A 56,804-nucleotide genomic window follows, 5' to 3' on the forward strand; every position below is an offset into this window, starting at 1 on the left:
GTTGCGGGGGTGTCCGCGGCATGGATGCCGCGGCCAAGCCCCCAAGGACGGGTTTACGGCGTCCCCCGCAACCGGACCCACCCCGCCATCCCACGGATAGCCGGCTTTTGCTGTTGCTTCGGCTTCGGCTTCGGCATCGGCAGGTGCAGGGCGCAGCCCTGCCGAACACCCCTCTCATGCTGCGCCGCAGAATGCATTCGGCTGAACCTGCATGCTCTACTTGAATCGATCTAAATCCACGGTCTGGCGGGTCGGGCGTCGTTCCAGGGGGGCTTTCTGCCAGTCATGGTGGAGCTCAGCGGAACGACGCCCGGCGATCCGCGCCGTCTGCCTCCGCGTCATCGACTACAGGAACCCGACATGCGTCCAGTGCCGTCCGCTCCCGCCGTCCCATTGTCTTCGCGTCCGCTGGCGCGCCTGGCCTGCCTGCTCGCACTGTCGGCATCGCCGATGCTGCTGCAGGCCGCACCGGCAGCGTTGGAGCGCGAGGTCAATACCTTCATCGGCAGCAAGGACGATGGCAATACGTTCCCGGGCGCGTCGGCGCCGTTCGGCCTGATCCAGGTCAGCCCGATCGGCAGCCACTACTCGGGCTGGCGCTATGACGATGAGAAGATCCGCGGTTTCGGCCACTCCTTCATCTCCGGCGCAGGCTGCTGGGAGCAGGGCGGCCAGGTGTCTGTGCTGCCGGTGACCGGCTCGATCGGTCCGGGCGGTGATTTCGATACCGGCAACGCCAAGCAGTTCGACCACAAGGCGTATGCCTCGTCGTACACCCACGACGGCGAGATCGGCCAAGCGGGCTATTACAAGGTGCGGCTGACCAGCTACGGCGGCATCGATGCTGAGACCACCGCGCGTACGCGCGCCGCAGCCGAGCGCTACACCTTCAGCCAGCGCCAGGGCGATGGCCACGTGCTGGTGAATGTCGGCCAAGCCAACGAACGCCACTCGGTGATCGGCAGCGTGGTCGATGTGGTCGGCGACCGCGTGGTGGAAGGCAAGCTGGTCACCAAGAGCTTCTGTGGCGGGCACCAGTACACCACCTGGTTCCGCATCGAGTTCGACCGTCCGTTCAAGGCGCATGGCACCTGGGGCGAGGGCGGTGGCCTGCCGGGTGCGCGGCACAGCATGGAAGGCGAGCAGAAGCCGAACGGTGCCTGGCTCAGCTTCGACCTGGCCAAGGGCCAGTCGGTGACGGCGGTCAGCGCAATCTCGCACGTGGATGCCGAAGGCGCGCGCATCAACCTGCGCGCAGATGGCATGCAGGGAGGGGCGCTGCTCGGTTTCGACCGCATGCGTGCGTTGTCGCAGCAGTCGTGGCGTGAGCAGCTGGGCCGGGTGCGTGTGCAGGGCGGCAACGCCGACGACCGCGCCGTGTTCTACAGCGCGGTCTACCACGCGCTGCTACAGCCGATGACCGGCAACGACGCCGACGGCCGCTACCGTGGCTATGACGATGGCATCCACCGTGCCGACGGCTGGACCTACTACGAGTACTTCTCGCTGTGGGATACCTACCGCGCGCAGAACCAGTGGCTGGCACTGACCCGCCCGGATGTGGCGCGTGACATCGGCCGTACCCTGTTGGCGATCGACGAGCAGGGCGGCTGGCTGCCGCGCTGGGGCTATGCCAATTTCGAGACCAACATCATGACCGGCGATCCGGTTACGCCGTTCATGGTCGACCTGTGGCGCTTCGGTGCGCTCAAGGGCCGTGAATCGCAGGCCTGGGATGCGCTGCGCCGCAACGCGTTCGGCACGCCGCCGCTGAACTCGCGCATGGCTGGCCGCTCCGGCAACCCGACCTATCTGGACAAGGGCTACGTGGTCTACGACCGCGCGTTCCCGTCCAAGGGCATGGACGTCGATCCGCATCACGGCGGTTCGGCGACGCTGGAATACGCGCTGGCGGATTGCGCGCTCTCGCAGATGGCCGATGGCCTCGGCCACGCGCAGGACGCGGCGACGCTGCGTGAGCGCGGCCGCAACTGGCGCAAGGTGTGGGACCCGCAGGTGCGCGACGCCGAGACCGGCTTCACCGGTTTCCCGCGCCCGCGCACCGAAGATGGCCAGTGGTACACGCCGGCCGATGGCCACTACAGCCCGCGCTCGCATCACGGTTTCCATGAAGGCACGGCGTGGCAGTACCAGTGGCTGGCGCAGCAGGACGTGCCGGGCCTGGTCGAAGCGATGGACGGCCGCGAACAGGCCGGCCGCCGCCTCGATGCCTTCTTCGCGATGGACGCGCTGCAGGCCGACCCGCTCAACGCCGCCCGCAAGGAGTGGGTGGTCGGACCGTACAGCTACTACAACCAGTTCCGCTACAACCCGAACAACGAGCCGGACCTGCACTCGCCGTGGCTGTACACGCTGATCGGCCAGCCGTGGAAGACCGCGGCCGTGGTGCGCGCCGCGCAGCAGTTGTTCACCAATGCGCCCAACGGCGTGACCGGCAACGATGACCTCGGCACGATGTCGGCCTGGTACCTGTTCAGCGCCATCGGCGTGTACCCGGCGGTGCCGGGCAGCGGCCAGTTCCTGCTGCACACCCCGCGCTTCAGCAAGGTGGAAGTGGACATGGGCAATGGCCGCACGCTGCGCATCGATGCGCCGGGTGCCGATGGCCGCCGCCTGCAGTACGTGCAGGGCGTGCAGGTCGATGGCCAGGCGCATGCACCGGTGTGGCTGGACTGGAACCGGCTGCAGCAGGGCCCGCGGCTGCAGTTCGCGCTCGACGCGAAGGCGCCGGAGCAGGGCTGGGGTACGGCGGTGAAGGACCTGCCGGTGTCCTGGTGCGCGGCACCGGGCAGCCAGCTGCGCTGAGACGGACTGTGCCGTTCGCGGTGACCCAGCGAACGGCACGGCACGACAGGGCCCTGATCCATTAGGCTTGAGCATCCAGCGGAGTCCGGGAAGACGATGAACGACAACGGCAGCAGTCCCAGCAAGCGCGCCGGCAAGGCGGTGACGGTGACCGACATCGCGCGTGCCATCGGCGTGTCACGGGCAACCGTGTCGCTGGTGCTGCGCGGCAGCCCACTGGTCAACGTCGATACCCGCGCCAAGGTCGAGGCCGAACTGCGCCGCCAGCGTTATGTCTACAACCGCGCGGCGGCCAACCTGCGCCGGCGCACGTCATCAAGCATCGCGCTGGTGATCAACGATCTGTCCAACCCGTTCTTCGCCGAGTTCGCCTCCGGTGTGGACGAGGCGCTGGGTGGACGCGGTTACGTGACGCTGCTGGGCAGTACCGGTGAATCGCCGGAGCGCCAGCAGGCGGTGTTGTCCACGCTGATGGAGCACACCCCGGCCGGCCTGATCCTGTCACCGGCCGAGGGCAGTGATACCACGCTGCTGCGGCAGGCGTTGGGCGCCAATGCCAACGTGCTGCTGTTCAACCGCGAGCTTGAAGGGGCTGACTGGGATTTCCTCACCCTCGACAACCAGCACGGCGCCTATCTCGCCACGCGCCACCTGATCGAGCGCGGCCATCGCCAGATCGCTTTCTTCGGCGGCCACGCCGCATCGAGTTCGTGCCACCAGCGCCGTGCCGGTTTCCAGCAGGCGCTGGCCGAGGCCGGTCTGTCGCTGCCGCCGGGCTGGATGATCGAATCTGCACCGAACCGTCTGGAAGCCGCCGCGCGCACCGATGAGTTGTTTGCCGACGGCCATCGCCCGAGTGCGGCGGTCTGCTACAACGACACTGTCGCGCTGGGCCTGATGCTGGGCCTGAATTCGCGTGGCATCCGTCCGGGCGGCGATTTTGCCGTTACCGGTTTCGACGATATTTCCGAGGCTGCGGTGGCGGTGCCGCCGTTGACCACGCTCACCGCCGATCCGCGCGAGCGTGGCCGGCAAGCTGCGGCGCTGCTGCTGCAACGACTGGACGAACCGGACGCGCCGCCACGGCGCACGGTCGCGCCGGTGCAGTTGCGCATCCGCGAAAGCAGTGCCGCACGGCCGAACTGATTCCTTCCATACACCCCTTCCACGCAACAACGACCTTCCGCGCATCGAGGCGCGTACCGCATGCCGATCTCCGCAACGCCCCGTCCATCGGGTTCCTCCAGCAGCCAGGCACCGGTCATGAATGCCCGTGCTGCTCTGGCGGTCGCCACCACCATCTTCTTCATGTGGGGCTTCCTGACAAGCCTCAACGACGTGCTGATCCCGCATCTGAAGGCGGTGTTCGAGCTGAACTACACCCGCGCGATGCTGGTGCAGTTCACCTTCTTCGGCGCGTACTTCCTGATGTCGGTGCCGGCCAGTCGGCTGGTGGCCCGTCTGGGCTACAAGAAGGGCATCATCGCGGGCCTGCTGATCGCAGGCGTGGGCGCGCTGGGCTTCTGGCCGTCGGCCGCGCTGCGCACCTACGAAGCCTTCCTTGCATCGCTGTTCGTGCTGGCCAGCGGCATCACCGTGCTGCAGGTCGCTGCCAATCCTTACGTCGCGCTGCTTGGCCCGGAACAGACCGCATCGAGCCGTCTGACCCTGGCGCAGGCGCTCAATTCGCTGGGCACCACGCTGGCACCGCTGTTTGGTGGCTTCCTGATCCTCAGCACCGCAGTGAAGAGCGGCGATGAGATCGACGCGATGCCGGTGGCCGAGCAGATGGCCTACCGTGCCGCCGAGGCGCAGTCGGTGCAGGGCCCGTACGTGGGCCTGGCCATCGCGCTGGTGCTGCTGGCGGTGTTCGTCTACCTGTTCCGCCTGCCCAGCCTGACTGAGTCGACCGAGCAGGCCGACAGCGGCCACCATACGCTGCTGGATGCGCTCAAGCACCCGCACGTGCTGTTCGGCGTGCTGGCCATCTTCTTCTATGTCGGCGCCGAAGTGTCCATCGGCAGCCTGATGGTGAACTACCTGGCGCTGCCGGAGATCGGCGGCATGACCGAACAGCAGGCCACGAACTACGTGTCGGCCTACTGGGGCTGCGCGATGGTCGGCCGTTTCGCCGGCGCGTGGTTGCTGGCCAAATTCTCGCCGCGCCGCCTGCTGGCCGGTTTCGCCGCTGCCAACGTGGTGCTTCTGGCCGTCACGCTGGCGTCGGGCGGCAAAGTCGCGCTGTACGGCATCGTGGCGACCGGTCTGTTCAACTCCATCATGTTCCCGACCATCTTCTCGCTGGCCATCGAACGCCTGGGACCGCTGACCAACAAGGCCTCCAGCCTCCTGATCATGGCCATCGTCGGCGGCGCGATCATCCCGCTGCTGCAGGGCATGCTGGCCGACCGCATCGGCCTGCACCTGAGCTTCGTGCTGCCGGTGATCTGTTACGTCTACATCATTTTCTACGGTCTTGTGGGCTCGCGCCCGCCGGCTGTCCGCACGCAGGGAGGCTGAGTCCGGAATGGGTTCCATCGTTTGCTTCGGCGAAATTTTGATCGATCTACTAGCGCAGCCGCCGGCCTCGGCCGATACGCCGCGCGCGTTCCTGCAGTACGCCGGCGGGGCGCCGGCCAACGTTGCCGTGGCGGCAGCGCGGCTGGGCGCCAAGACCCAGTTCGTCGGCATGCTCGGCCGTGACATGTTCGGTGACTTCCTGGCCGACAGCCTGGTCGAGCACGGCGTGGGCACGGATTACATCGTGCGTACCGATGAGGCGAAGACCGCGCTGGCCTTCGTCGCCCTTGACGCCAGTGGCGAGCGCAGCTTCAGCTTCTACCGCCCGCCAGCGGCAGACCTGCTGTTCCGTGACAGCGATTTCCAGGCTGCCTGCCTCGACAGCGCGCAGTGCTTCCACGTCTGCTCCAACAGCCTGACCGAGCCGGCCATCGCCGAGGCGACCTTCGCCGGCATGGATCGTGCCCGTGCGGCCGGTGCGGTTGTCAGCCTGGACCTCAACCTGCGTCCCGCCCTGTGGCCGGCCAACGAGGACCCGACGCCGCGCCTGTGGCAGGCGCTGGAGCGCGCGGACCTGGTCAAACTGTCGCGCGAGGAGCTGGACTACCTGGCCGCGCCGCTGGGCGCTGATGGCGAGGCGACGGTGCTGCGGCGCCTGCTGGCCGCGCAGGCGCGCTGGGTCATCGTTACCGACGGTGCGGCTACGCTGCATTGGTACACCCGCGACAACCACGGCACGGTCACCAGTTTCCGCGTGGCCACGGTCGACACCACGGCTGCTGGCGATGCCTTCGTCGGTGGCGTGCTGGTCGGCCTGCTGGAGCGCGGTGGGGCGGGCGCTGGTTTCGCCGCGTTCTGCCAGGACCCGGAGGCGATCACCGCCACGCTGCGCTTCGGCGCCGCCGTGGGAGCGCTGGCTGTTACCCGCAAGGGCGCGTTCGCCGCGATGCCCTCGCTCGATGAAGTGCAGCAGCTGCTGCAGGCCCAGGACATTACCGCATGAGCACCTCGCCCGATTTCCGTTCGCCCGCGTTCCTGCGCGCGCATATCGCCGACACGATGGCGTTCTACCACCCGCGCTGCATCGATCCGAACGGTGGCTTCTTCCACTACTTCCGTGATGACGGCAGCATCTACGATGCCAGCCACCGCCACCTGGTGAGCAGCACCCGTTTCGTCTTCAACTACGCGATGGCCTACCGTGAGTTCGGCAATGCCGAATACCGCGAGGCCGTCGAGCACGGCGTGCGCTACCTGCGCGAGGTGCACCGCAACCCGGCCACCGGCGGCTATGCCTGGACCCTGCGCGATGGCAAGGTCGAGGACGACATGAACCACTGCTACGGCGTGGCGTTCGTGCTGCTGGCCTACAGTTGCGCGCTGAAGGCCGGTATCGAACAGGCGCGTGTGTGGATGGACGAGACCTGGCAGCTGCTGGAAGCGCGCTTCTGGGAGCCACAGTACGGCCTGTACAAGGACGAGGCCGATGGCCAGTGGAACTTCACCGGCTACCGCGGTCAGAACGCCAACATGCACATGTGCGAGGCGATGCTGGCGGCGTTCGAGGCCAGTGGCGAGCAGCGCTATGTCGAGCGCGCGTTGCAGCTGGCTGACAACATGACCCGCCGCCAGGCCGCCAAGGCCGGTGGCCTGGTCTGGGAGCATTATGATTCCAACTGGGAAATCGACTGGGACTACAACCTGGACGACCCCAAGCACCTGTTCCGCCCGTGGGGCTTCCAGCCGGGCCATCAGACCGAATGGGCCAAGCTGCTGCTGATCCTCGATCGCCACGTGCAGGCGGACTGGCTGGTGCCGACCGCGCAGCACCTGTTCGATGTGGCCGTGGCGCGCAGCTGGGACGACGCCCGGGGCGGCCTGTACTACGGTTTCGCGCCGGAATCGAGCCGGCAGCCGGGCATGGATGGCGCCCCGATCGGCGGCGACAGCTTCGTCTGCGACGACGACAAGTACTTCTGGGTGCAGGCGGAGACGCTGGCGACCGCCGCACTGATGGCCAAGCGCACCGGCGATGACCGCTACTGGCAGTGGTACGAACGCATCTGGGCGTATTCGTGGGAACACTTCGTCGATCACCAGTACGGCGCCTGGTTCCGCATCCTCGATGCCGACAACCGCAAATACAGCGACGAGAAGAGCCCGGCCGGCAAGGTGGATTACCACACCATGGGCGCGTGCTACGAAGTGTTGAACGTGGTGCGCTGAAGATCGTTCGAATGCAGTAGTGCCAGGCCATGCCTGGCAATCCGAAATCGGTAGCGCCGGGCGACACCCGGCGGAAAAACAGGAGCTCCGCGTGCATCGTCTTTCCCTCGTTGTCCGTCTGCTCCTGCTGCTGATTGCAGCCTCATCCTTCCCGGTGGCTTCAGCGCCTCTGCAGGCACAGTGGGAATTCCGCATGCTGCCCGGCGACGCGCAGGGTGCAGCCCATCCGGGCCTGCAGCAGTGGCGTGCGGCGAAGGTGCCGGGCAGCGTGCACACCGACCTGCTGGCCCACGGGCTGATCCGCGATCCGTACGTCGGTGCGCCCGAGGCCGAGCTGCAGTGGATCGGCCTGGCAGCCTGGGAATACCGCGCCCGCTTCGACGTGGATGCGGCGACGCTGGCCAAGCCCAATGCCGAGCTGCGCTTTGACGGGCTGGATACCTATGCCGAGGTCAGCCTCAACGGCAAGCCGCTGCTGCGTGCAGACAACGCGCACCGCACGTGGCGTGCGCGCGTGGACCGGCGCCTGCGGGCGAATGGCAATGAACTGCAGATCGTGTTCCGATCGCCCATCCGCACCCTGCTGCCGGGCGTGCAGGTGATGCCGCGCAGGATCGCCGGCAACTATCCTTCGCCCTATGGGGATGAGCCCAAAGACGCGATGGTCGGCAACTTCGCGCGCAAACCGGCCTACCACTTCGGTTGGGACTGGGGCCCGCGCTATGTCACCGCCGGCGTCTGGCGCGGGGTCGACCTGCAGGCCTGGGATGCGCACCGCCTGACCGATCTTGCCGTGCGCACCGATGCATTGAGCGCGGAACAGGCGAAGCTGGCGGTGTTGCTGCAGGTGGAGCAGGGCAACGCTGCCGGCTCGGCCGTGGTGAACGTGGACGTGCGCGATCCGCAAGGCCGCAGCGTGGCCCAGGTGCAGCGCACGGTGCTGTTGAAGCCCGGCCAGAACGCTGTCGAAGTACCAGTCGAACTGGTCAAGCCGCAGCGCTGGTGGCCGGTCGGCCACGGTGCACAGGACCGCTACACCGTGCAGGCCCGCCTGGATGATGGCGCCGATGCAACGCGGGTGCGCGAGCAGCGCATCGGCCTGCGCACGGTTGAGCTGCGCCGTGAGGAAGACGGCAAGGGTGGACAGGGCTTCGCCTTCGTCATCAACGGTGTGGAGATCTTCGCCAAGGGCGCCAACGTCATTCCGTTCGATGCCTTCCCCGCGCGCGCCGATGCCGCACGCCTGCGCCAGGTACTGACGGCCGCGCGCGACGCCAACATGAACATGCTGCGCAACTGGGGCGGCGGCTACTACGAGGATGATGCGTTCTTCGACATCGCCGACGAGCTGGGCCTGCTGGTCTGGCAGGACTTCATGTTCGGCGGCGGCATGCAGCCGGGTTACGATCCGGCCTTCCGTGCCAGCGTGGTGGCCGAGGCGCGCGACAACGTGCGCCGGCTGCGCCATCACCCCAGCATCGTGCTGTGGTGTGGTAACAACGAGGAAGAAACCGCCTGGAAGGACTGGGGCCACGGTCGCGACCTGAAGGCGGCCGACCCGGCGTTTGCAGCGAAGGTGTGGCAGGGCTATGTCGACCTGTTCGGCAACGACCTGCGCCAGGTGGTGGATGAGGAGGGGCTGGGCGTGCCGTACTGGTCCAGCTCGCCCAGCAATGATCTGGATGAGAAGGCCAACGATTCCACCCGCGGCGACAAGCATTACTGGCAGGTCTGGGGCAATCCGGCGCTGCCGGTGCAGGCCTACCTGCGCGAGACCCCGCGCTTCATGTCAGAGTACGGGCTGCAGGCGTGGCCATCCGTGGCGACGGTGGACCAGATCGCCACCCGTGCCGAGCAGCGTATCGACAGCCCGGTGATCCGTGCGCACCAGAAGTTCATGGCCGGCGAGGGCAACAGCCGCCTGCTGCACTACATCGAGCTGGGTTACGGCACGCCGAAGGACTTCGAGGACTTCGTCTACCTCAGCCAGGTGATGCAGGCCGATGGCATCGCGTTGGCCGCGCTGCATCATCGGGCCTCGCGGCCGTACACGATGGGCTCGCTGTACTGGCAGCTCAACGACGTCTGGCCGGGTGCTTCATGGTCCAGCGTGGACTACTTTGGTCGCTGGAAGGCGTTGCACTTCGCGGCCCGGCGCTTCTTTGCGCCGGTAACGGTGGCCGTGCTGCGTGACGAGGGCAGCACACGGGTGCGGTTGCTCAACGACGGTGCCGCGCTGGATGCACGCTGGCGGTTGCAGGTGCTGGACGTGGACGGCAAGGTGCTGCGCCGTCGCGAGCAAGCGGTGACGTTGAAAGGGGAGGGCGTCACCTCCATCGGTGATTTCGGCGATGCCGAGCTGCTGGCCGGTGCCGATCCGAAGCGCACCGTGGCGGTATTCGAGTTGCTGCAGGATGGCAAGGTCAGTGCGCGCCAGGTGGTCGGTTTCGTCGAGGCCAAGGACCAGGTGCTGCCGCGGCAGAAGCTCAAGGCCACCTTGTCCATCGAAGGCGACCACTATCGACTGCGGCTGGAAAGCGCGGCCTACGTGCGCGCGACGTGGATCGATTTCGGAGCGCTGGATGTGCAGGTCGAAGACAACCTGCTGGACCTGTTGCCAGGCGAAATCCGCGATATCGCGGTGCGTGGCCCGGTGGACCTGACGACCCTGCGCGAAGCAATGAAGCTGAAGACCCTCAACGATCGTTGAGGGCGGCGCATCCTGCTTTGGTAGGTGCCAACCTTGGTTGGCATCCACCAGAAGCGGAGCCGGGTAGGCGCGGACCGTTGGTCCGCACACCTTCTTACAACTGGATCTGCTGGAAATTCTCGACCCGCTCATGGCCGTTGGCGGCCTGGCCGATGCGCGGCATCGGGTAATCATCCAGGCGATCGATCAGGCGGGTCTGCAGGCCGGCTTCGCGGGCGGCGTCCAATTCCTCCACCACATCGGACAGGAACAGGATCTCGCCGGCCGGCACACCGATTGCCTGCACGATGCGGCGGTAGCTGTCGGCCTCTCGCTTGCCGCCGATCTCGGTATCGAACCAGCCCGACACCAGTGGGCTGAGGTCACCGGCATCGCTGAAACCGAAGAACAGCTTCTGCGCCGGCACCGAGCCGGAGGAGTACACGTACAGCGGCAGGCCGGCAGCGTGCCAGCCCTTCAGCACCGGCGCCACTTCCGGGTAGAAGTGCGCGGTGTAATCGCCGCGACGGTAGCCTTCGTCCCAGATCAGGCCCTGCAGTGCCTTCAGTGCGGTGTGCTTGCGGTCCTGGTCGATCCAGCCCTGCAGCGTCTCGGCGACCAGGCTGTCCTGGCAGGCGCCGCCGATCTCGGCAGCCACCGCATCCAGCCAGCGGCGGACCTCCGGCTGCTGGCCATGTTCGGAGACGAACGCCGGCAAGGCCTTGCGGGCATAGGGGAACAGCACGTTCTTGACGAATGAGATGCTGCTGGTGGTGCCTTCGATGTCGGTCAGGATGACGCGGGGCTGCATGGATCAGGACGCCTGGGTAGGTACGTAACGGGGGAATTTCTGCGCGATGTCGGTACCGGTGAAGTGACCGACCCAGCCATCCGGCTCGGTGAAGAAACGGATCGCCACGAAGCTGGGCTCATCGCCCATGTCGAACCAGTGGGTAGTGCCATCGGGCACCGCGATCAGATCATCCTTCACGCACTCGATCTCATAGACCTTGTCGCCCACGTGCAGGGTGAACAGGCCGGAGCCTGCGACGAAGAAGCGCACCTCGTCTTCCTTGTGGAAGTGCTCGTCGAGGAACTTCTTGCGCAGTTCGGCGCGGTTGGGGTTGTCCGGCGCGATCGAGGCGACGTCCACGCTCTTGAAGCCGCGCTCGGCGACCAGACGGTCGATGTCCGCACGGTAGGCAGCGAACACTTCATCCTGGCTGGCACCCGGCGCAACCGGTGCGGTGGCCTGCCAGCGCTCGAAGGTGACGCCGATATTCTGCAGTTCGGCAGCGATGACCGCGCCGTCCTGGGTGTCCAGCAGCGGCGATTCGGGGCGGGTGTCGTCGTAGATGCGCAGTCGGCTCATGGCGGCAGCTTGAACGTCTCGGGGGGAAGACAGGGTAGCAGGGTGGGGGCGAGGCACAGATTCCGGATCGGCATCTGCGCATGCGCGCGGGTTCAGCCGCGCAGCTTGCGCAGTTCCAGCTCGCAGTGGAACAGGAACTCGAACGCTTCCAGGTGGCGGCGTGCATCGGCCATGTCACGGCCCCAGGCGTACAGGCCGTGGCCGTCGATCAGGTAGCCCCAGAGCGGCTGGCGATCGAGCAGGTCATCGACCTGCGCCGAGAGCACGTTCATGTCCTGGGTGTTGGCGAACACCGGCACGTCGATGGCCATCTCATGGGTGCTGTTGCCGGCAAAGGCCTTCAGCAGTTCATAGCCTTCCAGGCGGATGTGGCCCTGCGGCGCATACAGGCGCGAGGCGATGGTCTGCACCGGCGAATGGGTGTGCAGCACGCAACCCACTTCGGGGAAGCGGCGGTACAGCTGGGTGTGCAGCAGGGTTTCGGCGGACGGGCGCAGCGGGCGGCCGACGGCCTGGCCGTCGAAGTCCACCACCATGATGTCGTCCTCGATCAGGCGGCCCTTGTCCTTGCCCGAGACGGTGATCGCCGCGTGGCGGTCGTCCAGGCGGTGGGAGAAGTTGCTGCTTGTGGCCGGGGTCCAGCCGGCGTGGGCCAGTTCGCGGACGTTGTCGATCAGCAGCTGGGCCAGTTCGCCCAGGCGGGCGGTGTCGTAGGGGAAGGTGGTGGTGTCCATGGACGGCATTTTACGTGATCCGGCCCGATGCTGGGCCCGCGCGGCGACCGCCTGCCTGCTGCGTGGGCAACGCGAAGCGGTGTGCTGGCAGGCGGCGCGCAAGGGTTGGATCGAGGCAAGCACAGCGCTGGCTGAATGGGAAGGGCAGCGCTCCCGCTGGAAGCGATTCCGGTCGTGGACAGCCCTCTTGCCGCGAAACATCATCGGATTGCCGCAGAAGTTCCGGCGAGCGCCAAGGAAAGGAGTACTTCGATGATCGCGCGCGCGATGGGGATGATGGGGGCGATTGGCATCATGCTTGCCAGCAGTGGCTGCACGATGGAATGGGTGAAGATGGATGCGGGTGCGCGGTCATTCGGCCCCGCCCATTCGAGTTGCAGGGCGCAGGCCGACGATCACTGGCCGGTCAGGAATGAAGTGGCCACGCGCACCGTCTACGAAGACCGCAAGGTGCCCTGCAGGCTTGATGAAGTCTGCGCCATTGACGGCAAGTACAACATGGTACCCATGCCGAAAGAGGAGAGTTACATCGTGGACGTCAACGCGTCCGACCGCAGCAGCGAGTTCAATGCCTGCATGGCCGGTGCCGGCTGGCAGCAGCAGCTCATCTGGTTCAATCGCCGCTAGGCGGAGCCGGCGCGGCGGACGACAGCGACTCGACCGGTTGCTGCTCAACGGACTCGAGGCAACAGTGGCCAGCGGAGAATGACCTGGCTCTGCGAGCCGTTCAGGCGTTGAGGCTGGAGACGAGCAGGGGGCAGGACAAGAACACGTACGACGTGGACGGAAAGTACGAGCGCGTGCAGCGACCGGAAATCGAGAAGGATGATGGAGATGGCTACGTGTATGCGACTGGCCGTGGCTGCGGGGCTTGCGCTGTTGAGCGGCGGTTGTGCGACCGAATGGGCCCGCTTCAGTGATCATGCTGATCCGCTGGAAGAGTCGCGGTGGCGCTGCAGGGCAGAGGCCAACGAGAAGTGGCCGGAGAAGATTGAGGTTGTCGAGCGCACCGAGGAGATCGAGGTGCTGACCGTCTGCAAGGAAGGCGAGACATGCGACTTGGATGGCAAATACAAGAAGATGCTGATGCCAAAGATCGAGCGCCACACCGTGGACGTCAACGCCAAGGAGAATCACGAGCACTTCATGGGCTGCATGGGCGGCGCCGGCTGGATACAGAAGACCATCTGGTTTGGCCGCAGATGATCATCGTCGGGCGCCCTGGTCGCTGGAAATGACCATCATCCACGCATGGCGTGGATCCACCGGATGCGCCGGGAGAGTGTCGGAGGTGGGGAGGGGTGAGGTTGCGGGGGCGTGAGCCGCATGGATGCGGCGACCGAGCTTACAGGGATGTACTTGCAGCGCCCCCCGCAATCTCGCCCCTTCCCGCCAAACCCTCAGACCCGCTGTTGCCGTTGCCGTTGCTCCGGCTTCAAAGGCGGGTGCAGGGCCGCAGGCCCTGCAATCCCTTTATTTCGCGCGCAGGCGGCTGTGCCGGAACCCGTAGCAGAAATAGATCACGAAGCCGACGAACGTCCATACACCCATCAGCATCCAGTTGTGCATCGTCATCGCCGACAACAGCGCCAGGCAGCTCAGCACGCCCAGGCTGCAGATCAGCCACGCCATCGGCATCCGGAACGGCCGCGGCAGGTCGGGCTGGGTGCGGCGCAGGATCAGCACGCCGGCGCACACCGCCGCGAATGCGATCAGCGTGCCCATCGAGGTCAGCTCGCCGAGGATGTCCAGCGGGAACAGCGCCGCCAGCAAGGCGATGCCGATGCCGGTGATCACGGTGTTGATGTGCGGGGTGCGGTGCTTCGGATGAATCTTGGTGAACACCGGCGGCAGCAGGCCGTCGCGACCCATGATCATGAAGATGCGCGGCTGGCCGATGATCATCACCAGCACCACCGAGGACAGGCCGACCAGCGCGCCGACCTCGACCACCCAGCGCAGCCAGCCCAGCTGCGGATGCGCGGCCACGGCAGTCACCACCGGCTCGTCGGTGCCCAGCAGCTGGAACGGTACCAGGCCGGTCATCACCGCTGCCATCGCGATGTACAGCACGGTGCAGATCACCAGCGACAGCATCATGCCGAACGGCATGTCGCGCTGCGGGTTCTTCGACTCCTGTGCCGCCACCGACACCGCCTCGAAACCGATGTAGGCGAAGAACACCATCGCCGCGCCGCGCAGTACGCCTTCCATGCCGTACTTGCCGGGACCTTCGTTGGCCGGGATGAAGGGCGTCCAGTTGCTGGTGTCCACGTACTTCCAGCCGACCACGATGACCAGCACGATCAGGCCGGTCTTGAGCACGACCATCGCCATGTTCATCGCCGAGGACTTGCTGATGCCGACGTAGCACAGCCAGGTCAGCAGCAGCACCAGGGCGGCGGCCGGCAGGTTGGCGATCGCGCCGGTCGGGCGCAGCTGTGCGTCGAGCGGGGCACTGACCAGCGCGGCCGGTAGATGGATGTCGAACTGGCTGAGCAGGCTGAGGAAGTAGCCGGTCCAGCTGACCGCCACCGCCGAGGCGGAGACGCCATATTCGAGCACCAGCATCCAGCCGATGAACCAGGCCGAGAGCTCGCCGAAGGTGGCGTAGGTGTAGGTGTAGGCGCTGCCGGAGACCGGCACCATCGAGGCAAATTCGGCGTAGGCCAGCGCGCAGAAGGCGCAGCAGATGGCGGCCAGCACGAAGGACAGCATGATCGCCGGGCCGGCGTGGTTGGCGGCGGCCTGGCCGGTGATGACGAAGATGCCGCCGCCGATCACCGCGCCGATACCCAGGGCGGTCAGGCCCCAGGGGCCGAGGTGGCGGCGCAGGCTGAGGCCGTTGGCGTCTTCATGGGCGGCATGCGGGTGCTTGGTGGCCCACAGTTGCTTGAACATGTGTGGTGGTCTTGTCGAAGCGCGCCACGGGCGGCGCGCGGGGAAAACGGACGGGCCGGCGCGAGGCCGGCCCGTAGGCGGATCAGGGCGACTTGGCCAGCTTGCTGTTGCGGATGCCGTAGCCCAGGTAGATCAACAGGCCGAGCAGCGTCCAGCCCACGAACAGGTGCCAGTGGACCACGAACGCCTGCCAGAACAGGAACAGGCAGGTGGCCGCGCCCAGCGGGCAGATGATCCACACTGCTGGTACGCGGAACGGGCGATGGATCTCCGGCTTGGAGTAGCGCAGCACCAGCACGCCGATGCAGACCGTGGCGAACGCCAGCAGGGTGCCCATCGAGACCAGTTCGCCCAGCACGTTCAGCGGCACCAGGCCGGCCAGCGCGGCGGCAATCACGCCGACCACGATGGTGGCGACGTACGGGGTGCGGAATCGGGCGTGGACCTTGCCGAAGAACTTCGGCAGCAGGCCGTCGCGGGAGATGGTGTAGGCGATGCGGGTCTGGCCCATCATCATCACCAGCACCACCGAGGACAGGCCGGCGATGGCGCCGATCTCGACCAGGGTCTTCAGCCAGGACAGGGTCGGGTAGGGCTCCAGCGCGGTGGCCACCGGCTTGTCGGTGCCCAGCAGGTGGTACGGCATCATGCCGGTCAACACCGCACAGACGATGATGTAGACGATGGTGCACACCGCCAGCGAACCGAGCAGGCCAATCGGCATGTTGCGCTGCGGATCCTTGGTTTCGCCGGCGGCGGTGGAGACCGCATCGAAGCCGATGTAGGCGAAGAACACGATGGTGGCCGCGCGGAACACGCCGCTCCAGCCGAATTCACCCGGCACGCCGGTGTTTTCCGGGATGAACGGCTGCCAGTTGGCCGGGTCGATGTGCGCCGCGCCGATGCCGATGAACAGGCAGATCACGGTGACCTTGATCGCCACGATGATCGCGTTGACGAAGGCCGACTGGGTCACGCCCACGTACAGCAGGCCGGACACCGCCGCCACGATCAGCACCGCCGGCAGGTTGAACAGCTTGCCGGAGGCGATGAACTCGCTGCCGGTCCAGGCAATGGGAGCTGCGCTGAGTGCATCCGGGAACGGCATGTGCAGCGTGGTGGTGATGAAGCTGATCAGGTAGGCAGACCAGCCCACCGCGACCGAGGCCGAGGCGAACAGGTATTCCAGCACCAGGCACCAGCCGATGAACCAGGCCATGCCTTCGCCGAGAGTGGCGTAGGAGTAGGAGTAGGCACTGCCGGAGACCGGCATCATCGCTGCGAACTCGGCGTAGCACAGGCCCGCCAGGGCGCAGGCGAAACCAGCGATGACGAACGACAGCATCACTGCCGGGCCCGCGTGGTTGGCTGCGGCCTGGCCGGTCAGCACGAAGATACCAGCGCCGATCACCGCACCCACGCCAAGCAGGATGAGGTGTTTAGCCGTGAGGGTCCGTTTCAACGTGGCTTCGCCGTCCAGGCTGCCTTCGATGGGTTCGCCGGCATCGACGTGCCCGGCCGGCTGGACCGGCTTGACCCTCAACAGAGCTTTCAGCATGCAGTACTTCCTAGTGATCGGATTGGGTGGGCCGCCGATACGTTGCCGGCAACCCTGGAATGGTGAAGGCCGCGCGAACGGCCCGCTGTACCTTAGCCAAAGCTGAAGCCAACGCACAAGCGCAATCGCAACAATGAACGGCGATAATGAGCAGTATTTTTCCAAACGCCGCCCATTCATGAGCCACGCCGCCGAAACCCTTGCCGTGCTTGACGATCGCCTGCGCGGCCTGCTGCGGGACTACGCCCGCCGCGAGCCCGCCCACGACGCACTGGCTGCCGAATTCGGCACATTGCTTGACGATCCGGAGGATCCGTTCCGTCGTGAACGGCTGGCTGGCCACTTCACCGCCAGCTGCTGGCTGGTCAGTGCCGACGGCCAGCGCCTGCTGCTGACCCACCACCGCAAGCTGCAGCGCTGGCTGCAGCTGGGCGGCCACGCCGACGGCGACCGCGACCTGGCCCGGGTGGCGCTGAAGGAAGCCGAGGAAGAGTCTGGCCTGACCGGCCTGGTGCTGGAAGACCCGGCCATCTTCGATCTGGACAAGCATTGGATTCCGGAGCGCAAGGACGTGCCGGGGCACTGGCACTACGACGTGCGTTTCGTGATCCGGGCGCTGGGGGGCGAGGCCTTCGTGCTCAGCGAGGAGTCACTTGACCTGGCCTGGCGGCCGGTGACCGAGGTCGCCGCCGATCCGGAATCGGACGAATCGATGCAGCGCATGGCGCGCCGGTGGTTGGCGCGCTAGCAACCTGTAGAGCCGAGCCGATGCTCGGCTCTACAAGTGCATGGCGGGATCGGCGGGATCCGCGTCAATACAGAATGCGCGTGCGCAGCGTGCCCGCAATCGCGGCCAGCTCGTCGCGCACGGCGGCGGCCTGTTCCTCGCTGGCGGTGATGTCGATCACCACGTAGCCCACCTTCGGGTCGGTGCGCAGGAACTGGCCGTCGATGTTGACGTTGTGGCGCGAGAAGATCTCGTTGACCTTGGACAGCACGCCCGGCACGTTCTGGTGGATGTGCAGCAGGCGCAGGCTGTCTGCGTGTTCGGGCAGGGTCACTTCCGGGAAGTTGACTGCCGACAGGGTGCTGCCGTTGTCGCTGTAGCGCACCAGCTTGGCCGCCACTTCGATGCCGATGTTGTCCTGCGCTTCCAGGGTGCTGCCGCCCACGTGCGGGGTCAGGATCACGTTGTCGTGGCGCGTCAGTGGCGACTCGAAGATATCGCCGTTGCCCTTCGGCTCGACCGGGAACACGTCCAGCGCGGCGCCACCGACGTGGCCGCTGGCCAGGGCCGCGTCCAGTGCATCGATGTCGACCACGGTGCCGCGCGCGGCGTTGATCAGGTGCGCGCCCTTGCGCATCTTCGCCAGCTCGGTGCTGCCGATCATCCACTGCGTGGACGGGGTCTCCGGCACGTGCAGGGTGACGATGTCGGCCCGCGCCAGCAGGTCGTCCAGGCTGGCCGCTGCACGGGCATTGCCCAGCGCCAGCTTGGTTTCCACGTCGTGGAAGATCACCTGCATGCCCAGCGATTCGGCCAGCACGCCGACCTGGGTGCCGATGTGGCCGTAACCGATGATGCCCAGGGTCTTGCCGCGCACTTCATGGCTGCCGCTGGCCGACTTCGACCAGCCGCCGCGATGGCATTCGGCATTTTTCTGCGGAATGCCACGGGTCAGCATGATCGCTTCGGCGATGACCAGCTCGGCCACGCTGCGGGTGTTGGAATAGGGCGCGTTGAACACCGGGATGCCGGCCAGCTCGGCCGCGTCCAGATCGACCTGGTTGGTGCCGATGCAGAAGCAGCCCACCGCGATCAGGCGCTTGGCCTCGGCCAGCACCTCGGCGCTGAGCTGGGTGCGCGAACGGATGCCGACGATGTGCGCCTCGGCGATGCGCGCCTTCAGTTCGTCCTCGGGCAGTGCCTTGGTGTGCGCTTCGATCTGGCTGTAGCCGGCGGCGCTGAACACCTCCACGGCGGTCTGGCTGACCCCCTCCAGCAACAGCACGCGGATATCCTGCTTCGGGAACGAGGTCTTCTTCGGCGACATGGGGCGACACGGCCAGTGGGGACAGGGGCTGACCACTATGCCAGATCGCAGCGGCCATGGTGCAGTGCGCAATTGGTTGCATCCGTAGCTATCTGTACGGCTGCGGGGGCTGGACGCTGACGCGTGCCGCTGGCACGCTTGCCCGTTCTTCACGCACCGCGCTGGACCGTCATGACCGATTCCCGCATTGCCTCGCTGCAGCAGGCCTGTCCCGGCCTGAAGCTGAAGACCGACCCGGCCGACCTGGAGCATTACGGGCGCGACTGGACCCGGCGCTGGACGCCGGCGCCGCTGGCGATCGCACTGCCGGCCACGGTCGAGGAGGTGCAGGCGGTGATGCGCTGGAGTGCCGGCGAGGGCGTGGCCGTAGTGCCATCCGGCGGCCGTACCGGCCTTTCCGGTGGCGCGGTGGCTGCCAACGGCGAGCTGGTGCTCAGCCTGGAACGGATGAACAAGGCACTGGCCTACGATGCGGTCGATCGCACGTTGGTGGTGCAGGCCGGCATGCCGCTGGAAGCCGTGCACAACGCTGCGCTGGACCACGGCCTGATCTACCCGGTGGATTTCGCCGCGCGCGGGTCGTGCACGATCGGCGGCAACATCGCCACCAATGCCGGTGGCATCCGTGTGATCCGCTACGGCAATACCCGCGAATGGATCGCCGGGCTGAAGGTGGTCACCGCCAGCGGCGAGCTGCTGGAGCTCAACAAGGGCCTGATCAAGAATTCCAGCGGCTATGACTTCCGCCAGCTGCTGATCGGCTCGGAGGGCACGCTGGGCGTGATCGTCGAAGCCACGGTGAAGCTGACCGATCCGCCGCCGGCCAGCAACGTGATGCTGCTGGCACTGCCCAGTTTCGAAGTGCTGATGCAGGTGTTTGCTGCGTTCCGCGCGCGCCTGCAGCTGCAGGCCTTCGAGTTCTTCACCGACCGCGCGCTGGAACATGTGCTGGCGCACGGTGCGCAGGCGCCGTTCGACGAGGTGCATCCGTATTATGTGGTCACCGAGTTCGCCGCCAACGACGAAGCGCAGGAAGCGGCGGCGATGGCCGCCTTTGAAGACTGCATGGGCAACGGCTGGGTCAGCGATGGCGTGATCAGTGCCAGCGATGCCCAGGCGGCCCAGTTGTGGCGCCTGCGCGAAGGCATCACCGAATCGCTGGCGCGCTACAAGCCCTACAAGAATGACGTCTCGGTGCGGATCTCGGCGATGCCGGCGTTCCTGGCCGAGACCCAGGCACTGATCGGGCAGGCCTATCCGCACTTCGACGTGGTCTGGTTCGGCCATATCGGCGACGGCAACCTGCACATCAACGTGCTAAAGCCCGATGACACCAGCGACGCCGATTTCGTGTCGCAGTGCGAGCAGGTGACCAAGCTGCTGGCGCAGGTGCTGGCGCGCTTCGACGGCAGCATCTCGGCCGAGCACGGCATCGGCCTGGTCAAGAAGGGCTACCTGGACAGCACCCGTGGCCCGGCCGAGATTGCCCTGATGAAGGCGGTCAAACGCGCGTTCGATCCCCAAGCGCGGCTGAATCCCGGCAAGCTCTTCGACGTTTGAGCCGGGCAAAACCTTCACGCACCCGTTACGCTCCACGGATCCTCACAACCGGCTTCGAACCGATGACCCGTCCGCTTCTGCTGCTCGCCCTGCTGTCCCTGCCGCTGGCCGGCTTCGCTTCCAGCTTCGCCGGCACGTCGGCCGGTTCGGCCACGGGTGCTTCCTCCGGTTCCTCGGGCAGCAGCTCGGGTGATGACAAGGTGGTGCTGGCTGCACGCGACGATGCCGCTGCGTTCGTTGCCAGCGACGGCCAGATCCGTGGCGCCCGCCTGCAGGCCGCGCTGGTCCACCTGCGTGAGCAAAGCGCTGCCGCACAGCAGCAGAGCGATCTGGAACTGGCTCGCGCGCTGCTCGCACGTTGATCCGGGCTGCATGACCTCGGCGTCATCGCTTTCTGCAGAGCCGAGCCATGCTCGGCTGGATGCCCGGCGCATGCGGATCCCAACAGCAGCCGAGCATGGCTCGGCTCCACAGAGGCGCAGCGGGCGGTGCGGGTGGATCGCCGCATTGGCGTGGCTGCTCATCCCTTCCGCCCATGCGGCTGATCGCCTGCAGCTCGATCCCTCCGGTCTCGATCCGGCGCAGCAGCAGCTCGCCAGCCAGACCCTGGCCGACGTGCAGTCACTGCTTCCTGAGCGCCTGCGGCGCGCGTTGCCGGCACAGGTTCAGGTGCACTGGAGTGATGACCTGCCGGCTGATGTGCATGGCCGCGCCTTCGCCGGTCGCATCACGTTGCGCCGCGATCTTCTGGATGATGACGTGCCCGGTGCACGCCGGGCACGCCGCAGTGCGCTGGTGCACGAACTGACCCATGTTGCCGACCGTACGGGGGCGAATTGGTCGCGCAGTGCGCGCTGGCGCGACCTGGCCGGATGGCAGCGCAAGCCCTGGCATCTCGGTCGCGGCGGCAATGACTTCCATGACCGCAGCCCGGATGCCTATGAGCTGAAGGACCCGGCCGAGTACCTGGCGGTGAACGCCGAGCATTTCGTGCTCGATGCCGAGTTTGCCTGCCGGCGCCCGGCACTGGCGCAGTGGTACCAGGCCCATTTCGGAGCACCGCCGTCGCTGCCACAGCCGCAATGCACTACGACGCTGCCCTTGCTCCAGGCCGAATCGGAAGAAGGCGCAGCATCGCTGCTGCAACTCGACCCGGCGCGCGTCTACGCCGTGGACTACCTGTTCGCCGAAGGCAGTGCGCAGCCGATGAGTCGCTGGGGGCACAGCATGCTGCGGCTGGTGATCTGCCGGCCGGGCCGCGCACCAGGGCCGGACTGTCGCCTGGACCTTGAGTATCACCGCGTGCTGTCGTTCCGCGCGTTCGTCGGCGACGTACAGATTTCCAACTGGCGCGGCCTGACCGGCGGCTACCCGTCGCGCCTGTTCGTGCTTCCGCTGCAGCAGGTGGTGGACGAATACACCAAGGTAGAACTGCGCGGGTTGCAGTCACTGCCGTTGCGGCTGCAACGCGACGAGATCGCCAGTCTGCTCGAGCGCACTGCACAAGTGCACTGGAGCTATGACGGGCGCTATTACTTCGTCAGCAACAACTGCGCGGTGGAAACCGCAAAGCTGCTGCAGGCGGGGGTGCCGCGCCTGGGTCAGGCTGGATTGGCACAGCTGAGTCCGCGTGGGTTGAAGCGGCGCCTGTCGCGGCTGCAGGTACTGGATGAGCAGGTGCTGGCTGATCGCGATTCAGCACAGACGCAGGGTTACTACTTCGCTTCGGCACGCGACCACTACCAGCAGTTGTTCGGCGTGGCCGCAGCCCAGCTGGCATTGCCCACACGCGATGTGCGCGGCTGGTTGAAGCTGCCTGCACAGCAACGGGCGCCGTGGCTGCTGAAGGGCGACCTGCGCGCCAGCGCCGGCCTGTTGCTGCTGGAACAGGCCGCGCAGCGGCGCGCCGATCTGCGTGCGCGCGATGTGCTCAAGCGTCAGCTGCTGGGCGCACCGGACAGCGCTGAAACGCGCAGCCTGCGGGAGTTGCTGGAGCAGAGCGGGCAGTGGCTGCGCCCGGGGACGCTGCTGCAGGAGGGGGGCTATGGGCTGCCGCTGGCCGACGAGCGGTCGCTGTTGTCTGAAACCGTGGCCACGGCCAGTGCGCGGGCGGTCCCGGCGTGGCAGGCGCTGCGCGTACAGCTGCGGCAGCAGCTGCCGGTGAAGCAGCGCAACGAAATGGATGCGATCGATGCCAATCTGGCCGCACTGGGTGCACACCTGCGCACGCAGGCAGCCAGTCCGGCTACTGGCGCGGCAGTTCGATGACGAAGCGGCTGCCGCCGGTGCTGCCGGGGATGCAGTAGACGCGACCGCCGTGCGCATCGGCGATGGCCTTGACCACCGCCAGGCCGAGCCCGCTGCCACCGCCCTGGCGCGAGCGCGAACCATCGGCGCGCATGAACGGGGTGAAGATATCCGCGTGCAGTTCCGGGTCGATGCCCGGACCTTCGTCCTCGATCGACACCTGTACGTGGCCGGGTGTGTCGTGCACGGCGATCCGCACCTTGCCGGGGCTGGCATAGCGCCGCGCGTTCTCCAGCAGCGCCAGCAGGGCCTGGCGCAGGCGGGTCGGGTCGCAGTGCGCGTTGTGTTCCTCGCGGCTGGTCTCCAGTTCCAGCACGAAGCCGGCGGCGCGGAACTGCGGGTCGACCAGCGTCATCACCGAATGCACCTCGGCAACTACATCGGTGCGTGCCCGGCGTACATCCAACCGCGCGTTGTCGGACAGGCTCAGCACGCGCAGATCCTCGATCAGGCGCGACAGGCCCTCGACCTGCGCCAGCAGGCTGCGGAACTGGGATTCGTCCGGCTGGAACACGCCCTCGGCCAGCCCCTGCAGGCGCCCGCGCAGGATGGTCACTGGAGTACGCAGTTCATGGGCGATGGCCGCATGCCACATCGCGCGCTCGCTCTCCATGTGCTGCAGGCGCCGCGCCATCGCATTGAAATCCTCGACCAGGGTTGCCACTTCGCCCGGTGAGTTTTCCTCGACGCTGGCGCGCGCACCGAGGTCGCCGCCGGCGAGTGCGCGCACGCTGTCCACCAGTGAATTCAAGGGCGACAGGATGCGATGGGCAAGGCGGAACGAGGCGGCGATGGCCAAGGCCAGGCCGGTCAGGATCACCCCGACCATCCACGCCAGCTCCGGCCCGGTCGGCAGCCAGCTTTCCGGCTCTTCGGCACTGCCGGGGAAGAACTCGACCAACACCGCGTACAGCAGCCACGACGACAGGATCATCATCACGATGACGCCGATCACCATCAGCGACATCGAGACGATGATGTGGCGGCTGAGCCCGGAGCGGCGCAGGCGGGCCATCAGCGGTCGGCCATCAGCCGGTAGCCGACGCCGCGCACGCTGGCCGGAACATTGACCATGCCTACTTCGTCCAGCTTGCGGCGCAGCTTGCTGACGTGGCTGTCGACGGTGCGTTCCAGCGCTTCGCTTTCCGGCAGGCATTCGTGCATCAGTTCGCTGCGGCTGAAGATGCGCGTCGGCGCCAGCGCCATGCAGTGCAGCAGCTTGAACTCGGTGAGCGTGAGCAGCACTTCGTGGCTGTAGCCTTCGCCCTCCACATGCACGGCATGGGTAGCCGAGTCGATCAGCAGCGGGCCCGCCCGCAGCGCGGTCGGTGCGTCCACGCGTGATGCGCGCAACGTACGCCGCAGCACGGCGCGCACGCGTGCTGCCACCTCCGCTGGATTGAACGGCTTGACCACGTAGTCATCGGCGCCCATGCGCAGCGCGGTCAGTTTGTCCAGGTCCTGGTCCAGTGCGGTCAGCATGATCACCGGTGTTTCACCGCGCTGGCGCAGCTGGGTCAGCACGCTCCAGCCATCCAGGCGGGGCAGCTGCACATCCAGCAGGACCAGGTCGGGGCGGGCGCTGCGGTGCAGGTCCAGAGCGCTGTGGCCGTCGGCGGCGCGCAGCGTACGCAGTCCTTCGCGTTCCAGATAGGCGGTGAGAATATCGGCGATCTCGGCCTCATCCTCGACGATCAGGACGAGGGCGGCGAGGGCAGGGGCGGCATGCATGCAGGGGCGGGGCCTTAAGGTGCTTGCCTCCATCGTATCTCCACAGTTCCTCCATCGAAACCCCATCATCGCCACGCACACTCCACGCTTCAGAACCTATCAGCCGCTTGCGCGGCATTGTGCACAGCAATGAGAACCTTCAGGACTCCGGCCGCGCTGATCGCGGCCCTCGCCTTGGCCATGACGGCCTGCTCCGCCCCCGAGGCCACCCCCGAAGCCACGCCACGCGTCAGCGTGATCACCGTCGGCCCGCAGGTGGTGCAGCGCGATGACGAACTGCCCGGCCGCGTGGCCGCCGTGCGCACCGCACAGATCCGTGCCCAGGTGGGCGGCATCGTGCAGCGCCGCCTGTTTGACCAGGGTGCGGAAGTGAGTGCCGGTCAGGCCCTGTTCCAGATCGATCCGGCGGCCTTCCGTGCCGATGTTGATTCGGCATTGGCCGCGCTGCAGCGCAGTGAGGCAGCCTTGGGTCGCAGCCGCGTGCAGTCGCAGCGCCTGCATGCACTGGCCGCCGCACAGGCCGTCAGCCAGCAGCATCGCGACGATGCCAGCGCCGAGTACGAACAGGCCCGTGCGGCAGTGAACGAGGCGCGCGCGATCCTGGCCCGCCGACAGCTCGACCTGCGCTATGCCACGGTCAGTGCACCGATTGCCGGCCGCATCGACCAGGCGCTGGTGACCGAAGGCGCACTGGTCGGCGTGGCCGATGCCGAGCCGATGGCGGTGGTGCAGCAGATCGACCAGGTCTACGTCGATGTGCGGCAGCCGGCCGCGCAGCTGGAGTCGCTGCAGCGCAGGGCTGCCGGCGGCGGCGAGCTGCCGGTGACGATCATCGGTGCGGGCGGCAAGCCGTTGTCCGAGCGAGGCCAGATGCTGTTCTCCGGCATCAACGTCGATGCGCGTACCGGTGATGTGATCCTGCGCATCCTGGTCGACAACCCGCAGCGCCAGCTGCTGCCCGGCATGTACGTGCGCGCGAAGGTGCCGCGTGGCGCGCCGGCCAGTGCACTGACCGTGCCGCAGCAGGCCGTGCTGCGCAGCGCCGGCGGCCAGGCCTATGCCTGGGTGATCGGTGGCGATGGCAAGGCGGTGATCCGCACGCTGGAGGTCGATGGCAGCGTTGATCGCCAGTGGCTGGTGCGTACGGGCCTGAAGGCGGGCGAGAAGGTGGTGGTCGAGGGCCAGGAACGCCTGCAGGAAGGCGTGGTGGTCGATGCGCGCGACTGGCAGATGCCGGTCGCCAGCGCCGGTGCAGTGCAGGCCGGCAGCAAGGGCTGAGCCTTTCCCGGGCCGGTCCCTCCAGGAAAATCCAACATGGCACGTTTCTTCATCGATCGCCCGGTGTTCGCCTGGGTGCTGGCGATCTTCATCATTCTGGCCGGCGTGCTGGCGATCCCGCGGCTGGCGGTGGAGCGCTATCCGGCGGTTGCGCCGCCCAGCGTCAGCATCTACGCCAGCTACCCGGGCGCCAGCCCGCAGACGCTGAATGACGCGGTGGTCGGCCTGATCGAGCGCGAGCTGTCCAGCGTCAAGCACCTGCTGTACTTCGAGTCGTCGGTGGACACCTCCGGCGAAGCCTCGATTACTGCGACCTTCAAGCCGGGTACCAACCCGGAGCTGGCGCAGGTGGACGTGCAGAACCGGATCAAGGCGATCGAGCCGCGCCTGCCGCGCAGCGTGCGCCAGAACGGCCTGTTTGTGGAGGCCGCCGATTCGGGTTTCCTGATGCTGGTCGGCCTGCGTTCGCCGGACGCCAGCGTCAGCGAGGCCGCACTGGGCGACTTCATGGCGCGCAACATCATCGAAGAGCTGCGCCGCATCGATGGCGTCGGCCGCGTGCAGCTGTTCGGTGCCGAGCAGGCGATGCGCGTGTGGCTGGACCCGACCCGGTTGACCGGCTACGGCCTGACCATGGGTGACGTGGCGGCTGCCATCGAGCAGCAGAACCTGGAGATCTCACCAGGGCGCATCGGCGATTCGCCAGGTGTGCCGGGCCAGCGCATCACTGTGCCGTTGAGCGCCGATGGCCAGCTGTCCACGCCGGAACAGTTCGCCGCCATTGTGCTGCGTGCCGGGGCCGACGGTTCGCGGGTGCTGCTGGGCGACGTCGCCCGCGTCGAGCTGGGCGCGCAGAGTTATGCCTGGGGCACCCGTGAGGATGGCCATCCGGCCACCGCCGCCGGCGTGCAGCTGCGCCCGGGCGCGAATGCGGTGCGTACCGCGTCGGCGGTGCGTGAGCGCATGGCCGAACTGGCGCCGCTGCTGCCGCGCGGCGTGGAATCGAGTATTCCGTTCGACACCGCGCCGTTCGTCAAGATCTCGATCCAGAAGGTGGTGCAGACGCTGCTGGAGGCCATGCTGCTGGTGTTCGCTGTGATGTACCTGTTCCTGCAGAACTGGCGCTATACGCTGATTCCAGCGCTGGTCGCACCGATCGCGCTGCTGGGCACCTTCGCGGTGATGCTGGCGCTGGGCTTCTCGATCAACGTGCTGACCATGTTCGGCATGGTGCTGGCGATCGGCATCATCGTCGACGACGCGATCGTGGTGGTCGAGGGCGTGGAACGGATCATGGCCGAGGAGGGTCTGCCGCCGCGGGAGGCGACCATCAAGGCGATGCGCGAGCTGACCGGTGCGGTGATCGGCATCACCCTGGTGCTGACCGCGGTGTTCATCCCGATGGCGTTGGCCAGCGGCTCGGTGGGCGCGATCTACCGCCAGTTCACCGTGGCGATGGCGGTGTCGATCCTGTTCTCGGCGCTGCTGGCCTTGAGCCTTACGCCAGCGCTGTGCGCGACGCTGCTGCGCCCGAACACCCATGGCCATCACGGTCGTGGCGGGCTGTTCGGCGCCTTCAACCGTGGCTTCGAGCGGATGACCGGGCGTTACCAGCGTGGTGTGGCGTCGGTGCTGCAGCGGAGCGGGCGGGTCATGGGCGTGTTCGCCGCGCTGGTGGCGGCGCTGCTGCTGGGCCTGCACTGGCTGCCGGGCGCCTTCCTGCCGGAAGAGGACCAGGGCTACTTCATGACCTCGATCCAGCTGCCGGCCGAAGCCACGGCCGAACGCACACTGGCGGTGGTGGAAGCGTACGAGCGGCATGTGGCCTCGCGCCCGGGCATCGGTTCCAACCAGGCCATCCTCGGCTACAGCTTCTCCGGTTCCGGCCCGAGTGCGGCGCTGACCTACACCATGCTGAAGGACTGGGGCGAGCGCGCAGGTGCTACCGCGGCCGGTGAGGTGGAGGCCGCGCAGAAGGCGATGGCCACGGTTGCCGAAGGCGAGGTGATGAGCGTGATGCCGCCGGCCATCGACAGCCTGGGGCGTTCTTCCGGTTTCTCGCTGGCGCTGCAGGCGCGTACCGGGCAGAGCCAGGCCGAACTGCGCGCGGCCCTGCAGCAGCTGCTGAAGCTGGCCGAGGCCAGCCCGCTGCTGTCCGAGGTGCACGCCGATGGCCTGCCGGCAGGCACCAGCGTGCGGCTGGACATCGACCGCGCCAAGGCCGAGGCAATGGGCGTGGGCTTCGAGCAGATCAGCAGCACGCTGTCAGCGGCGATGGGCTCGCAGTACGTCAACGACTTCCCCAACAAGGGCCGGTTGCAGCAGGTGATCCTGCAGGCAGATGCGCCGTACCGTATGGAGCTGGAGGACGTGCTGAAGCTGTACGTGCGCAACAGCGAAGGCGGCATGGTGGCGCTGTCCGAGCTGGTTACCCCGCACTGGACCGAGGCGCCACTGCAGCTGCAGCGTTATCTCGGCTTCCCGGCGCTGAACCTGTCCGGCGCGCCGGCCACCGGCGTATCGACCGGTCAGGCGATGGCGGAGATGGAGCGGTTGGCCGGGAAGCTGCCATCTGGCTTTGCCCTGCAGTGGACCAGCCAGTCGCTGCAGGAACGCGAATCGGGCGCGCAGGCACCGTGGCTGTTGCTGCTGTCGATGCTGGTGGTGTTCCTGGTGCTGGCGGCGCTGTACGAAAGCTGGTCGATCCCGCTGGCGGTGATGCTGGTGGTGCCGCTGGGTCTGCTCGGTGCGGTTGCTGCGGTGTTGTTGCGGGGCATGCCCAACGACGTGTTCTTCAAGGTCGGCATGATCACCGTGATCGGGCTGTCGGCGAAGAACGCGATCCTCATCGTCGAGTTCGCGCGCCAGCTGCAGCAGCAGGGTCGCGGCCTGGTTGAAGCAGCGCTGGAGGCCGCGCGGCTGCGCCTGCGGCCGATCGTGATGACCTCGCTGGCGTTCGCGCTGGGCGTGGTGCCGCTGATGCTGGCGCAGGGCGCGTCGAAGGAAACCCAGCAGGCAATTGGAACCGGCGTGTTCGGCGGCATGGTCAGTGCGACCGTGCTGGCGGTGTTCTTCGTACCGGTTTTCTATGTAGTGGTGCAGGGCGCGCGGCAGTGGATCGCGCAACGCCTGCGCAGGCGCCGGCCGATGCCGGGAGGAACCGTGGATGGAACGGAACATCGTTGAAGATCTGCACGAGCAACAGTTGATGGTGCTGGAGCAGCGCCTGTGCGCGGCCCTGCTGGAAAATGATCACGATGCGCTGACCGCGCTGGTATCGCCGGCGTTGTTCATGATGGATGGCCACGGCGGCCGCATGCTCGATCTGCCCTGGCTGGGCGATTGGCTGGCCGGTGGTCTGCAGGTACGAAGCCTGCAGCTGCACGCGGTTGAAACGCTGTTGTGTGGCCGCCTGGCACTACTGTCCAGCGATGTGCGGCTGTCAGTGTTGCAGCAGGGCCAGGAACGTGTGGTAAAGCTGCGCCTGTTGCGGGTCTGGGCCTGCAGTTCCGGCGACAGCGGCGCTCAGCTGCTGTCGATGGCGGTACTGGCCGCATGAGTGCGGTCAGGCCACTTTCAGGCCCCGCTCACCGGCAGGTGGTAGGGTCGAGCTTCTCTGTAGTGTCGACAAGGAGTCGAGCCATGCGTGTAGTTCCCAGTCTGTTGGCAGCCTCCCTCGGCTTGGTGCTCGCCGCGTGCCAGCCAGCCCAGCCGCCCGCCGCGGGTGGCAATGATGCCCCGCGTGCCACGCCGCCGCCGAGGGCCGGCACCGAAGGTGGCAGCGAGACCGCCTACCAGTGTGGTGATCTGAGCGTACGCGCGACCTTCAATGGCGAGGATGCAGCCACGGTGGTGATCGGCGAGCGTACCTTCGCCATGACTTCCGAACGCGCGGCATCCGGCGCCAAGTATGGCGATGGCCAGGGCAACAGCTTCTGGACCAAGGGCAGCGATGACGGCCTGTTGAGCCTGAAGGGCGAGGCCGATCGCGAGTGCCACGCGGTCGAACCCACCGAAGGCGATGGCAGTGCCGGAAAGGCCGCGTTCCGTGCCACCGGCAATGAGCCCGGTTGGCTGGCGGTTGTCGACGGCGACGCGCCGGGCCTGCAGGTGGAAGTTGACTATGGCGAGCGTCGCTTCGACGTCGCCACGCCCACCGAAGGTGCCGACGGTTGGAGTGGCAAGGCGTCCGATGGCACCGACGTCAAGCTCAGCTTCCAGCGCACCACGTGCCAGGATGACATGAGTGGTGAAGCCTTCGAGGCCAAGGCGATGCTGACCGTGGGCACGCGCCAGTACCATGGCTGTGGCAACTTCGGTGCGAAGCAGCCGTAAGTTACCTGTAGAGCCGAGCCCACGCTCGGCTGCAGTACCTGTCCAACCCACAGCGGCCGAGCGTGGGCTCGGCTCTACACATCCGCTGCCACCGATGATCCGTCCGCTGCCGGCGGCGAACACGCCGCAAGCAGGGACAGCCAGCCGATCAGCGCGAGGCGCTTAGTCGGCACGGCCCGCGAATTCACCGGTCGCGGTGTTCACCAGCACGCGCTCGCCGTTGACGATGTACTCCGGCACCATGATCTCGATGCCGGTGTTGAGCTTGGCCGGCTTCGGGCGCTTGGTGGCGGTGCCACCCTTCAGTTCCGGCGGCGTTTCGATCACTTCCAGCACCACCGAGGCCGGCAGCTGGATCGCCACCGGCTGCTCGTCGATCACCTGCACGTAGATGCCGGTCAGGCCGTCGGTGATGTAGCCGGCATCGTCGCCGATCACGTCTGCGTCCAGGGTGTAGGGGGTGTAGTCCTCGTCATCGAGGAACACGAACGCGTCGCCGTCCTTGTACGAATAGGTGGACTGGCGGCGCAGCAGTTCGACCTCGACCAGGTTGTCGTCGGCATCGAAGCTGGCGTCGAGCTTGTTGCCGCCCGGCACGCTGTACATGATGAAGCGGAAGCGGACGTTGCCGCCGCGACCCTGCGGCGAGCTGCGCTCGATGTCGCGGATCTGGTACACGCCGTTGTTGTACTCGACGACGTTGCCCTTCTTGATGTCGTTGGCTTTCATGGTGATCTAGGTCGTTGGGGGAGGGCGCCGTCCCGGCGCCCGTGGGGAATCACTTCGGAGCGAGGCGGGTAGCGCCGTCCAGGCGGATGGTCTCGCCGTTGAGGTAGGTGTTGCCGAGGATGAAACCGACCAGGCTGGCGAAGTCTTCCGGCTTGCCCAGGCGCGACGGGAACGGAATCGAGGCGGCCAGCGACTGCTGCACGGCTTCGGGCATGCCGTCGACCATCGGCGTCCAGAACACGCCCGGAGCGATGGTATTGACGCGGATGCCGAAGCGCGACAGTTCGCGTGCCATCGGCAGCGTCATCGACACCACGCCGCCCTTGCTGGCGGCATACGCGGCCTGGCCGATCTGGCCTTCATAGGCGGCGATGCTGGCGGTGTTGATGATCACGCCGCGCTCGCCGTCGGTGCCGGCTTCGTTGTGCTGCATGCGGTTGGCCGCAGCCTTGGCGACGTTGAAGCTGCCGACCAGGTTGACCATCACCGTGCCCTGGAAGCCGGCCAGCGGCATCGGGCCTTCCTTGCCGAGCACGCGGCCGGCGCCGAGGATGCCGGCGCAGTTCATCGCCACGTTCAGGCCGCCAAGGAAATCGTGGGCCTGGTCGATGGCCGCAGCCACGGCCGCCTCATCGCTGACGTTGACGTTGAAATAGCGGGCCTTGTCGGCACCCAGCCCGGCAACGGCGGCTGCGCCCTTGTCGTCGTTGAGGTCGAACAGGGCCACCTTGCCGCCCTGGGCGACGAGGTGCTGGGCCACGGCCAGGCCGAGGCCGGAGACGCCGCCAGTGATCACGGCACGTACGGAAGACAGCTGCATTGAACGGTCCTGCAGGTTCGAGAACCGCCGATTCTAACGGAAGCCGCGACCGCCGCTGTTGTGCACTGCGCCGCCTTTGCGGGGCGGCGCAGTGCGGTGGTCAACCGGCCGCGGCCAGCGCCTGCCCGGTGCGGCTGGCGGTGGCGCGGCCAAGCAGGCCGGCCAGCCAACGGCCGGTCTCGGCCAGTGCCGGCAGGTCCACGCCGCTGTCCAGGCCCAGGCCCTGCAGCAGATAGACCACGTCTTCGCTGGCGACGTTGCCGCTGGCGCCCTTCGCGTACGGGCAGCCACCGGCGCCGGACACGGCGCTGTCGACTACGCGCACGCCTTCTTCCAGGCAGGTGGCGATGTTGGCGATGGCCTGGCCGTAGGTGTCGTGGAAGTGCACGGCCAACGCCGCCATCGGAATCTCGGCGGCCACCGCGTGCAGCATCGCGCGTGCCTTGCGCGGGGTGCCGACGCCGATGGTGTCGCCCAGCGAGATTTCGTAACAGCCCATCTGGTGCAGGGCACGTGCGACGCGCACCACGTCGGCCAGCGGTACCTCGCCCTGGTAAGGACAGCCGAGCACGGTGGAGACGTAGCCGCGCACGCGCACGCCATCGGCGGCGGCACGGCGCAGGATCGGTTCAAAGCGGGCCAGCGACTCGTCGATGCCGGCATTGGTGTTGGTGCGGTTGAACGCCTCGGACGCGGCGGTGAACACTGCTACTTCCTCCACGCCCACCGCACGGGCGCGGTCGTAGCCCTGTTCGTTCGGCACCAGTACCGGGTAATGGATGCCGGGCCGGCGCTGGATGCCGGCGTAGACCTCGGCGGCATCGGCCAGCTGCGGGATCCACTTCGGGCTGACGAAGCTGGTCGCCTCGATGCTGCGCAGGCCGGTAGCCGACAGGCGGTTGATCAGTTCGATCTTGTCGGCGGTGGAGACCGACTGCTTTTCGTTCTGCAGGCCGTCACGCGGGCCGACCTCGACGATGCGGACGTAGTCGCTCATGCGGCCACCCCGGCGGCGGGGAGGTGGCAGACCGCCTCGATGTTGTTGCCGTCCGGATCGAGCACGAAGGCGGCGTAGTAGTGGGGGTGGTACCACGGGCGCAGGCCCGGCGCGCCGTTGTCACGGCCGCCGGCGGCGAGGGCGGCGGCATGGAAGGCGTCCACCTGGTCGCGGCTGGTGCAGGCGAAGGCCACGTGCACGCCGTGGCTGGCGGTGCCGCCATTGCCGAGCCAGAAGAATGGCTTGCCATCGCTGCCGAAGCCGATGTGGTCGTGGGCGCCGGTCTGTTCGGCGGTCACTTCCATCACCACGCCGATCTGCAGCGGCGCCAGCGCCTGCAGGAAGAAGGTCTTGCTGCGCGCCAGGTCGGCGCTGGTCAAACCAAGATGATCGAGCATGTTCAGGCTTCCGTGACCCAATGGGGGGCGCGCTTGTCAAGGAAGGCGCCCAGGCCTTCCTGGCCCTCGGCGGACACCCGCAGGCGCGCGATCAGGGCGGCATTATCGCGATCCAGCGTGTCGCGGTCATGGCTGTCGCGGACCTGCCGCACCAGTTGCTTGGCGCTGGACGAGGCGATCGGGCCGGCCTTGTCGAGCAGGGCCAGCTGGCGTTGCAGTGCCTCGTCCAGGCGTTCGGGCTCGACCAGCTGGTGGACCAGGCCGATGCGCAGCGCGGTGTCGGCGTCGAAATGCTCGCCGGTGGCGAACCAGCGGCGGGCCTGGCGCGGGCCGATGGCCTCGATCACATAGGGCGAGATCACCGCCGGCAGCAGGCCGAGGCGGCTTTCGGTCAGGCCGAAGCGGGCCGAGGTGCTGGCGATGGCGATGTCGCAGCAGGCGACCAGGCCGACGCCGCCGCCGAAGGCCGCGCCATGGACCCGGGCCAGGGTCGGCTTGGGCAGCTCGTCCAGGGTGCGCATCAGCCGCGCCAGCGCCAGTGAGTCCTCGCGGTTGTCGGCCTCGCTGGCCGCAGCCATGCCGCGCATCCACTGCATGTCGGCGCCGGCCGAGAAGGAGGCGCCGTGGCCGGCCACTACCACCGCGCGCACCGAATCATCGTGGCCGGCGGCCTCCAGTGCGGCGGTCAGCCGGGCGATCAGCCCGGCGTCAAAGGCGTTGTGCAGCTCCGGCCGGTTCAGCCAGAGGGTGAGGACGGCGCCGCTGCGCTCGATCTGCAAAGCATCGTTCATGGGATTCCAGGGTCACTCCATACCTGTATGGATCATAGCGGGCCATTGGTCATGGGCCATGACGCGACGCGGGAATGTTAGAATCGAGAACCATTTACATCCAGCAGAGAACACGCTAGATGACGCTGTCCGAACTGCCGCTGCACACCTCGGCCGTGGTCGAGTCCGTGCAGGACCTGCATGCCAACGATGCCATTGCCCGTCGCCTGCGCGAGCTGGGTTTCGTGAATGGCGAGGAAGTACGCCTGGTGGCCAAGGGTCCGGTGGGGGGCGAGCCGCTGCTTGTGCAGGTCGGGTTCACCCGGTTCGCGCTGCGGATCAGTGAAGCCATGCGGGTCGTGGTCGACGCCGCCAGCCAGGAACGACGCGCATGACTGCTACTGCCACTACCGCCCCGCTGCGCGTTGCGCTGGTCGGTAACCCCAACAGCGGCAAGACCGCACTGTTCAACCAGCTGACCGGCAGCCGGCAGAAGGTTGCCAACTACACCGGCGTCACCGTCGAGCGCAAGGAAGGCCGCCTGCGTGCGCCGTCCGGCCGTGAATTCGCGGTGCTCGACCTGCCGGGCGCCTACAGCCTGCATCCGGCCAGCCTGGACGAGGCGATCACCCGTGACCTGTGCCGGGGCTTCTACCCGGGCGAAGCCGCGCCGGATGTGCTGCTGTGCGTGATCGACGCCACCAACCTGCGCCTGCACCTGCGTTTCGCGCTGGAACTGCGCGAGCTGGGCAAGCCGATGGTGGTGGCGCTGAACATGGTTGATGCGGCCCAGCGCCGTGGCATCCAGGTGGATGTGGCCGCGCTGGAGCGCGAGCTGGGCGTCCCGATAGTGGAAACCGTGGCGGTGCGCAAGCAGGGCGCCAAGGCCCTGGTCGAACGCCTCGATGCGATGGTGCCGCACCTGGATGCGCCGGTGCCGGGCCCGGAAGGTGGCATCGACTACCACGCCAAGGTGCGCGAGATCCTGTCGGTGGCCGTGCGCATGCCGGCGCGGACCGCGAAGATCGACGACGCGCTGGACCGCTGGCTGCTGCATCCGGTGTTCGGCCTGGTCAGCCTGGCAGTGGTGATGTTCCTGATCTTCCAGGCGGTGTACGCCTGGGCGACGCCGTTGATGGATGGCATCGAGGCCGGCTTTGCCTGGCTGGGCACTTTCGTTGGCAGCGTGCTGCCGGAAGGCCCGCTGGCCAGCCTGCTCACCGACGGCATCATCGCCGGTGTGGGTGGCGTGGTGGTGTTCCTGCCGCAGATCCTGATCCTGTTCTTCTTCATCCTGGTACTGGAGGAGTCCGGCTACCTGCCGCGTGCAGCGTTCCTGCTCGACCGCATGATGGCGGCCGCCGGCCTGTCCGGCCGCTCGTTCATCCCGCTGCTGTCCAGCTTCGCCTGCGCGGTGCCGGGTATCATGTCCACGCGCAGCATCCAGGACCCGCGTGACCGCCTGGCCACGATCCTGGTGGCGCCGCTGATGACCTGCTCGGCGCGCCTGCCGGTGTACGCGCTGCTGATCGGTGCGTTCATTCCGCAGAAGACGGTGTGGGGCGTGTTCAACCAGCAGGGCCTGGTGCTGTTCGGCCTGTATGCGGCGGGCATTCTCAGCGCGCTGGCGATGTCGTGGATCATGAAGAAGTGGCGTCGCGACAAGAGCGAGCATCCGCTGATGCTGGAGCTGCCGTCGTACCGGTTGCCGCACGTGCGCGACCTGGCGGTGGGGCTGTACGAGCGCGGCATGATCTTCCTCAAGCGCGTCGGTGGCATCATCCTGGCGCTGACCATCCTGTTGTGGGTGCTGCTGTCGTTCCCGGCGGCACCGGCCGACGCCACGATGCCAGCCATTGATTACAGTTACGCCGGCCAGATCGGCCATGCGATGGCGGTGTTCTTCGCGCCGCTGGGCTTCAACTGGCAGATCTGCATCGCGTTGATCCCGGGCCTGGCCGCGCGCGAGGTGGCGGTGTCTTCGCTGGCCACCGTGTATGCACTGTCGGCCGCCGATGACGATGCGGCCAGCCAGGCGCTGACCCCGTTGATCAGCGATGGCTGGTCGCTGGCGACCGCTCTTTCGCTGCTGGTCTGGTACATCTACGCCCCGATGTGCATCTCGACGCTGGCCACCATCAAGCGCGAGACCAACTCGTGGAAGCAGATGGGCTTTGCTGCGTTCTACCTGTTTGCCGCAGCCTACGTGGCGGCGCTGATCACCTACCAGGTGACCAAGGCGCTGGGAGGCGGCTGATGGATACCGGCCTGCTGATCCAGTACCTGATCATCGCGGTGGCCGTGCTGGTCAGTGTCTGGGTGGTGCTGAAGAAGCAGTTTCCCGGCACCGTGCGCAAGCTGCGTGGGGTATTGGCGCTGGCGCTGCTCAAGCCGGGCCGCGCTGCCTGGCTGCAGGCGCTGGGGCGGAAGGTCGCGCCGCCGGCGAGCGGGAGTGGTGGTGCCTGTGGCAGTTGCGACAGCTGCGGGCCGACTCCGCCGAAGCAGCACTGACGCTGCTTTCCTGCTCTGGTGGGTGCGAACCTTCTGCCGGTGGGTGGGCCCTCCCCCTGTGGGTGCGAACCTTGGTTCGCACGCTCTCCGGATTCAAACCTCCCTCCGGATGATCGCCCGGAAGCGTCCATCCTGATTCAATCGCCGCACCGATTCCCGGTTTCCATGGATTGCCGCGAAGCCCGCCACGTCGGCAAGGGCATTGAGCAGCAGGCGCTTCATCGCGTTGCGATCACCAGCTTCAAGCAGGTCATGAAGGTCCTGTTGGGTGAAGACCCGGCGCAGCCCTGGCGTCTCTTCGATCCGCCAGTCCACATGGGGGGTGGGAATGCTGGTGCGGTACCTGAAGGCCTTCTCGAGGTCGCACGGTTCAAGCGGGTGCTCAAGCAGCTCCGCAAAGTAGAGCCCGGCATTTACATAGAAGCCCCTGCCGTGACTGGCGGCCTGGTGATTTACGACAAGCGAAGCGCCGTCCAGCAACCGGTAGCGTGTGGTCGTTGTTCCGGCAAAGCCTGTTTTCCTTGCACATCTGCTGAAGACTGTCGCGGATTTCATGCATTCTGCCTGGGCCGGAAGAAGGGTCCACAGCCTTGAGGCGCAGTGATTTCAGGTCAATTGGCAAATGCGACACGCGCAACGAGCGCCCCAGGTGGGTGCGAACCTTGGTTCGCACGCCTTGCCCGTGGCCTGGATCTAGCCGGCCCGCGCTCCCAGCTCCGCTGCCAGCGCCAGCCACTTGCTGCGCTGCGCCGGGGTGCTGCTGCGCACCGCGCCCACGCGGCTGACCCGCACCGGGCGGATGCCGCAGAACTCCAGGATGGTGGCGCGGATCTGGGTGATGCCCGGGTCGCGGTGGATCCAGCGGTAGTACCAGGGCGGCGTGTCCAGCGTGGTGATCACCCGCGCGCTGCGCCCGGCCAGCAGGCGGTCCCACCACACCGAATCGCGCCGGTAGCGGAAGGCGTATCCCGGCAACAGCACGCGATCGAAGAAGCCCTTCAGCAGCGCCGGCATCGCGCCCCACCAGGTGGGATAGACCAGGACCAGGTGATCGCAGGCTTGAATCGCCTCGGCGGCGTCCTGCAGATCGGCCTCCAGCGGCTGGATCTGGCGGTAGCCGTGGCGCAGAACCGGGTCGAATTCAAGGTCGCCCAGTGCGATCAGGCGCACCCGGTGGCCGGCGTTCTCGGCGGCCGTGGCATAGCGCTGGGCGAGGGCGCCGCACAGGCTGTCACGGTCAGGATGGCCGAGCAGGATCAGGATGGAACGGGACACGCGCAACCTCGGGCAATGGAAAGTGCGCGAGACTGCGGTCTGCCCCTGGGGCAGAGTCAAACCCCGGTGGTACAGCCGCCGGGTTCCAGTACGCAGTCGCCGCTGCCGGAGTGCAGCCACCGCTGAAGTTCGTCGCTGACCTGCTGCAGATCGCGCTCGACCTGTGCAAGCCGTGCCCGTTCGTTGGCAACGCGGCCGCGCTGCTGCTCCAGCAAGGCCAGCACCGCTGGCCAGTCGAGCCGCCCGTCGCGGCCCTGCAGGCGTGAGATCGACGCAAGCGTGATACCCAGCCCCAGCGCCTGGCGGATCAGCTGCACCCAGGCCACGTCCTGTTCGCTGTAGTCGCGATATCGGTTCAGGCGCGGCACCGGCGGCAGCAGGCCGCGTGCTTCGTACAGGCGGATGGCCTTGGCACTGGCGCCGGTCAGGCGGCTGACTTCGGAGATGCGCATCGGCTCAGTCCCGCACCAGTCCGCCATCGACCACCAGATTCTGGCCGGTCACCGCGCGCGACCAGGGGCTGGCGAAGAACAGTGCGGTATCGGCGAACTCGGCCGGGGTGGTGACGCTGCGCAGCGGGGTGTTGGCGGCGATGTAGTCGAACACCGCTTCCGGCGTGGCGGCACTGGCATCGGTGGTACGCAGCAGGCCGCCGGACAGCATGTTCACGGTGATGCCATGCGGGCCGAGGTCACCGGCCAGCGTGCGGGTCAGTGCCAACAGGGCGGCTTTGGCCGCGGTGTAGTCGTGGTAGGGCACCACCGGGTTCTGGAACAGGTTGGTGCCGATGTTGATCACGCGGCCGAAGCGGCGGGCCTGCATGCCGGGCAGGACGGCCTGCACGGTGTTCAGCGCGCCGCGCACGCTGCCCTCGAACTGCGCCTGGAAGGCCGGCCAGCCGATAGCGGCGGCGCCGTCGCGGGCATCACCATTGAACGAGAACGCAGCGAGTGCGTTGTTGACCACCGTGGTGACGCCCTGGCCGAAGTGGGCCAGGGCATGCTGCAGCATCGCATCGACCTGGCTGCGATCAGTGACGTCGGCCGGCAGTGCGATTGCCTGTCCGCCCAGCTCGGTTGCCAGCGCCCGTGCGGCGCCTTCGCTGCGGTGATAGTTGACGATGACGCGCGCACCCTGCGCAGCGAACGCGCGGGCGATGTGCTGGCCAAGGCCACGGCCGGCGCCGGTGACCAGCACCAGCTGTTCGCTGATCTGCATGAGGGAGCTGCCATCCATTGCATGAAAGGGCATGCAGCGTAGCAGCGATGGCGCTTGCCGGAGCGGGCGTGCTGCCGCTAGCCTGCAGGCATGAACCAGACTCCCCTGCGATTGCTCATTCACGGTGCCTCCGGGCGCATGGGCCAGGCCCTGCTGCGGTTGGCCGCCGAACATCCCGAAACCCTGCAGATCGTGGCCGCAGTGACCGGCCGTGCGCCGGCGCAGCGCGTGGTCGACGGCGTGCCGTTCTTCGGTGCCAGCGAGCTCCCCGGCGCGCCGGTGTTCGATGTGGCGATCGACTTCAGCCTGCCGGAGGGCTTCGACCCGCTGCTGGCGTTGTGCGTGGATCGGGGGGCAGGACTTGTGTCGGGGACCACCGGCATCTCCAGCACGCAGCGCCAGGCGCTGGAGGCTGCGGCGGCGAAGATCCCGCTGGTCTGGGCCTCGAACTTCAGTCTGGGCGTGGCGGTGCTGGACGAACTGGTCGAGCGCGCGGCGCAGGCGCTGCCAGGCTGGGGCTGCGACATCGTCGAGTCTCACCACACCCAGAAGAAGGACGCGCCGTCGGGTACCGCACTGACCCTGGGCGCGGCCGCGCAGCGGGGCGGGGCGGAGCCGCACTACGCCAGCCTGCGTGCCGGTGACATCGTCGGGGAGCACCTGGTGCAGTTCACCGGGCTGGGCGAGCGCATCGAGCTGGTGCATCGGGCCACCAACCGCGACATCTTCGCCCGCGGCGCCCTGTTCGCCGCCCGCCAGCTGCAGGGCCGGGCCCCGGGCAGCTATCGGGTAAGGGACCTGCTGCAGTAAGTCGGTAGTGCCGGCCGCTGGTCGGCACTACCGGGTGGCGGACCCCGCATACGCCGCCGGATTGAAATGAATGCGCAATCGCCTGTTCATCAAGTGCGATAACCGCTGGCGCGAGCGCCCCGGCAGCGCTACAATTCGCACTCGCCGAATCACGAAAGCCGGACCGGTCCCAGACCGTACGTCCGCGCTTTTTTGCAACCGGATTTCCGTGAAGCGCAGGCGTGACTTCGGCAGCCCCCTCGGTAGCCAAAGTGAGATTCCCGTGACCCAAGCCGCAATCCTCGTCCTCGAAGACGGCACCGTATTCGAGGGCGAATCCGTAGGCGCGCCCGGCCTGTCCGTCGGTGAGGTGGTGTTCAACACCGCCATGACCGGCTACCAGGAAGTGCTGACCGACCCGTCCTACGCCCGGCAGATGGTCACGCTGACCTATCCGCATATCGGTAACACCGGCATGACCGACCAGGACAATGAAGCGTCCAAGGTGTGGTCGGCCGGTCTGATCGTGCGCGACGTTCCCCGTCGTCCCAGCAACTGGCGCAGCCAGGTGTCGCTGCAGGACTGGCTGATCCAGCGTGGCGTGGTCGCCATCGCCGGCATCGACACCCGCAAGCTGACCCGCATCCTGCGCGAGAAGGGCGCGCAGAACGGTGCGCTGATGGCCGGTGACATCGACGTGGAAAAGGCACTGGAAGCCGCCCGCAAGTTCCCGGGGCTGAAGGGCATGGATCTGGCCAAGGTCGTCACTACCGAGAAGACCTACACCTGGACCGAGGGCCAGCTGGACCTGGATGCCAACGCCTTCGTCAGCGTGCCGGCCCGGTTCAAGGTCGTGGCCTACGACTTCGGCGTGAAGACCAACATCCTGCGCATGCTGGCCGAGCGTGGTTGCGAAGTGACCGTGGTGCCGGCGCAGACCCCGGCCGCCGAAGTGCTGGCGCTGAAGCCGGATGGGGTGTTCCTGTCCAACGGCCCGGGTGACCCGGAACCGTGCGACTACGCCATCGAAGCGATCAAGACCTTCATCGACGTGAAGATCCCGACCTTCGGCATCTGCCTGGGCCACCAGCTGCTGGGCCTGGCCTCGGGCGCGCAGACCATGAAGATGGGCCACGGCCACCACGGTGCCAACCACCCGGTGCAGGACCTGGACAGCGGCCGGGTGATGATCACCTCGCAGAACCACGGCTTCGCGATCGATGAAGCGACCCTGCCGCCGACCCTGCGCGTGACCCACCGTTCGCTGTTCGATGGCACCAACCAGGGCGTGGCCCGCACCGACGTGCCGGCGTTCTCGTTCCAGGGCCACCCGGAAGCGTCGCCGGGCCCGACCGATGTCGGTCCGCTGTTCGACCGCTTCGTGGTGCTGATGGAAGAGGCCAGGGCCTGATCAGTACGCCGCCGGCCCCCCGGTGGCGTCGCGATGGACCGTAAACCGCCGCAACGCTGCTGCCTCTGGCGCGGCGCTGCGGATCAAGATTCCTGATCGACAGCGTGCGATCACCCCCCTTGTCACGCTGTACTGACTTAGAGAAGAAAATGCCCAAGCGCACTGACCTCAAGACCATCCTCATCATCGGTGCTGGCCCGATCGTCATCGGCCAGGCCTGCGAGTTCGACTACTCCGGCGCCCAGGCCTGCAAGGCCCTGCGTGACGAGGGTTACCGCGTGGTGCTGGTCAACAGCAACCCGGCCACGATCATGACCGACCCGGAGATGGCCGACGCCGTCTACATCGAGCCGATCAACTGGCAGACGGTCGAGAAGATCATCGCCAAGGAAAAGCCCGATGCGCTGCTGCCGACCATGGGTGGCCAGACCGCGCTGAACTGCGCGCTGGACCTGGCCGACCACGGCGTGCTGGAGAAGTACAACGTCGAACTGATCGGCGCCAAGCGCGAAGCGATCCGCATGGCCGAAGACCGCGAGCTGTTCCGCGTCGCCATGGGTGAGATCGGCCTGGAATGCCCGACCGCCGCCGTCGCCCATACCCTGGACGAAGCGCTGGAGATCCAGACCCGCGTCGGCTACCCGACCATCATCCGCCCCAGCTTCACCCTGGGCGGCAGCGGTGGCGGCATCGCCTACAACCGCGAAGAGCTGGTCGAGATCGTCAGCCGCGGCCTGGAACTGTCGCCGACCACCGAAGTGCTGGTGGAAGAGTCGGTGCTGGGCTGGAAGGAATTCGAGATGGAAGTGGTCCGCGATACTGCGGACAACTGCATCATCGTCTGCTCGATCGAAAACCTTGACCCGATGGGCGTGCACACCGGTGACTCGATCACCGTGGCCCCGGCGCAGACCCTGACCGACAAGGAATACCAGCGCCTGCGCGATGCCTCCATCGCCGTGCTGCGCAAGATCGGCGTCGATACCGGTGGCTCGAACGTGCAGTTCGGCATCAACCCGAAGACCGGCCGCGTGGTCGTCATCGAGATGAATCCGCGCGTGTCGCGTTCCTCGGCGCTGGCTTCCAAGGCCACCGGCTTCCCGATCGCCAAGGTCGCCGCCAAGCTGGCCGTGGGCTACACCCTGGACGAACTGAAGAACGAGATCACCGGTGGCCTGACCCCGGCCTCGTTCGAGCCGTCCATCGATTACGTCGTCACCAAGATCCCGCGCTTCGCCTTCGAGAAGTTCCCGGCCGCCGATGCCCGCCTGACCACCCAGATGAAGTCGGTGGGCGAGGTGATGGCGATGGGCCGCACTTTCCAGGAGTCGGTGCAGAAGGCCCTGCGTGGTCTGGAAACCGGCAAGGTCGGCTTCGACCCGACCGGCCTGGACCTGGCCAACGAAGAAGACCTGCAGACCCTGCGTCGCGAGCTGAAGGCGCCGGGCCCGGAGCGCCTGTTCTTCGTCGCCGATGCGTTCCGCGCCGGCATGAGCGTGGAAGAGATCTACGCACTGTCGTTCATCGATCACTGGTTCCTGGACCAGATCGAGGAAATCATCGGCGCAGAAGGCGAAGTCGCTGCCGGTGGCATCGACGCGCTGGACGCCGCACGCCTGCGCAAGCTGAAGCGCGCTGGCTTCTCCGACGCGCGCCTGGCACAGCTGACCGGCACCAACGAAGCCGCCATCCGCGCGCTGCGCCGTGCGCACAAGGTGCGTCCGGTCTACAAGCGCGTGGACTCCTGTGCCGGTGAATTCTCCACCGGTACCGCCTACCTGTACTCGACCTACGAGGACGAGTGCGAGGCGGCACCGAGCAACCGCGACAAGATCATGATCCTGGGTGGTGGCCCGAACCGCATCGGCCAAGGCATCGAGTTCGACTACTGCTGCGTGCACGCGGCACTGGCGCTGCGCGAGGATGGCTATGAAACCATCATGGTCAACTGCAACCCGGAAACCGTGTCGACCGACTACGACACCTCCGACCGCCTGTACTTCGAGCCGCTGACCCTGGAAGACGTGCTGGAAATCGTCGAACTGGAACAGCCGAAGGGCGTGATCGTGCAGTACGGCGGCCAGACCCCGCTGAAGCTGGCGCGCGCGCTGGAGGCCAACGGCGTGCCGGTGATCGGCACCAGCCCGGACTCGATCGACCTGGCTGAAGACCGCGAGCGCTTCCAGCAGCTGGTCGACAAGCTGGGCCTGAAGCAGCCGCCGAACCGCATCGCCCGCAACGACCAGGAAGCCCTGCTGCTGGCCCGCGAGATCGGCTACCCGCTGGTGGTGCGCCCGAGCTACGTGCTGGGCGGCCGTGCGATGGAAATCGTCTACGGCGAAGCCGACCTGGCCCGCTACGTGCGCGACGCGGTGAAGGTGTCCAACGATTCGCCGGTGCTGCTGGACCGCTTCCTCGACAACGCCGTCGAGTGCGACGTCGACATCATCGCCGACAAGGAGGGCAACGTCCTGATCGGTGGCGTGATGGAGCACATCGAAGAAGCCGGCGTGCACTCGGGCGATTCCTCCTGCTCGCTGCCGCCGTACTCGCTGTCGGCTGAAACCCAGGCCGAACTGCGTCGTCAGGTGGTGGAACTGGCCAAGGCCCTGAACGTGGTCGGCCTGATGAACACCCAGTTCGCGATCCAGACCAGCGACGAAGGTGCCGACACCATCTACCTGCTGGAAGTGAACCCGCGTGCCTCGCGCACCGTGCCGTTCGTGTCCAAGGCCACCGGCATGCCGCTGGCCAAGATCGCCGCCCGCTGCATGGCTGGCAAGAGCCTGGCCGAGCAGGGCGCGACCAAGGAAATCGTGCCGGACTATTACTCGGTGAAGGAAGCGATCTTCCCGTTTGCCAAGTTCCAGGGCGTCGATCCGATCCTCGGGCCGGAGATGCGCTCCACCGGTGAGGTGATGGGCGTCGGCCGCACCTTCAACGCCGCCTTCGCGCGTGCGCAGGAAGCCGGTGGCATCAAGGCCCCGCCGGTCGGCAAGGCCTTCGTCTCGGTGCGTGATCCGGACAAGAAGCGCGTGCTGCCGGTGGCCAAGGCGCTGCTGGCGCGAGGCTACAGCCTGGTCGCCACCCGTGGCACCGCCGCGTGGCTGCAGCAGCACGGCATGGACTGCGAGATCATCAACAAGGTGGTCGAAGGCCGTCCGCACATTGTCGACTCGATCAAGAACGGCGAGATCGTCTACATCGTCAACACGACCGAAGGTCGTTCGGCGATCAACGATTCGTTCTCGATCCGTCGCGAGGCGCTGCAGCATCGCGTCACCTACTCGACCACCATTGCCGGCGCCAAGGCGCTGGTGGATTCACTGGAATTCCGCGGCACCGGCCCCGTCTGGTCGCTGCAGGAGCTGCACAAGGAGTTGAATGCATGAGAGCCCCCATCACGATGAAGGGCGCGCAGCGTCTGCGCGATGAACTGGATCACCTGAAGTCGGTCAAGCGCCCGAAGGTGATCGCCGCGATCGCCGAAGCGCGTGAGCATGGCGACCTGAAGGAGAACGCCGAGTACCACGCCGCGCGCGAGGAGCAGGGCTTCATCGAAGGCCGCATCAAGCAGCTGGAAGGCGAGCTGTCGCACGCCGAGATCATCGACGTGAGCAAGCTCAACGCCGGCTCCAAGGTAGTGTTCGGTGCCAGCGTGACGCTGGCCGACGTGGAAACCGACGAAGAGAAGAAGTACCAGATCGTCGGTGACCTGGAAGCGGACATCAAGCTGGGCCTGATCGCGATTTCCTCGCCGGTGGCGCGCGCGATGATCGGCAAGCTGGAAGGCGATTCGATCGTGATCGACGCACCGGCCGGCCAACGCGAGTACGAGATCGTCAGCGTCAGCTACGTGGACTGACCACGTGGCGACGGCGACCCTGCTGTTGCCTGCACGCAGCCGCTTTGCCGCGGCTGCGCTGCCGGACGATGTGGCACGTGCGCTCGGCCGTGCCACCACGGTGCAGGTTGCAGCGGGCGAACGCGCGCAGCTAACGCGCCATTTCACGGTGGCCGCGCCGCACTGGCCGGTGGCCGCGTTGACCCGCCAGCGCGACGTCGGCGATGCCGCCGGCGCCAGCTGGCTGCGTGCCGATCCGGCCTGCATGGTGCCGGACATGCACGGCGCGAGGATGATGGCCTACGGCGAAACACTGCGGCCGACGCTGGCCGACAGCCTGGCCCTGCTGCCGGTGCTGCAACCGCTGTTCGCCGATGCCGGGTTCGTGCTCGATGCACCGGACCCGTCGCGCTGGTACCTGCGCCTGCCGATCGACCTGGCCCTGCCGGACTTCGACAGTCCGGACGAGGTTCTCGGCGATGACCTGTTCTCGCACCTGCCGGAAGGCGAGGGCGGCCGTCGTTGGCGGGCGCTGATGACCGAGGCGCAGGTGCTGCTGCACAACCATTCCTGGAACCAGCAGCGCGCCTCGCAGGGACAGCAGCCGATCAATTCGCTCTGGTTCTGGGGCGGTGGCGTGATGCCGGTGTCGGTCAGCACGCCGCACGCACAGGTGCGCAGCCGCGATGCCTTGCTGCAGGGCCTGGCTCTGGCGGCTGGCGTAGCCGTGGATGGCGAGCAGGCGGTGGATGCACTGGTCGACCTGCGCCAGCTGCGCTCCCTGCAGCAGCTCGGCGATGATGCGATCCGTCCGCTGTTGGCCGCGCTGAAGCGCGGCGAGCTGCAGCGGCTGGTGCTGGATTTCGAGGACGGCCTGCAGTTCCAGCTGGACCGCGGCCAGCGCTGGCAGTTCTGGAAGAAGCCGCGCCAGCTGCACGAGTGATTTCCCTGTAGAGCCGAGCCCACGCTCGGCTTCATCACTACTGGACGTCCGTAACGTAGGTCGGCAACGCCCAGTGCCTGCGGCTCCGGGTTGAGCAGTCATCACCCAGATACGTCGCGCTCAGGACCAGGCGCGAGCCGTCCCACGCCCAATGCCGGTTCGTGCCGCACGCATTGGTAGCGGTCACAACGCCTTCTTCAAGAAATACGGCGTACGGGTAGAGCGGAAACAGCGTGCTCGGGGTGATCAGCGTGGGCGAAAACGGTGGACGGTCGCGGATCAACCAGCTGCCCGCCGGCACGATGTTGCGATCGGTTGCGCAGTTCAACAGCGCCAGAACATGGCTGGCATCCACCCGTTCGATGCGGAGTTGGCGTGACGACATCCGGTCGCACGCGTTACCCGCAGCGGCCACCGGTTGCAACTGCTGCAGCAGATCCGCCCGCTCGGCCAGCTGCGCATCGCTTTCCTGTGCTTCGACCAGAAGCGGCGGTGCCTTCAGGGGCGGCGCGGCAACCGCAGCCGGGACCTTCGACTCCGGCAGTGAGCCCTTGCGCACCAGTGCGCCGGGCGTATCCAGCCGACCTTGGGCTTCGTCCATCTTCAGCAGCAGCGTGCGGATGCCGCGGTCAGACAGCGGCCACGCGTGGCCCGAGGCATCGCTCATCTCGACGCGCTTACCCGCCAGCAGTGCTTCAATCATGGCGGTCACGTAGCGGGTGGGCAGCTCCAGGCCAGAGTCGAGTGCTTCGCTGTGGCCGATGGCACCGAGGTCCTTTCCGTCCACGTGCAGTCGCAACGTTCCTTCAGGGGCCACCGCTGCAGGGGTCGAAGGCGCGTCCTCTCCGCCCTCGGCCATGGACAGCCTTGCGCTGACCGCCGTGCGCGGCCCGCCGCTGCGTTCGATCAGCGCGCTCAGCATCAGCGGCGCCAGTGGACCGTAGGCTGCCAGCCGGCAGGTGCGGGTGTTGTCGCAGGCCATCACGCCGTCGCCCTCCACCCACGACGTGCCAGCCGGTTCGGCAGCCGGGGCAACCGAGGCCATCGTCAGCGACGCAAGCAGCAGCGGCGTGCATGACAGTGAAGATGCATGCATTCAACGCACCTCACTGAGCAGGGTTGGCAGCATCCAGTGCCCGCCCGGCATGCCACGGCACAGGCCGGTACTGAATGCACTGCTGGGCTGGAATCTCTGGCCATCCCATACCCAGTCCGAGCCGGAAACACAGTCGCCGATGCCGCGGCCCTTGTAGCGCGCGTAGAGCGTGCGTTCGACGCGCGAGAAGCCCTCTGCTTCCATCGTGACCGTCTGCGGGGCGAACGGGGGCCGGTCGCGCGCGATCCAGAAGCCATTGCTGTAGTTGTACGCGCCCATCTGGCACAGCGCCTGCACCAGTACGTGGTGCTCGTCCAGCCGCTCGATCACCATTTCCGGGGTGCCCGTGTACTCGATCAGGCGCGGACAGTCGTCACTGTCGCCGAGCGTGGCGATCAGGGCGTCGCGCAGCGCTTCGCTGCTTCCCAGTTCGCTGTCTCCGGAACGTGGCGCCGCCAGCGCCGCGCTCGCGATCACCGGCTTGGCACGCGCAGCCGGCACAGTCGTTTCGGCACGCGTACCACGCCGCACCAGGGCGCCGGGTGTTCCGATCCGACCCTGCGCCTCGTCCATCTTCAGCATTACGGCGGCAGCCCCACGGTCGGAAATCGGCCAGCGCGTTCTGTTGCTGTCGATCACCTCAATGCGGGCCTGGCCGGGCAGGGCGGCGAGCAGTGCTTCAACCTGCGCCGGCCGCAGCGTCACGGCCTCGTCGGCACCGGTGTCCTGCACCGGGCCCAGATCACGGCCGTTCACCTGCAGGCGCAGCGCTCCTTCAGGCATTGCGCTTTCGCCATCCTCGCCCACCCGCAGCCGCGCCTTCACTGCCGTACCGGGGCCACCGGCACGTTCCAGCATCAGGCCCAGCAGGCTGCCTGCGTTTTCCGGGCCATAACCCGCGGCACGGCAGGTGCCGGTGTTGTCGCAGGCCAGGAACCAGTCGTGGTGCGCGAACTCGATACCGGGTGTTACCGGCGTGTTTGCGGCATGGCTGGCAAGCGGCAGCAACAGGCCGACAATCAGTGTGGACAACGGGCGATACATGGCGAATTCCGTTTCAGAAGCGAACAAGCATGGGCGATCGCCACCTCTGCGCCAAGCCCGGGAAGAGCCGGACCAGCCGGGCGGGGTATCATGCCCGGGTCTTCCGTAACCCGGCGATGCCGATGTCCCTTGCCGCCGATGCTGTGCCGCCCGCCTCTGATACGCCGACGATCCGCCGCCGCGATGCGGTCGCGCCCGGCAGCTGGCCGGAGGGCACGCTGCCGTTGCTGGCGCGTCTCTATGCCAGCCGTGGCGCAGGTACACCGGAGTTGGCGCAGCCGAAGCTGGGCAATCTGCATGCCCCCGAGCTGCTGACCGGCATCGACGATGCGGTGGGCCTGCTGGTCGAGGCCATCGCCAACGACAAGCGCATCCTGGTGGTCGGCGATTTCGATTGCGATGGTGCCACCGCCTGCGCGGTCGGCGTGCGTGGCCTGCGCATGCTCGGCGCGCAGCATGTCTTCCACGCGGTGCCCAACCGCATGGTGCACGGCTACGGCCTGTCGCCGTCACTGGTGGAAGAGCTGGCCGCGCTGCAGCCGGACCTGCTGGTCACGGTCGACCACGGCATTGCCTGCCACGCCGGTGTCATCGCGGCCAAGGCGCGTGGCTGGCAGGTGCTGGTCACTGACCATCATCTTCCCGGTCCGCAGTTGCCGCCGGCCGATGTCATCGTCGATCCCAATCTCGACGGCGACGCCTTCCCCAGCAAGTCGTTGGCAGGCGTCGGCGTGATCTTCTACGTGCTGATGGCGCTGCGCCGGCAGATGCGCGAAGCCGGTGTCTTTGCCGATGGCAAGGGACCTGACCTGACCACGCTGCTGGACCTGGTGGCGGTCGGCACCGTCGCCGACCTGGTAGCGCTGGACCCGAACAATCGGGCGCTGGTCAGCGCGGGCCTGCGCCGGCTGCGTGCAGGGCAGGGCTGCGTCGGCCTGCGTGCACTGATCGAGGCCAGCGGCCGTGATGCCGCGCGGCTGACGGCCACCGACATCGGCTTCGCACTCGGCCCACGCCTGAATGCCGCGGGCCGGCTGGAAGACATGGCGCTGGGCATTGCGCTGCTGCTGACCGAAGACCCGCGCCAGGCGCGCGAGATCGCGCAGACGCTGGAGCAGATCAATTCGGAACGGCGCGCCGTGCAGCAGTCGATGACCGACGACGCCGAGCAGGCGTTGACCCGCGTGGTGCTGGACATGGCCGGCCAGCGCCCGGTCGCGGCCTGCCTGTTCGATGCGGACTGGCATCCGGGCGTGGTCGGCCTGGTCGCGTCGAAGATGAAGGATCGCCTGCATCGCCCGGTGATCGCCTTCGCCCCGGCCGAACCCGGCGCCGACACCCTGCGTGGCTCAGCCCGCTCGATTCCCGGCCTGCACATCCGTGACGCACTGGCGCTGGTCGACGCGCGTCATCCGGGCTTGATCGAACGTTTCGGTGGCCATGCCATGGCGGCTGGACTGAGCCTGCGGCTGGATCACGTCGATGACTTCAAGGCCGCCTTCGTCGCCGTGGTACTGGAAATGCTCGACCCGGCGGCACTGCAGCAGCAGGTCCTCAGCGACGGCGAACTGGCCGCGGGCGAACTCGACCATCGCCACGCTGATGCGCTGCGTCTGGCGGGCCCGTGGGGCCAGGGCTTCCCCGAGCCGCTGTTCGACGGCCACTTCGAAGTGGCCAACTGGCGCGTGCTGAAGGAGCGCCACCTCAAGCTGGAACTGCGCCTGCCGGGCGTGCCCGGCACGATCAACGCGATCCACTTCGGCGGCTGGCATGGCAACGCGCCGGGTCGCCACGTGCATCTCGCCTATCGTCTCGCCTGCGACGACTATCGTGGTGGCAACGCCATCCAGCTGATCGTCGAGCACTGCCTGCCCGCCTAGAAAAAGGGGACGGAGGGGATTAAGCCGTTTCTGCCTTGTTTGCCAATTGCGACTTAATCCCCTCCGTCCCCTTTTTGGGGTCCCGCCAACCCCGTTCCGGTAGCTTGTGCGTTCAACGGTTCACGATCCCACTGGAGTCCGGTCATGGTCTTCGCCCGTTGCTGCGCCGTGTTGTTGCTGGCCCTCGCGGCCTGGCCCGCTGGCGCGCAGTCGCCGCCGATCTCCCGGCCGCAGGCCGCCACGCCTCTCCTGATCGCGCACGCTGCCGAACAACCGGTGCAACTGCAGCGTGCCCGCATCGAGGGCGAAGTCCAGGCCGGCGTCGCCCAGACCCGGATCACCCTGGAATTCCACAACCCGAACCGGCGCGTGCTGGAGGGCGAGTTGCAGTTCCCGCTGGGCGACGGCCAGCAGATCAGCGGCTTCGCGCTGGATATCAACGGCGAGATGCGTGACGCGGTGGCGGTGCCCAAGGACCGCGGCCGCCAGGTGTTCGAGGAGATCGCCCGCCGCGGCGTCGACCCGGGCCTGCTGGAACAGACCGCCGGTAACCAGTTCCGGCTGCGCATCTACCCGCTGCCGGCCGGTGGCAGTCGGCGTGTACAGCTGGTGATTCGCGAGCCGTTGGCCTTCACCGGCCAAGGCTGGCAGTGGACGCTGCCGCTGCAGTTCGCCGCCGGTGCAGCCTCGGTTGAACTGAAGCTGCAGGCGCCCGGCGCGACCACTGCAGGTACCGCGCCATTCCGCATCAGCGCGGGCCAGATGCAGTGGCAGGGCAAGGGCGCGCAGTTGCCGAAGCAGCTGCAGTGGAGCCTGCCGGCAGCCCGCCAGGCGCAGGTGCAGGTGGCGCCCTGGGAGGATGGCCATTACCTGCTGGCGCAACTGCCGGTGGCGGCCAGCAGCAGGCCCCGCACGCTGCCCAGCGAGATCGGCCTGCTGTGGGACGGCTCCGGTTCGGCGGGGCAGCGCGATCGCACGCGTGAGTTCGCACTGCTGGATCACTACTTCGCCGCGATGGGCGACGGCACCGTGGCCTTGACCGTGTTGCGCGATCGCGCCGAGCCGGTAAGACGCTTCCGCATCCGCGCCGGTAACTGGAGTGAGCTGCGTGCGGCATTGCAGGCCGTACGCCCGGACGGTGCCAGCGCGCTGGCGCAGTGGCAGCCGCAGCCGGGCGTGAAGGAATACCTGCTGGTCAGCGATGGCCTGCTGACCTATGGGCCGGAACAGCTGCCGGCGATGGCGCCGGACCAACGCCTGTTTGCGGTCAGCAGCGCCGGTGCGCGCACCGATGCCGTGCGACTGCGTGGCTGGAGCCAAGCGCATGGTGGTCGCTTCGTCGCGCTGGGGAAGGATGTCGAATTGGCCGCCCGTGAGCTGCTGTCGTCGCCGCTGGATGTGCAGGTCGATGCAGGGCGCGGCGTGCAGGACGTGGTGATCGATCGTCGCAGTGAAGCCGAGGGCTGGTTGTGGCTGCATGCACGACTGGCGGCCGACGGTGTGCCGATGCGGGTGCGCGTGGGTGGCGGCGAATGGCAGGCGCTGCCCGCCACGCAGAAGAGCAACGACGGAGAACTGCTGGCGGGCTTGTGGGCGCAGGCGCGCCTGCAGCAGCTGGCCGCCGATCGCCGTGGCAACCGCGAGGCGATGCAGCGCCTGTCTCAACAGTTTGGCCTGGTCGGGCCGGATACCTCGCTGATCGTGCTGGAGACACTGGAGGACTACCTGCGCTATGCGATCCGCCCTTCGGGCACGCTGCGCGCCGAGTACGACGCCAGGTTCGCAGTGCAGGTAAGAGATCGCGCGGCTGCTGATCGCCAGCGCCTGGATGAGGTGGCGGCACGCTGGAAGGAGCGCCAGCAGTGGTGGAACCGCAGCTGGCCGAAGGGAATGCCGCCGCAGGCAAAGGGCGGGGCACTGGAAGTGGCCTCCGCGGACTACGCGATGGAATCAGCGCCGGTGGCGATGCTCGCCGCGCCGGCCCCGGCGGCACCACCCGCCCCGGCACCGATGGCCGCCGCCGCCGAGCAGCGCATGGAAGCCAGCAGCGCGCGTGCGCGTCGCTCAGCACCTGCATCGAACATGGCCCTCGATTCAATCACGGTCACTGGTGGCCGTGTCGCTGCGCCCGCTGCCGCCAACGAGGGCGAGCTCGGCATCCAGTTGGCGGCCTGGCAGCCGGACTCGGCCATCGCCAAGCGCCTGCGCGAGGGGCCGCCGTCGCAGTTGTATGACCGCTATCTGGCCGAGCGCGATGCGCACGCCGACAGCAGCGCATTCTTCCTCGATGTGGCCGATCTGCTGCTGGAGCAGGGCCAGCGCGAACTGGCACTGCGGGTACTGTCGAACCTGGCCGAGATGGATCTGGACAACCGGCACCTGCTGCGCGTGCTCGGCTACCGCCTGATGCAGGCTGATGCCCCCGCATTGGCGGTGCCGGTGTTCGAGCAGGTGCTGATGATGGGCCAGGAAGAGCCGCAGAGCTTCCGCGATCTTGGCCTGGCGCTGGCGGCGGCCGGCAAGCCGCAGCAGGCGCTTGCGCCGCTGTACCAGGTGGTGGTGCGGCCGTGGGACAGCCGCTTCGATGGCATCGCCCTGATCGCACTGGATGAGCTGACCAACCTGGTGGCCCGCAGCACGCCCCGGCTGGATACCACCGGCATCGACCCGCGCCTGCTGCAGGCGATGCCGTTGGACCTGCGCGTGGTGCTGTCGTGGGACGCCGACAACAGTGACATGGACCTGTGGGTGACCGACCCGAACGGCGAGCGCGCGTACTACGGCAACCGCCTGACCTACCAGGGCGGACAGATGTCGCAGGATTTCACCGGCGGCTATGGCCCCGAGCAGTTCTCGCTGCGTAACGCCAAGCCGGGCAAATACAAGGTGGAAGCGAATTACTTCGGCAGCCGCCAGCAGTTGGTGACCGGTGCCACGACCCTGATGCTGCGCCTGACCACCCACTGGGGCACGGCCAAGCAGAATGACCAGATGGTGACGATGCGGCTGAAGGACCGTGCCGAGACTGTGCTGGTGGGCGAGTTCGAGGTGCGTTGAACGCTCGGACACCCGTGTAGAGTCGAGCTTGCTCGACTCTGCATTTCTCCCGCAAGCGGTGCAGGATAGGAGCGAAGGACCCGGACTTTTCCGACCGGGCACTCCGGGTAGATCCAGTGTGCCCATTCCGAGACGAGCCACTCAGTACGCACGCCACGCAGATTCGGATGCTCGGCTTCCGGCGACAGAAGAGCCAAAATCAATCCGGCCTTATTCATCGAGCCGGCACTGACGCGAAATCCATCGCGCCAGCGCCACCCGGCCATTTACTCTAACCGCGTATCCAGCTATCCAGCTGTTTTGCCAGCACGCGGTTCTTGTGCGCGCTGGCGACCATGCCTTTGCCTGGTGTCAGATTGATGCCCAGTTGTGCATTGACCTGCCTGATCCATTGTGGGAACTGTGCAAGATTGACGCCTGTAATTGGCGGCAGTTCGAGGTCACTGCTGATGGGCCGGTCCCCATATGCCTCGTACGTTCCATCACCTGCGGACAAACTGATCGACCACGAACTATCGGGCCAGCTGCTGAGAGTGAGGCTGACACGTGGATGGCCGTTCTGGGAGCTGTACTCGCCATCCTGATACAGCGTGATACGCGCGTTCCAGTCTCGGATGTTCTCCACTGTCCATGCCTGCCTCTGGACCAGCTGAATGGCGGCGCCTGCCATGACGCGCTCGTTGTGAAGTGTCGACAGCTGTTCGCAGAGGGTGTTGAACGCCGGGTCTTCAGGACCATGCGGCTGGGCTGCCATCGCTGTGTAGTGGAGAAGCGAGAGAAATCGTTCACGGGCTGCGCTCCCTGCGTGATCGCGATCAAGCTGAATTCGCAGCGCGCCGAGGCGGGTTCGAGTATCCAGCAACGTGACCAGAATCATGCCCCAGTACAGGATGCTGTCGAGCTGTTCGGCATCGTGTTGAACGTGTTGAATGGCTTCGAGGACCTGTGGTGCCAAGCTGCGATAGGGCAGAAATCTTTCCACTTTGTCACGTTGGGCGTAATACGACTGGTACTTTCTGCAATGCTCGACCAGGCGCACGCGCTGCTTGAGCTCTCCCGCGCTGCCAAGAGAGCCACTTGGGAGCTCGCCGTTCTCGTCGAAGCCGAAGCAGAAAAGATGCTCAAGGCCGAGCCTTGGCCGGCGCGAGTAATAGCCAACAGGAAGCCGCGTGAGTTCACGGTAGGCGGCACTCAGTGCCGGTAGATCCTTTTCGGGAAGTCCGGCGACCTTCCAGTCCCCCACTCGCAGCCAGTGGAAGTAGAAGCGTTGCAGCATGTCTCCAGACAGGTGGCGACCTGCTTTCGGTGCAAGTACGCCGAGTTGGTAGTGATAAGCCGGGTAAATGTCGCCTTGACGCTTCTCAGCAAGCGCAGCTTCTTCTGAGTCAACAAAGGCTACCAGCAGCTTGAGGTCGGATTGATCCATTGCAGGTCTCCAAGCAAAGGGGCCTTCTGGCGGGAAGGCGACCTCCTAGGCTGGCAGGGCGATGTGGAACATCCAATGCGAATAGTTGCAAATGCCGTGAAGGGGCGCGTATCCGTTGCCCGTATCAGGTCCCACGCGGAATCCGCCTCGCCAGCGCCACACCGCCGCCTAGGCAGCCAGCATCACGCACAACCCGGCGCGGAGTCGCCCGCCAAACGCGCAAAGCAGTATCAGCGCGGTATAGGCCGTTTCGTAGCCGAGCAGGCTGACGAACTGCATCTGCGACAGCACCCAGCCGGCATCGAAGGTCTGCTGCAGCCATAGGTGCCAATGGGTCTGGAACATCCGTTGTCCTCATTGCGCCGTGGCGGTGCGTACCGCCGGTGACGATAGCGGATCGGCCTTCAGGCCGAACAGGGGGCGCAGCCAGCGCACGCGACGGATCAGCAGTTCGTGGATCAGCAGGCAGCCGCCGACGGTGCCGCCCAGCAGTAGCGACGGCTCCAGCCAAGGACCCAGTTGCAATGGCTTGAGCCAGAACAACAGCACGATGATCAGGCTCTGGTGCAGCATGTACCACGGATAGATGGCTTCGGTGCAGTACGGCAGCCAGCGGAACGGGCGATCGAGGACGACCTTGCCCCAGCCCAGGATGGTCAGCAGCGCGGTCCAGACGTACAGCGACTGGCTGGTGCGGCCCTGCAGGTCCCAGAACGGTTCGGGCCATTGCCGCAGCAAGGAATCAGCCGGCAGTACCTGGCCGAGGATGCGCAACCCCAGATACCAGGCGATCGCGGCCAGCGCCAGCCATAGCGTGGTGCGGCGCAGGGCGACCACACGCTGCCAGAACACCGGCTCGCGACCGAGCAGGTAGCCTGCCAGGAACACCGTTGCGTATTTGGCGTGCTGGTACCAGTCGCCAAGCAGGGCATTGGTGGACGGATAGATCGGCTCCAGCCAGATCACCCAGGCCAGCAGCAGGGCGGACGGCAGGCCGATCAGCAGCATCGGCGATGCAGCGCAGAACGCCACCGCGCAGCGCACCACCGGCCTTCCCAGCAATGGCATCAACAGGGCCAGGGCCAGCGTGTAGTTCCACAGATAGGCCAGGTACCACAAGTGGTTCCAGGTGATGCCGTACTGCCAACCGGCGAAACTCCCTTCCGGCCACGGCCGCACCTGCCAATAGCGCAGCAGGAAGTGGCCGAAGCCGGGTGCCACGTGGCCGTTGGCCACGCCTTCGCAGTAGGGCTGGATCGGCACGATCACGAACATGCCGAACAGCAGCGGCAGCAGCAGCCGCCACGTGCGCAGGCCGGCGATGCGCAGCAGCCTGCCTTCCGGCCGCATCAGCGCGACGGCGATACCCGAGATCAGGAACAGCAGCGACATCCGCCAGCGGTTGACGAACAGCATCGGCCACTGCAGCCACTCGGCGGTATGCACGCTCTTGAGGTGGAAACCCCAGTCGTCCACATAGGCCATGCCGGTGTGGTAAAGGATCAGCAGAGCGAAGGCGAACACGCGCAGGGCGTCGATGTCGTGGCGTCGGGTCATGGTGGTGGTGTGCCGGAAGGTCCAGCCAACGTGACGCCGCCCGACCCGTGCAGCCACTGCCGAGGGGCCACCGGAACCCGCGCAGTGACCAATGGCGGGGGTGGCGGGACCAATGGAGCCGCTACCCTTGGTCCCTTGAGGCAGGCTGGAGCACCGCAACGACATGGATGCAGCAATGACCCAGGGCCGACCACCGCGCTGGCGTACTTCAACCCGCCTGCTGGTATGGGCGGCGATCCTGTCGGCTTCAGCGGTGACCAATGCGCTGGTGGAAGTGATGGATGCCAGTCGCCGCGGCGCCGATCTCGGGCTGTGGGAGCCGATGATCTGGGAGTTCAGCAGCCTCGGTCTGATCCTGTTGACCCTGCCGCTGCTGTGGTGGGGCTGCGAGCGCTGGCCGCTGCATGCCGATACCTGGAAGCGGCGGTTGCCGCTGTACCTGCTGGCCAGCGTCGGCTGGTCGCTGTTGCATGTGGTGGGGATGATGCTGCTGCGGCACCTGGCCTATGGAGCGCTGGGCTATCGGTACCAGGACGATGCCGGCTGGCTGGAGCGTTTTGCCTACGAATACCTGAAGGATGTGCGCGCCTTCGCGATGTTCGTGGCACTGGAGCACTTTGCCAGCTGGTTCGGCCGGCGCAGGCAGGGTGAGGCGAGCCTGCTGGCCGAGCCCGACGTTGGGCCGCCGGTGGAGCCGGTCGAGCGCCCCCAGCACTTCCTGGTGCGCAAGCTGGGCAAGGAGTTCCTGGTTGCCACGGCCGACGTGGAATACGCCCAGGCGGCGGGCAACTACGTGAACCTGCGGGTGCGCGGCCACGATTACCCGTTGCGGATCACCATGGCGGTGCTGGAGCGGCGGCTCGATCCGGCAGTGTTCCTGCGCCCGCACCGCAGCTGGCTGATCCACCGTGACCAGCTGCGCTCGATCGAGCCGCTGGACGGCGGCGA

Annotated in this window: 49 protein-coding genes and 1 pseudogene (1 of these 50 running past the window's edge); 27 read left to right on the top strand and 23 right to left on the bottom strand. The window is 67.0% G+C overall.

Features of this window, described 5'->3' with window-relative positions; genetic code table 11:
• The first annotated feature begins 360 nt into the window (after positions 1-360).
• The 6 genes from HLA98_RS19095 to HLA98_RS19120 all read left to right on the top strand — a co-directional run bounded on the left by HLA98_RS19095 (position 361) and on the right by HLA98_RS19120 (position 10,282).
• Positions 361-2,826: a GH92 family glycosyl hydrolase gene (locus HLA98_RS19095; RefSeq protein ID WP_057499696.1), complete on the top strand. Its 2,466-nt coding sequence runs from the start codon at positions 361-363 to the stop codon at positions 2,824-2,826.
• A gap of 96 nt (positions 2,827-2,922) precedes the next feature.
• Positions 2,923-3,972, top strand: coding sequence for a LacI family DNA-binding transcriptional regulator (locus HLA98_RS19100; protein ID WP_057499695.1), 1,050 nt, complete (start codon positions 2,923-2,925; stop codon positions 3,970-3,972).
• 117 nt (positions 3,973-4,089) lie between these two features.
• Positions 4,090-5,346 carry an L-fucose:H+ symporter permease gene (fucP, locus tag HLA98_RS19105; RefSeq protein ID WP_425480869.1) on the top strand — a complete coding sequence of 419 codons (1,257 nt, stop codon included), beginning with the start codon at positions 4,090-4,092 and terminating at the stop codon, positions 5,344-5,346.
• Between the two features lie 7 nt (positions 5,347-5,353).
• The gene (locus HLA98_RS19110; RefSeq protein WP_049447166.1) at positions 5,354-6,349 is read left to right on the top strand and encodes a carbohydrate kinase family protein; all 996 of its coding nucleotides are present in this window, start codon (positions 5,354-5,356) and stop codon (positions 6,347-6,349) included.
• Entirely contained in the window at positions 6,346-7,572 is a 1,227-nt protein-coding gene (locus HLA98_RS19115; RefSeq protein WP_057499693.1) for an AGE family epimerase/isomerase, read from the top strand. Before HLA98_RS19110 ends, HLA98_RS19115 begins: the two co-directional genes overlap by 4 nt.
• 91 nt (positions 7,573-7,663) lie before the next feature.
• On the top strand, positions 7,664-10,282 hold the full coding sequence (locus HLA98_RS19120) for a beta-mannosidase (protein WP_057499692.1): 2,619 nt from the start codon (positions 7,664-7,666) through the stop codon (positions 10,280-10,282).
• A 94-nt stretch (positions 10,283-10,376) separates the two neighbouring features.
• Here HLA98_RS19120 and mtnC read toward each other — a convergent pair whose 3' ends face one another.
• From mtnC to HLA98_RS19135, 3 genes are all read right to left on the bottom strand, one after another.
• Positions 10,377-11,072, bottom strand: a complete 696-nt coding sequence (gene mtnC / locus HLA98_RS19125) for an acireductone synthase (RefSeq protein ID WP_057499691.1) — start codon at positions 11,070-11,072, stop codon at positions 10,377-10,379.
• A gap of 3 nt (positions 11,073-11,075) precedes the next feature.
• On the bottom strand, positions 11,076-11,633 hold the full coding sequence (locus HLA98_RS19130) for a 1,2-dihydroxy-3-keto-5-methylthiopentene dioxygenase (protein ID WP_057499690.1): 558 nt from the start codon (positions 11,631-11,633) through the stop codon (positions 11,076-11,078).
• A gap of 92 nt (positions 11,634-11,725) precedes the next feature.
• A complete protein-coding gene (locus HLA98_RS19135; RefSeq protein WP_057499697.1) occupies positions 11,726-12,367 on the bottom strand; it encodes a methylthioribulose 1-phosphate dehydratase in 642 nt (213 codons plus the stop codon).
• A 252-nt stretch (positions 12,368-12,619) separates the two neighbouring features.
• Here HLA98_RS19135 and HLA98_RS19140 point away from each other — a divergent pair, with 252 nt between their 5' ends.
• Together HLA98_RS19140 and HLA98_RS19145 are read left to right on the top strand one after the other, a co-directional pair.
• Positions 12,620-12,994 (top strand): hypothetical protein, encoded by a 375-nt coding sequence (locus HLA98_RS19140; protein ID WP_032957971.1) that lies wholly within the window; start codon positions 12,620-12,622, stop codon positions 12,992-12,994.
• A gap of 219 nt (positions 12,995-13,213) precedes the next feature.
• Positions 13,214-13,573, top strand: coding sequence for a hypothetical protein (locus tag HLA98_RS19145; RefSeq protein ID WP_057499689.1), 360 nt, complete (start codon positions 13,214-13,216; stop codon positions 13,571-13,573).
• Positions 13,574-13,840: 267 nt separating this feature from the next.
• Here the strand turns inward: HLA98_RS19145 and HLA98_RS19150 are convergent, their stop codons facing one another.
• Together HLA98_RS19150 and HLA98_RS19155 are read right to left on the bottom strand one after the other, a co-directional pair.
• Positions 13,841-15,268, bottom strand: coding sequence for an amino acid permease (locus HLA98_RS19150; RefSeq protein ID WP_057501505.1), 1,428 nt, complete (start codon positions 15,266-15,268; stop codon positions 13,841-13,843).
• Between the two features lie 82 nt (positions 15,269-15,350).
• Positions 15,351-16,826, bottom strand: a complete 1,476-nt coding sequence (locus HLA98_RS19155; protein ID WP_049447152.1) for an amino acid permease — start codon at positions 16,824-16,826, stop codon at positions 15,351-15,353.
• Positions 16,827-16,959: 133 nt separating this feature from the next.
• On the opposite strand from HLA98_RS19155, the gene HLA98_RS19160 reads away from it, so the two are divergent.
• Positions 16,960-17,574, top strand: a complete 615-nt coding sequence (locus tag HLA98_RS19160; protein WP_080392927.1) for an NUDIX hydrolase — start codon at positions 16,960-16,962, stop codon at positions 17,572-17,574.
• A gap of 64 nt (positions 17,575-17,638) precedes the next feature.
• Here the strand turns inward: HLA98_RS19160 and serA are convergent, their stop codons facing one another.
• A complete protein-coding gene (serA, locus tag HLA98_RS19165) occupies positions 17,639-18,880 on the bottom strand; it encodes a phosphoglycerate dehydrogenase (protein ID WP_057501503.1) in 1,242 nt (413 codons plus the stop codon).
• Between the two features lie 171 nt (positions 18,881-19,051).
• Here serA and HLA98_RS19170 point away from each other — a divergent pair, with 171 nt between their 5' ends.
• The 3 genes from HLA98_RS19170 (at position 19,052) to HLA98_RS19180 (ending at position 22,708) form a co-directional block, all read left to right on the top strand.
• Positions 19,052-20,440 (top strand): D-2-hydroxyglutarate dehydrogenase, encoded by a 1,389-nt coding sequence (locus tag HLA98_RS19170; protein ID WP_057501502.1) that lies wholly within the window; start codon positions 19,052-19,054, stop codon positions 20,438-20,440.
• Positions 20,441-20,502: 62 nt separating this feature from the next.
• On the top strand, positions 20,503-20,802 hold the full coding sequence (locus HLA98_RS19175) for a DUF2388 domain-containing protein (protein WP_049447145.1): 300 nt from the start codon (positions 20,503-20,505) through the stop codon (positions 20,800-20,802).
• Positions 20,803-20,872: 70 nt separating this feature from the next.
• Positions 20,873-22,708 carry a DUF7844 domain-containing protein gene (locus HLA98_RS19180; protein WP_425480868.1) on the top strand — a complete coding sequence of 612 codons (1,836 nt, stop codon included), beginning with the start codon at positions 20,873-20,875 and terminating at the stop codon, positions 22,706-22,708.
• Here the strand turns inward: HLA98_RS19180 and HLA98_RS19185 are convergent.
• A complete protein-coding gene (locus HLA98_RS19185) occupies positions 22,686-23,762 on the bottom strand; it encodes an ATP-binding protein (protein WP_049447141.1) in 1,077 nt (358 codons plus the stop codon). The two genes, HLA98_RS19180 and HLA98_RS19185, sit on opposite strands and share 23 nt — an antisense overlap.
• Positions 23,762-24,478 carry a response regulator gene (locus HLA98_RS19190; RefSeq protein ID WP_020424480.1) on the bottom strand — a complete coding sequence of 239 codons (717 nt, stop codon included), beginning with the start codon at positions 24,476-24,478 and terminating at the stop codon, positions 23,762-23,764. Before HLA98_RS19190 ends, HLA98_RS19185 begins: the two co-directional genes overlap by 1 nt.
• Positions 24,479-24,607: 129 nt before the next feature.
• Here HLA98_RS19190 and HLA98_RS19195 point away from each other — a divergent pair, with 129 nt between their 5' ends.
• From HLA98_RS19195 to HLA98_RS19210, 4 genes are all read left to right on the top strand, one after another.
• A complete protein-coding gene (locus tag HLA98_RS19195; RefSeq protein WP_057501500.1) occupies positions 24,608-25,756 on the top strand; it encodes an efflux RND transporter periplasmic adaptor subunit in 1,149 nt (382 codons plus the stop codon).
• A gap of 36 nt (positions 25,757-25,792) precedes the next feature.
• On the top strand, positions 25,793-28,942 hold the full coding sequence (locus HLA98_RS19200) for a multidrug efflux RND transporter permease subunit (RefSeq protein ID WP_049447138.1): 3,150 nt from the start codon (positions 25,793-25,795) through the stop codon (positions 28,940-28,942).
• A complete protein-coding gene (locus tag HLA98_RS19205) occupies positions 28,923-29,315 on the top strand; it encodes a nuclear transport factor 2 family protein (protein WP_057501499.1) in 393 nt (130 codons plus the stop codon). The genes HLA98_RS19200 and HLA98_RS19205 overlap by 20 nt, the downstream gene beginning before the upstream one ends.
• A gap of 83 nt (positions 29,316-29,398) precedes the next feature.
• Positions 29,399-30,091 (top strand): COG3650 family protein, encoded by a 693-nt coding sequence (locus HLA98_RS19210; RefSeq protein ID WP_057501498.1) that lies wholly within the window; start codon positions 29,399-29,401, stop codon positions 30,089-30,091.
• Between the two features lie 162 nt (positions 30,092-30,253).
• Here HLA98_RS19210 and yeiP read toward each other — a convergent pair whose 3' ends face one another.
• The 5 genes from yeiP to HLA98_RS19235 form a co-directional block, all read right to left on the bottom strand.
• Complete coding sequence (yeiP, locus tag HLA98_RS19215; protein ID WP_005409468.1) at positions 30,254-30,820, bottom strand: elongation factor P-like protein YeiP; 567 nt, start codon at positions 30,818-30,820, stop codon at positions 30,254-30,256.
• 49 nt (positions 30,821-30,869) lie between these two features.
• On the bottom strand, positions 30,870-31,640 hold the full coding sequence (locus tag HLA98_RS19220; RefSeq protein WP_043399005.1) for an SDR family oxidoreductase: 771 nt from the start codon (positions 31,638-31,640) through the stop codon (positions 30,870-30,872).
• Positions 31,641-31,740: 100 nt separating this feature from the next.
• Complete coding sequence (locus HLA98_RS19225) at positions 31,741-32,637, bottom strand: hydroxymethylglutaryl-CoA lyase (RefSeq protein WP_057501497.1); 897 nt, start codon at positions 32,635-32,637, stop codon at positions 31,741-31,743.
• The gene (locus tag HLA98_RS19230; protein ID WP_057501496.1) at positions 32,634-33,035 is read right to left on the bottom strand and encodes a VOC family protein; all 402 of its coding nucleotides are present in this window, start codon (positions 33,033-33,035) and stop codon (positions 32,634-32,636) included. Before HLA98_RS19230 ends, HLA98_RS19225 begins: the two co-directional genes overlap by 4 nt.
• A 2-nt stretch (positions 33,036-33,037) precedes the next feature.
• On the bottom strand, positions 33,038-33,826 hold the full coding sequence (locus HLA98_RS19235) for an enoyl-CoA hydratase/isomerase family protein (protein ID WP_049447128.1): 789 nt from the start codon (positions 33,824-33,826) through the stop codon (positions 33,038-33,040).
• 119 nt (positions 33,827-33,945) lie between these two features.
• Between HLA98_RS19235 and HLA98_RS19240 the strand changes: the two genes are divergently transcribed.
• Genes HLA98_RS19240 through HLA98_RS19250 form a run of 3 tightly spaced genes read left to right on the top strand, consistent with a single transcriptional unit; the run spans position 33,946 to position 36,316 of the window.
• Positions 33,946-34,200, top strand: a complete 255-nt coding sequence (locus HLA98_RS19240) for a FeoA family protein (protein ID WP_057501495.1) — start codon at positions 33,946-33,948, stop codon at positions 34,198-34,200.
• Positions 34,197-36,062, top strand: a complete 1,866-nt coding sequence (gene feoB, locus HLA98_RS19245) for a ferrous iron transporter B (RefSeq protein WP_057501494.1) — start codon at positions 34,197-34,199, stop codon at positions 36,060-36,062. Before HLA98_RS19240 ends, feoB begins: the two co-directional genes overlap by 4 nt.
• Complete coding sequence (locus HLA98_RS19250; RefSeq protein WP_057501493.1) at positions 36,062-36,316, top strand: DUF6587 family protein; 255 nt, start codon at positions 36,062-36,064, stop codon at positions 36,314-36,316. Before feoB ends, HLA98_RS19250 begins: the two co-directional genes overlap by 1 nt.
• 93 nt (positions 36,317-36,409) lie before the next feature.
• On the opposite strand, the gene HLA98_RS19255 is transcribed toward HLA98_RS19250, so the two are convergent.
• From HLA98_RS19255 to HLA98_RS19270, 4 genes are all read right to left on the bottom strand, one after another.
• Positions 36,410-36,871, bottom strand: a complete 462-nt coding sequence (locus HLA98_RS19255) for a DUF4304 domain-containing protein (RefSeq protein ID WP_057501492.1) — start codon at positions 36,869-36,871, stop codon at positions 36,410-36,412.
• Between the two features lie 138 nt (positions 36,872-37,009).
• Complete coding sequence (locus HLA98_RS19260) at positions 37,010-37,591, bottom strand: NAD(P)H-dependent oxidoreductase (RefSeq protein ID WP_057501509.1); 582 nt, start codon at positions 37,589-37,591, stop codon at positions 37,010-37,012.
• 56 nt (positions 37,592-37,647) lie between these two features.
• The gene (locus HLA98_RS19265; protein WP_057501491.1) at positions 37,648-38,043 is read right to left on the bottom strand and encodes a MerR family transcriptional regulator; all 396 of its coding nucleotides are present in this window, start codon (positions 38,041-38,043) and stop codon (positions 37,648-37,650) included.
• 4 nt (positions 38,044-38,047) lie between these two features.
• Positions 38,048-38,809 (bottom strand): 3-oxoacyl-ACP reductase, encoded by a 762-nt coding sequence (locus tag HLA98_RS19270; protein ID WP_425480867.1) that lies wholly within the window; start codon positions 38,807-38,809, stop codon positions 38,048-38,050.
• Positions 38,810-38,899: 90 nt separating this feature from the next.
• On the opposite strand from HLA98_RS19270, the gene dapB reads away from it, so the two are divergent.
• From dapB to HLA98_RS19295, 5 genes are all read left to right on the top strand, one after another.
• A complete protein-coding gene (dapB, locus tag HLA98_RS19275) occupies positions 38,900-39,619 on the top strand; it encodes a 4-hydroxy-tetrahydrodipicolinate reductase (RefSeq protein WP_080392926.1) in 720 nt (239 codons plus the stop codon).
• Between the two features lie 262 nt (positions 39,620-39,881).
• On the top strand, positions 39,882-41,009 hold the full coding sequence (gene carA, locus HLA98_RS19280) for a glutamine-hydrolyzing carbamoyl-phosphate synthase small subunit (protein WP_057501488.1): 1,128 nt from the start codon (positions 39,882-39,884) through the stop codon (positions 41,007-41,009).
• 149 nt (positions 41,010-41,158) lie between these two features.
• Positions 41,159-44,401 carry a carbamoyl-phosphate synthase large subunit gene (gene carB / locus HLA98_RS19285; protein ID WP_057501487.1) on the top strand — a complete coding sequence of 1,081 codons (3,243 nt, stop codon included), beginning with the start codon at positions 41,159-41,161 and terminating at the stop codon, positions 44,399-44,401.
• An 8-nt stretch (positions 44,402-44,409) separates the two neighbouring features.
• A complete protein-coding gene (gene greA / locus HLA98_RS19290; RefSeq protein WP_170272484.1) occupies positions 44,410-44,874 on the top strand; it encodes a transcription elongation factor GreA in 465 nt (154 codons plus the stop codon).
• A 4-nt stretch (positions 44,875-44,878) separates the two neighbouring features.
• Positions 44,879-45,796, top strand: a complete 918-nt coding sequence (locus HLA98_RS19295; RefSeq protein ID WP_057501486.1) for a hypothetical protein — start codon at positions 44,879-44,881, stop codon at positions 45,794-45,796.
• A 37-nt stretch (positions 45,797-45,833) separates the two neighbouring features.
• Here HLA98_RS19295 and HLA98_RS19300 read toward each other — a convergent pair whose 3' ends face one another.
• Both HLA98_RS19300 and HLA98_RS19305 read right to left on the bottom strand, forming a co-directional pair.
• Positions 45,834-46,841: a DUF1176 domain-containing protein gene (locus HLA98_RS19300; RefSeq protein ID WP_160320758.1), complete on the bottom strand. Its 1,008-nt coding sequence runs from the start codon at positions 46,839-46,841 to the stop codon at positions 45,834-45,836.
• 51 nt (positions 46,842-46,892) lie between these two features.
• Positions 46,893-47,936, bottom strand: a complete 1,044-nt coding sequence (locus tag HLA98_RS19305; protein WP_057501484.1) for a DUF1176 domain-containing protein — start codon at positions 47,934-47,936, stop codon at positions 46,893-46,895.
• Between the two features lie 122 nt (positions 47,937-48,058).
• Between HLA98_RS19305 and recJ the strand changes: the two genes are divergently transcribed.
• A complete protein-coding gene (gene recJ, locus HLA98_RS19310) occupies positions 48,059-49,816 on the top strand; it encodes a single-stranded-DNA-specific exonuclease RecJ (protein ID WP_057501483.1) in 1,758 nt (585 codons plus the stop codon).
• Positions 49,817-49,960: 144 nt separating this feature from the next.
• Complete coding sequence (locus HLA98_RS19315; protein WP_057501482.1) at positions 49,961-52,873, top strand: DUF2135 domain-containing protein; 2,913 nt, start codon at positions 49,961-49,963, stop codon at positions 52,871-52,873.
• An 89-nt stretch (positions 52,874-52,962) separates the two neighbouring features.
• Here the strand turns inward: HLA98_RS19315 and imm45 are convergent.
• From imm45 to HLA98_RS19330, 4 genes and pseudogenes are all read right to left on the bottom strand, one after another.
• Positions 52,963-53,139, bottom strand: a pseudogene (imm45, locus tag HLA98_RS21480) (Imm45 family immunity protein); the annotation flags it as partial.
• A gap of 5 nt (positions 53,140-53,144) precedes the next feature.
• On the bottom strand, positions 53,145-54,299 hold the full coding sequence (locus HLA98_RS19320) for a hypothetical protein (protein ID WP_057501481.1): 1,155 nt from the start codon (positions 54,297-54,299) through the stop codon (positions 53,145-53,147).
• A gap of 168 nt (positions 54,300-54,467) precedes the next feature.
• Positions 54,468-54,644, bottom strand: coding sequence for a hypothetical protein (locus tag HLA98_RS19325; RefSeq protein ID WP_232015537.1), 177 nt, complete (start codon positions 54,642-54,644; stop codon positions 54,468-54,470).
• 9 nt (positions 54,645-54,653) lie between these two features.
• On the bottom strand, positions 54,654-55,856 hold the full coding sequence (locus tag HLA98_RS19330) for an acyltransferase family protein (protein WP_057501480.1): 1,203 nt from the start codon (positions 55,854-55,856) through the stop codon (positions 54,654-54,656).
• 175 nt (positions 55,857-56,031) lie between these two features.
• Between HLA98_RS19330 and HLA98_RS19335 the strand changes: the two genes are divergently transcribed.
• On the top strand, positions 56,032-56,804 hold the 5' portion of the coding sequence (locus HLA98_RS19335; protein WP_057501479.1) for a LytTR family DNA-binding domain-containing protein. It continues 88 nt past the right edge of the window; the window shows 773 of its 861 coding nt (coding positions 1-773); it begins with the start codon at positions 56,032-56,034; its stop codon lies beyond the right edge, outside the window.

It is taken from the genome of Stenotrophomonas africana (genome assembly GCF_013004645.1).
GTDB lineage: Bacteria > Pseudomonadota > Gammaproteobacteria > Xanthomonadales > Xanthomonadaceae > Stenotrophomonas > Stenotrophomonas africana.

Bases quoted from the DNA above. Each gene is read 5' to 3' on its own strand.
- HLA98_RS19095 (WP_057499696.1), top strand. From the start codon at position 361: ATGCGTCCAGTGCCGTCCGCTCCCGCCGTCCCATTGTCTTCGCGTCCG.
- HLA98_RS19100 (WP_057499695.1), top strand. From the start codon at position 2,923: ATGAACGACAACGGCAGCAGTCCCAGCAAGCGCGCCGGCAAGGCGGTG.
- fucP (WP_425480869.1), top strand. From the start codon at position 4,090: ATGAATGCCCGTGCTGCTCTGGCGGTCGCCACCACCATCTTCTTCATG.
- HLA98_RS19110 (WP_049447166.1), top strand. From the start codon at position 5,354: ATGGGTTCCATCGTTTGCTTCGGCGAAATTTTGATCGATCTACTAGCG.
- HLA98_RS19115 (WP_057499693.1), top strand. From the start codon at position 6,346: ATGAGCACCTCGCCCGATTTCCGTTCGCCCGCGTTCCTGCGCGCGCAT.
- mtnC (WP_057499691.1), bottom strand. From the start codon at position 11,072: ATGCAGCCCCGCGTCATCCTGACCGACATCGAAGGCACCACCAGCAGC.
- HLA98_RS19130 (WP_057499690.1), bottom strand. From the start codon at position 11,633: ATGAGCCGACTGCGCATCTACGACGACACCCGCCCCGAATCGCCGCTG.
- HLA98_RS19135 (WP_057499697.1), bottom strand. From the start codon at position 12,367: ATGGACACCACCACCTTCCCCTACGACACCGCCCGCCTGGGCGAACTG.
- HLA98_RS19140 (WP_032957971.1), top strand. From the start codon at position 12,620: ATGATCGCGCGCGCGATGGGGATGATGGGGGCGATTGGCATCATGCTT.
- HLA98_RS19145 (WP_057499689.1), top strand. From the start codon at position 13,214: ATGCGACTGGCCGTGGCTGCGGGGCTTGCGCTGTTGAGCGGCGGTTGT.
- HLA98_RS19150 (WP_057501505.1), bottom strand. From the start codon at position 15,268: ATGTTCAAGCAACTGTGGGCCACCAAGCACCCGCATGCCGCCCATGAA.
- HLA98_RS19155 (WP_049447152.1), bottom strand. From the start codon at position 16,826: ATGCTGAAAGCTCTGTTGAGGGTCAAGCCGGTCCAGCCGGCCGGGCAC.
- HLA98_RS19160 (WP_080392927.1), top strand. From the start codon at position 16,960: ATGAACGGCGATAATGAGCAGTATTTTTCCAAACGCCGCCCATTCATG.
- serA (WP_057501503.1), bottom strand. From the start codon at position 18,880: ATGTCGCCGAAGAAGACCTCGTTCCCGAAGCAGGATATCCGCGTGCTG.
- HLA98_RS19170 (WP_057501502.1), top strand. From the start codon at position 19,052: ATGACCGATTCCCGCATTGCCTCGCTGCAGCAGGCCTGTCCCGGCCTG.
- HLA98_RS19175 (WP_049447145.1), top strand. From the start codon at position 20,503: ATGACCCGTCCGCTTCTGCTGCTCGCCCTGCTGTCCCTGCCGCTGGCC.
- HLA98_RS19180 (WP_425480868.1), top strand. From the start codon at position 20,873: ATGCGGATCCCAACAGCAGCCGAGCATGGCTCGGCTCCACAGAGGCGC.
- HLA98_RS19185 (WP_049447141.1), bottom strand. From the start codon at position 23,762: ATGGCCCGCCTGCGCCGCTCCGGGCTCAGCCGCCACATCATCGTCTCG.
- HLA98_RS19190 (WP_020424480.1), bottom strand. From the start codon at position 24,478: ATGCATGCCGCCCCTGCCCTCGCCGCCCTCGTCCTGATCGTCGAGGAT.
- HLA98_RS19195 (WP_057501500.1), top strand. From the start codon at position 24,608: ATGAGAACCTTCAGGACTCCGGCCGCGCTGATCGCGGCCCTCGCCTTG.
- HLA98_RS19200 (WP_049447138.1), top strand. From the start codon at position 25,793: ATGGCACGTTTCTTCATCGATCGCCCGGTGTTCGCCTGGGTGCTGGCG.
- HLA98_RS19205 (WP_057501499.1), top strand. From the start codon at position 28,923: ATGGAACGGAACATCGTTGAAGATCTGCACGAGCAACAGTTGATGGTG.
- HLA98_RS19210 (WP_057501498.1), top strand. From the start codon at position 29,399: ATGCGTGTAGTTCCCAGTCTGTTGGCAGCCTCCCTCGGCTTGGTGCTC.
- yeiP (WP_005409468.1), bottom strand. From the start codon at position 30,820: ATGAAAGCCAACGACATCAAGAAGGGCAACGTCGTCGAGTACAACAAC.
- HLA98_RS19220 (WP_043399005.1), bottom strand. From the start codon at position 31,640: ATGCAGCTGTCTTCCGTACGTGCCGTGATCACTGGCGGCGTCTCCGGC.
- HLA98_RS19225 (WP_057501497.1), bottom strand. From the start codon at position 32,637: ATGAGCGACTACGTCCGCATCGTCGAGGTCGGCCCGCGTGACGGCCTG.
- HLA98_RS19230 (WP_057501496.1), bottom strand. From the start codon at position 33,035: ATGCTCGATCATCTTGGTTTGACCAGCGCCGACCTGGCGCGCAGCAAG.
- HLA98_RS19235 (WP_049447128.1), bottom strand. From the start codon at position 33,826: ATGAACGATGCTTTGCAGATCGAGCGCAGCGGCGCCGTCCTCACCCTC.
- HLA98_RS19240 (WP_057501495.1), top strand. From the start codon at position 33,946: ATGACGCTGTCCGAACTGCCGCTGCACACCTCGGCCGTGGTCGAGTCC.
- feoB (WP_057501494.1), top strand. From the start codon at position 34,197: ATGACTGCTACTGCCACTACCGCCCCGCTGCGCGTTGCGCTGGTCGGT.
- HLA98_RS19250 (WP_057501493.1), top strand. From the start codon at position 36,062: ATGGATACCGGCCTGCTGATCCAGTACCTGATCATCGCGGTGGCCGTG.
- HLA98_RS19255 (WP_057501492.1), bottom strand. From the start codon at position 36,871: ATGAAATCCGCGACAGTCTTCAGCAGATGTGCAAGGAAAACAGGCTTT.
- HLA98_RS19265 (WP_057501491.1), bottom strand. From the start codon at position 38,043: ATGCGCATCTCCGAAGTCAGCCGCCTGACCGGCGCCAGTGCCAAGGCC.
- HLA98_RS19270 (WP_425480867.1), bottom strand. From the start codon at position 38,809: ATGCAGATCAGCGAACAGCTGGTGCTGGTCACCGGCGCCGGCCGTGGC.
- dapB (WP_080392926.1), top strand. From the start codon at position 38,900: ATGAACCAGACTCCCCTGCGATTGCTCATTCACGGTGCCTCCGGGCGC.
- carB (WP_057501487.1), top strand. From the start codon at position 41,159: ATGCCCAAGCGCACTGACCTCAAGACCATCCTCATCATCGGTGCTGGC.
- HLA98_RS19300 (WP_160320758.1), bottom strand. From the start codon at position 46,841: ATGGCCTCGGTTGCCCCGGCTGCCGAACCGGCTGGCACGTCGTGGGTG.
- HLA98_RS19305 (WP_057501484.1), bottom strand. From the start codon at position 47,936: ATGTATCGCCCGTTGTCCACACTGATTGTCGGCCTGTTGCTGCCGCTT.
- recJ (WP_057501483.1), top strand. From the start codon at position 48,059: ATGTCCCTTGCCGCCGATGCTGTGCCGCCCGCCTCTGATACGCCGACG.
- HLA98_RS19315 (WP_057501482.1), top strand. From the start codon at position 49,961: ATGGTCTTCGCCCGTTGCTGCGCCGTGTTGTTGCTGGCCCTCGCGGCC.
- HLA98_RS19320 (WP_057501481.1), bottom strand. From the start codon at position 54,299: ATGGATCAATCCGACCTCAAGCTGCTGGTAGCCTTTGTTGACTCAGAA.
- HLA98_RS19325 (WP_232015537.1), bottom strand. From the start codon at position 54,644: ATGTTCCAGACCCATTGGCACCTATGGCTGCAGCAGACCTTCGATGCC.
- HLA98_RS19330 (WP_057501480.1), bottom strand. From the start codon at position 55,856: ATGACCCGACGCCACGACATCGACGCCCTGCGCGTGTTCGCCTTCGCT.